51 protein-coding genes (2 of these 51 cut by a window edge) are annotated in these 56,527 nt (G+C 71.2%); 23 read left to right on the top strand and 28 right to left on the bottom strand.

Annotation, left to right across the window (positions count from 1 at the left end; all coding sequences use genetic code 11):
• Positions 1–1,392, bottom strand: the 5' portion of a protein-coding gene (locus tag ACIBP6_RS27830) for a catalase (protein WP_397056747.1). 612 nt of this gene lie to the left of the window's left edge; 1,392 of the gene's 2,004 nt are visible here — the first part of the coding sequence; the start codon lies at positions 1,390–1,392; the stop codon falls past the left edge of the window.
• Positions 1,393–1,478: 86 nt separating this feature from the next.
• On the opposite strand from ACIBP6_RS27830, the gene ACIBP6_RS27825 reads away from it, so the two are divergent.
• Positions 1,479–2,132 (top strand): HAD family hydrolase, encoded by a 654-nt coding sequence (locus ACIBP6_RS27825; RefSeq protein ID WP_397056745.1) that lies wholly within the window; start codon positions 1,479–1,481, stop codon positions 2,130–2,132.
• On the opposite strand, the gene ACIBP6_RS27820 is transcribed toward ACIBP6_RS27825, so the two are convergent.
• From ACIBP6_RS27820 to ACIBP6_RS27790, 7 genes are all read right to left on the bottom strand, one after another.
• Entirely contained in the window at positions 2,125–2,454 is a 330-nt protein-coding gene (locus ACIBP6_RS27820) for a DUF5709 domain-containing protein (RefSeq protein WP_397056743.1), read from the bottom strand. The genes ACIBP6_RS27825 and ACIBP6_RS27820 overlap by 8 nt on opposite strands.
• Positions 2,455–2,487: 33 nt before the next feature.
• Positions 2,488–3,045, bottom strand: a complete 558-nt coding sequence (locus ACIBP6_RS27815; protein ID WP_397056741.1) for a hemerythrin domain-containing protein — start codon at positions 3,043–3,045, stop codon at positions 2,488–2,490.
• A gap of 23 nt (positions 3,046–3,068) precedes the next feature.
• Entirely contained in the window at positions 3,069–4,613 is a 1,545-nt protein-coding gene (locus ACIBP6_RS27810) for a gamma-glutamyltransferase family protein (protein WP_397056739.1), read from the bottom strand.
• A gap of 47 nt (positions 4,614–4,660) precedes the next feature.
• Positions 4,661–4,981 (bottom strand): helix-turn-helix domain-containing protein, encoded by a 321-nt coding sequence (locus ACIBP6_RS27805; protein ID WP_132615200.1) that lies wholly within the window; start codon positions 4,979–4,981, stop codon positions 4,661–4,663.
• A gap of 52 nt (positions 4,982–5,033) precedes the next feature.
• Positions 5,034–5,465: an Hsp20/alpha crystallin family protein gene (locus ACIBP6_RS27800; protein WP_397056737.1), complete on the bottom strand. Its 432-nt coding sequence runs from the start codon at positions 5,463–5,465 to the stop codon at positions 5,034–5,036.
• A gap of 93 nt (positions 5,466–5,558) precedes the next feature.
• Entirely contained in the window at positions 5,559–6,824 is a 1,266-nt protein-coding gene (locus ACIBP6_RS27795; RefSeq protein ID WP_132615196.1) for an MFS transporter, read from the bottom strand.
• Positions 6,825–6,916: 92 nt separating this feature from the next.
• Positions 6,917–8,653: an ABC transporter ATP-binding protein gene (locus ACIBP6_RS27790; RefSeq protein ID WP_397056735.1), complete on the bottom strand. Its 1,737-nt coding sequence runs from the start codon at positions 8,651–8,653 to the stop codon at positions 6,917–6,919.
• 72 nt (positions 8,654–8,725) lie between these two features.
• On the opposite strand from ACIBP6_RS27790, the gene ACIBP6_RS27785 reads away from it, so the two are divergent.
• Positions 8,726–9,145 (top strand): MarR family winged helix-turn-helix transcriptional regulator, encoded by a 420-nt coding sequence (locus ACIBP6_RS27785; RefSeq protein ID WP_397056733.1) that lies wholly within the window; start codon positions 8,726–8,728, stop codon positions 9,143–9,145.
• Positions 9,146–9,182: 37 nt separating this feature from the next.
• On the opposite strand, the gene ACIBP6_RS27780 is transcribed toward ACIBP6_RS27785, so the two are convergent.
• Both ACIBP6_RS27780 and ACIBP6_RS27775 read right to left on the bottom strand, forming a co-directional pair.
• Positions 9,183–10,226 carry an amidohydrolase family protein gene (locus tag ACIBP6_RS27780; protein WP_397056731.1) on the bottom strand — a complete coding sequence of 348 codons (1,044 nt, stop codon included), beginning with the start codon at positions 10,224–10,226 and terminating at the stop codon, positions 9,183–9,185.
• A gap of 72 nt (positions 10,227–10,298) precedes the next feature.
• Positions 10,299–11,450, bottom strand: coding sequence for a PucR family transcriptional regulator (locus ACIBP6_RS27775; protein ID WP_397056729.1), 1,152 nt, complete (start codon positions 11,448–11,450; stop codon positions 10,299–10,301).
• 110 nt (positions 11,451–11,560) lie between these two features.
• Between ACIBP6_RS27775 and ACIBP6_RS27770 the strand changes: the two genes are divergently transcribed.
• On the top strand, positions 11,561–13,663 hold the full coding sequence (locus ACIBP6_RS27770) for a M6 family metalloprotease domain-containing protein (protein WP_397056728.1): 2,103 nt from the start codon (positions 11,561–11,563) through the stop codon (positions 13,661–13,663).
• 70 nt (positions 13,664–13,733) lie between these two features.
• The gene (locus ACIBP6_RS27765) at positions 13,734–16,247 is read left to right on the top strand and encodes an ATP-binding protein (protein WP_397056726.1); all 2,514 of its coding nucleotides are present in this window, start codon (positions 13,734–13,736) and stop codon (positions 16,245–16,247) included.
• Between the two features lie 4 nt (positions 16,248–16,251).
• Here ACIBP6_RS27765 and ACIBP6_RS27760 read toward each other — a convergent pair whose 3' ends face one another.
• Complete coding sequence (locus ACIBP6_RS27760) at positions 16,252–17,151, bottom strand: hypothetical protein (protein WP_397056724.1); 900 nt, start codon at positions 17,149–17,151, stop codon at positions 16,252–16,254.
• A 392-nt stretch (positions 17,152–17,543) separates the two neighbouring features.
• Here ACIBP6_RS27760 and ACIBP6_RS27755 point away from each other — a divergent pair, with 392 nt between their 5' ends.
• Positions 17,544–18,344: a tyrosine-protein phosphatase gene (locus ACIBP6_RS27755; RefSeq protein WP_397056722.1), complete on the top strand. Its 801-nt coding sequence runs from the start codon at positions 17,544–17,546 to the stop codon at positions 18,342–18,344.
• Between the two features lie 8 nt (positions 18,345–18,352).
• Here the strand turns inward: ACIBP6_RS27755 and ACIBP6_RS27750 are convergent, their stop codons facing one another.
• Positions 18,353–19,393, bottom strand: a complete 1,041-nt coding sequence (locus ACIBP6_RS27750) for a Gfo/Idh/MocA family oxidoreductase (RefSeq protein ID WP_397056720.1) — start codon at positions 19,391–19,393, stop codon at positions 18,353–18,355.
• A gap of 8 nt (positions 19,394–19,401) precedes the next feature.
• Positions 19,402–20,301: a proteasome assembly chaperone family protein gene (locus tag ACIBP6_RS27745; protein WP_397056718.1), complete on the bottom strand. Its 900-nt coding sequence runs from the start codon at positions 20,299–20,301 to the stop codon at positions 19,402–19,404.
• An 87-nt stretch (positions 20,302–20,388) separates the two neighbouring features.
• Here ACIBP6_RS27745 and ACIBP6_RS27740 point away from each other — a divergent pair, with 87 nt between their 5' ends.
• Together ACIBP6_RS27740 and ACIBP6_RS27735 are read left to right on the top strand one after the other, a co-directional pair.
• Positions 20,389–20,790 (top strand): ankyrin repeat domain-containing protein, encoded by a 402-nt coding sequence (locus ACIBP6_RS27740; protein ID WP_397056716.1) that lies wholly within the window; start codon positions 20,389–20,391, stop codon positions 20,788–20,790.
• Between the two features lie 74 nt (positions 20,791–20,864).
• Positions 20,865–21,860, top strand: coding sequence for a terpene synthase family protein (locus ACIBP6_RS27735; RefSeq protein WP_397056714.1), 996 nt, complete (start codon positions 20,865–20,867; stop codon positions 21,858–21,860).
• 10 nt (positions 21,861–21,870) lie between these two features.
• Here ACIBP6_RS27735 and ACIBP6_RS27730 read toward each other — a convergent pair whose 3' ends face one another.
• Positions 21,871–23,991: an ATP-binding protein gene (locus tag ACIBP6_RS27730; protein WP_397056712.1), complete on the bottom strand. Its 2,121-nt coding sequence runs from the start codon at positions 23,989–23,991 to the stop codon at positions 21,871–21,873.
• 230 nt (positions 23,992–24,221) lie between these two features.
• Between ACIBP6_RS27730 and ACIBP6_RS27725 the strand changes: the two genes are divergently transcribed.
• The 3 genes from ACIBP6_RS27725 (at position 24,222) to glpK (ending at position 27,147) form a co-directional block, all read left to right on the top strand.
• A complete protein-coding gene (locus ACIBP6_RS27725; RefSeq protein ID WP_397056710.1) occupies positions 24,222–24,668 on the top strand; it encodes a GNAT family N-acetyltransferase in 447 nt (148 codons plus the stop codon).
• 122 nt (positions 24,669–24,790) lie between these two features.
• Positions 24,791–25,600 carry an MIP/aquaporin family protein gene (locus tag ACIBP6_RS27720; RefSeq protein ID WP_132615170.1) on the top strand — a complete coding sequence of 270 codons (810 nt, stop codon included), beginning with the start codon at positions 24,791–24,793 and terminating at the stop codon, positions 25,598–25,600.
• A 29-nt stretch (positions 25,601–25,629) separates the two neighbouring features.
• Entirely contained in the window at positions 25,630–27,147 is a 1,518-nt protein-coding gene (glpK, locus tag ACIBP6_RS27715; protein WP_132615168.1) for a glycerol kinase GlpK, read from the top strand.
• Between the two features lie 36 nt (positions 27,148–27,183).
• Here the strand turns inward: glpK and ACIBP6_RS27710 are convergent, their stop codons facing one another.
• From ACIBP6_RS27710 to ACIBP6_RS27700, 3 genes are all read right to left on the bottom strand, one after another.
• Complete coding sequence (locus ACIBP6_RS27710) at positions 27,184–28,029, bottom strand: ABC transporter permease (protein WP_397056707.1); 846 nt, start codon at positions 28,027–28,029, stop codon at positions 27,184–27,186.
• A complete protein-coding gene (locus tag ACIBP6_RS27705) occupies positions 28,026–31,289 on the bottom strand; it encodes an alpha/beta fold hydrolase (RefSeq protein ID WP_397056705.1) in 3,264 nt (1,087 codons plus the stop codon). Before ACIBP6_RS27705 ends, ACIBP6_RS27710 begins: the two co-directional genes overlap by 4 nt.
• Positions 31,290–31,382: 93 nt before the next feature.
• On the bottom strand, positions 31,383–31,808 hold the full coding sequence (locus tag ACIBP6_RS27700; RefSeq protein ID WP_397056703.1) for a nuclear transport factor 2 family protein: 426 nt from the start codon (positions 31,806–31,808) through the stop codon (positions 31,383–31,385).
• 298 nt (positions 31,809–32,106) lie between these two features.
• Here ACIBP6_RS27700 and ACIBP6_RS27695 point away from each other — a divergent pair, with 298 nt between their 5' ends.
• Positions 32,107–32,952 carry a class I SAM-dependent methyltransferase gene (locus ACIBP6_RS27695; protein ID WP_397056701.1) on the top strand — a complete coding sequence of 282 codons (846 nt, stop codon included), beginning with the start codon at positions 32,107–32,109 and terminating at the stop codon, positions 32,950–32,952.
• Here the strand turns inward: ACIBP6_RS27695 and ACIBP6_RS27690 are convergent.
• Complete coding sequence (locus ACIBP6_RS27690; RefSeq protein ID WP_397056700.1) at positions 32,867–33,379, bottom strand: GNAT family N-acetyltransferase; 513 nt, start codon at positions 33,377–33,379, stop codon at positions 32,867–32,869. The two genes, ACIBP6_RS27695 and ACIBP6_RS27690, sit on opposite strands and share 86 nt — an antisense overlap.
• A gap of 77 nt (positions 33,380–33,456) precedes the next feature.
• Between ACIBP6_RS27690 and ACIBP6_RS27685 the strand changes: the two genes are divergently transcribed.
• Entirely contained in the window at positions 33,457–34,650 is a 1,194-nt protein-coding gene (locus ACIBP6_RS27685; protein ID WP_397056698.1) for a hypothetical protein, read from the top strand.
• 4 nt (positions 34,651–34,654) lie between these two features.
• Here the strand turns inward: ACIBP6_RS27685 and ACIBP6_RS27680 are convergent, their stop codons facing one another.
• Complete coding sequence (locus tag ACIBP6_RS27680) at positions 34,655–35,686, bottom strand: copper resistance D family protein (protein WP_397056696.1); 1,032 nt, start codon at positions 35,684–35,686, stop codon at positions 34,655–34,657.
• Positions 35,683–36,342, bottom strand: coding sequence for a copper resistance protein CopC (locus ACIBP6_RS27675; RefSeq protein WP_397056694.1), 660 nt, complete (start codon positions 36,340–36,342; stop codon positions 35,683–35,685). The genes ACIBP6_RS27680 and ACIBP6_RS27675 overlap by 4 nt, the downstream gene beginning before the upstream one ends.
• A 51-nt stretch (positions 36,343–36,393) precedes the next feature.
• On the opposite strand from ACIBP6_RS27675, the gene ACIBP6_RS27670 reads away from it, so the two are divergent.
• Positions 36,394–37,206, top strand: coding sequence for a class I SAM-dependent methyltransferase (locus tag ACIBP6_RS27670; RefSeq protein ID WP_397056692.1), 813 nt, complete (start codon positions 36,394–36,396; stop codon positions 37,204–37,206).
• On the opposite strand, the gene ACIBP6_RS27665 is transcribed toward ACIBP6_RS27670, so the two are convergent.
• Together ACIBP6_RS27665 and ACIBP6_RS27660 are read right to left on the bottom strand one after the other, a co-directional pair.
• Positions 37,154–37,753, bottom strand: a complete 600-nt coding sequence (locus ACIBP6_RS27665; RefSeq protein ID WP_397056690.1) for a TetR/AcrR family transcriptional regulator — start codon at positions 37,751–37,753, stop codon at positions 37,154–37,156. The two genes, ACIBP6_RS27670 and ACIBP6_RS27665, sit on opposite strands and share 53 nt — an antisense overlap.
• A 120-nt stretch (positions 37,754–37,873) precedes the next feature.
• A complete protein-coding gene (locus ACIBP6_RS27660) occupies positions 37,874–39,217 on the bottom strand; it encodes a sensor histidine kinase (RefSeq protein WP_397056688.1) in 1,344 nt (447 codons plus the stop codon).
• Between the two features lie 160 nt (positions 39,218–39,377).
• Here ACIBP6_RS27660 and ACIBP6_RS27655 point away from each other — a divergent pair, with 160 nt between their 5' ends.
• From ACIBP6_RS27655 to ACIBP6_RS27645, 3 genes are read left to right on the top strand one after another with little or no spacing between them, the layout of a single operon-like run.
• Entirely contained in the window at positions 39,378–40,544 is a 1,167-nt protein-coding gene (locus tag ACIBP6_RS27655) for an acyl-CoA dehydrogenase family protein (protein ID WP_397056686.1), read from the top strand.
• A complete protein-coding gene (locus ACIBP6_RS27650) occupies positions 40,541–41,563 on the top strand; it encodes an acyl-CoA dehydrogenase family protein (protein WP_397056684.1) in 1,023 nt (340 codons plus the stop codon). Before ACIBP6_RS27655 ends, ACIBP6_RS27650 begins: the two co-directional genes overlap by 4 nt.
• On the top strand, positions 41,563–43,077 hold the full coding sequence (locus ACIBP6_RS27645; protein WP_397056682.1) for an AMP-binding protein: 1,515 nt from the start codon (positions 41,563–41,565) through the stop codon (positions 43,075–43,077). Before ACIBP6_RS27650 ends, ACIBP6_RS27645 begins: the two co-directional genes overlap by 1 nt.
• Here ACIBP6_RS27645 and ACIBP6_RS27640 read toward each other — a convergent pair.
• Both ACIBP6_RS27640 and ACIBP6_RS27635 read right to left on the bottom strand, forming a co-directional pair.
• Positions 43,038–44,159: a C45 family autoproteolytic acyltransferase/hydolase gene (locus ACIBP6_RS27640; RefSeq protein ID WP_397056680.1), complete on the bottom strand. Its 1,122-nt coding sequence runs from the start codon at positions 44,157–44,159 to the stop codon at positions 43,038–43,040. The two genes, ACIBP6_RS27645 and ACIBP6_RS27640, sit on opposite strands and share 40 nt — an antisense overlap.
• Positions 44,160–44,193: 34 nt before the next feature.
• Positions 44,194–45,150 (bottom strand): helix-turn-helix transcriptional regulator, encoded by a 957-nt coding sequence (locus ACIBP6_RS27635; RefSeq protein ID WP_397056678.1) that lies wholly within the window; start codon positions 45,148–45,150, stop codon positions 44,194–44,196.
• 357 nt (positions 45,151–45,507) lie between these two features.
• On the opposite strand from ACIBP6_RS27635, the gene ACIBP6_RS27630 reads away from it, so the two are divergent.
• From ACIBP6_RS27630 to ACIBP6_RS27620, 3 genes are all read left to right on the top strand, one after another.
• Positions 45,508–46,251: a hypothetical protein gene (locus tag ACIBP6_RS27630; protein ID WP_397056676.1), complete on the top strand. Its 744-nt coding sequence runs from the start codon at positions 45,508–45,510 to the stop codon at positions 46,249–46,251.
• A gap of 242 nt (positions 46,252–46,493) precedes the next feature.
• Positions 46,494–47,912, top strand: coding sequence for an FAD-dependent oxidoreductase (locus tag ACIBP6_RS27625; RefSeq protein ID WP_397056674.1), 1,419 nt, complete (start codon positions 46,494–46,496; stop codon positions 47,910–47,912).
• The gene (locus tag ACIBP6_RS27620; RefSeq protein WP_397056672.1) at positions 47,909–49,240 is read left to right on the top strand and encodes an MFS transporter; all 1,332 of its coding nucleotides are present in this window, start codon (positions 47,909–47,911) and stop codon (positions 49,238–49,240) included. Before ACIBP6_RS27625 ends, ACIBP6_RS27620 begins: the two co-directional genes overlap by 4 nt.
• On the opposite strand, the gene ACIBP6_RS27615 is transcribed toward ACIBP6_RS27620, so the two are convergent.
• Complete coding sequence (locus ACIBP6_RS27615) at positions 49,206–50,189, bottom strand: sugar-binding transcriptional regulator (RefSeq protein ID WP_397056670.1); 984 nt, start codon at positions 50,187–50,189, stop codon at positions 49,206–49,208. The genes ACIBP6_RS27620 and ACIBP6_RS27615 overlap by 35 nt on opposite strands.
• A 209-nt stretch (positions 50,190–50,398) precedes the next feature.
• The gene (locus ACIBP6_RS27610; RefSeq protein WP_397056668.1) at positions 50,399–51,832 is read right to left on the bottom strand and encodes an Nramp family divalent metal transporter; all 1,434 of its coding nucleotides are present in this window, start codon (positions 51,830–51,832) and stop codon (positions 50,399–50,401) included.
• 275 nt (positions 51,833–52,107) lie between these two features.
• Here ACIBP6_RS27610 and ACIBP6_RS27605 point away from each other — a divergent pair, with 275 nt between their 5' ends.
• On the top strand, positions 52,108–52,605 hold the full coding sequence (locus ACIBP6_RS27605) for an SSI family serine proteinase inhibitor (protein ID WP_397056666.1): 498 nt from the start codon (positions 52,108–52,110) through the stop codon (positions 52,603–52,605).
• Here the strand turns inward: ACIBP6_RS27605 and ACIBP6_RS27600 are convergent.
• Together ACIBP6_RS27600 and ACIBP6_RS27595 are read right to left on the bottom strand one after the other, a co-directional pair.
• Positions 52,602–53,687: a M20 family metallopeptidase gene (locus tag ACIBP6_RS27600; RefSeq protein ID WP_397056664.1), complete on the bottom strand. Its 1,086-nt coding sequence runs from the start codon at positions 53,685–53,687 to the stop codon at positions 52,602–52,604. The genes ACIBP6_RS27605 and ACIBP6_RS27600 overlap by 4 nt on opposite strands.
• Positions 53,684–54,712: a dipeptidase gene (locus tag ACIBP6_RS27595; RefSeq protein ID WP_397056662.1), complete on the bottom strand. Its 1,029-nt coding sequence runs from the start codon at positions 54,710–54,712 to the stop codon at positions 53,684–53,686. The genes ACIBP6_RS27600 and ACIBP6_RS27595 overlap by 4 nt, the downstream gene beginning before the upstream one ends.
• Positions 54,713–54,848: 136 nt before the next feature.
• Here ACIBP6_RS27595 and ACIBP6_RS27590 point away from each other — a divergent pair, with 136 nt between their 5' ends.
• The 3 genes in view from ACIBP6_RS27590 to ACIBP6_RS27580 are tightly spaced (at most 2 nt apart) and all read left to right on the top strand, a layout consistent with a single transcriptional unit that may run on beyond the window.
• The gene (locus ACIBP6_RS27590; protein WP_397056660.1) at positions 54,849–55,649 is read left to right on the top strand and encodes a Nif3-like dinuclear metal center hexameric protein; all 801 of its coding nucleotides are present in this window, start codon (positions 54,849–54,851) and stop codon (positions 55,647–55,649) included.
• Positions 55,650–55,651: 2 nt separating this feature from the next.
• Complete coding sequence (locus ACIBP6_RS27585) at positions 55,652–56,392, top strand: zinc ribbon domain-containing protein (protein ID WP_132619436.1); 741 nt, start codon at positions 55,652–55,654, stop codon at positions 56,390–56,392.
• Positions 56,389–56,527, top strand: partial view of a bifunctional RNase H/acid phosphatase gene (locus ACIBP6_RS27580; RefSeq protein ID WP_397056658.1) — the beginning only. 1,118 nt of this gene lie beyond the right edge of the window; the window shows 139 of its 1,257 coding nt (coding positions 1–139); its start codon is at positions 56,389–56,391; its stop codon lies beyond the right edge, outside the window. Before ACIBP6_RS27585 ends, ACIBP6_RS27580 begins: the two co-directional genes overlap by 4 nt.

The following is a 56,527-nucleotide window of genomic DNA, read 5'->3' as shown; positions in this document are numbered from 1 at the left end:
CGCGGCGACGATGTGCCCCTTCTCCCAGTCGGCCATGCTGTTCCAGAACAGGGTGGCCTGGCGGTAGAAGTCCTGGAAGCTGGGGCTGCGCTCGCGGATCTTGTGGCCCTCCACCCTCTCGGTGTAGTGGCGGTAGCCGTTCATGGCGGCCGGGCAGCCGCCGCTGATGGAGTTCTTCTCGTAGCTCGTCCGCGACTCGTGGATCATGTGCTGGTGGAAGCCGTCGCGCTGGTCGTTGCGCACGGGCGAGACCGGCCGGTTGATCGGGATCTGCGAGAAGTTGGGGCCGCCGAGGCGCAGCAGCTGCGTGTCGAGGTAGGAGAAGTTCCTGGCCTGCAGCAGGGGGTCGTTGGTGAAGTCGATGCCGGGCACGATGTTGGCCGTGTGGAAGGCCACCTGCTCGGTCTCGGCGAAGAAGTTCTGCGGGTTGCGGTTGAGCGTCATCTTGCCGATGGGCCGCAGCGGCACCTGCTCCTCAGGGATGATCTTCGTTGCGTCGAGCAGGTCGAAGTCGAAGTCGTGCTCGCGCTCCTCGGGCACGAGCTGGACGCACAGCTCGTACTCGGGGTAGGCGCCGCGCTCGATGGCCTCCCACAGGTCGCGGCGGTTGTAGTCGGGGTCGTTGCCCTGGATGCGCAGGACCTCGTCCCACACCAGCGAGTACGTCCCCAGCACCGGCCGCCAGTGCCACTTGACGAACGTGCCCTTGCCCTGGGCGTCGACGAGCCGGAACGTGTGCACCCCGAAGCCCTGCATCATGCGGTAGCTGCGCGGGATCGCCCGGTCGGACATGAGCCACATGACCATGTGCAGCGACTCGGGCTGGAGCTGGACGAAGTCCCAGAAGGTGTCGTGCGCCGACTGGGCCTGCGGGATCTCGTTGTGCGGCTCGGGTTTGACGGCGTGCACGAAGTCGGGGAACTTGATGCCGTCCTGGATGAAGAAGACCGGGAAGTTGTTGGCGACGATGTCGAAGTTCCCCTGGGTGGTGTAGAACTTCGTGGCGAAGCCGCGCACGTCACGTACGGTGTCGGCCGAGCCGCGCGAGCCCGCCACGGTCGAGAAGCGCACGAACGTGGGCGTCTTGACGGAGGTGTCGTTGAGGAACTCCGCCGCCGTCAGGTCGCCGAGCGGCTCGTAGAGCTCGAAGACGCCGTACGCGCCGGCGCCGCGGGCGTGCACGACGCGCTCGGGGATGCGCTCGTGGTCGAAGCGGGTCAGCTTCTCGCGGAAGTGGAAGTCCTCCAGCAGCGTGGGCCCGCGCATGCCGGCCTTGAGCGAGTCGTCGGTGTGGTCGACCGGGACGCCCTGGTCGGTCGTCATGGTGACGTCGTCCAGGGGAACACGGAACTCGTCGAGCTGCTGGTCCTTCGCGTCGCGCTTGGGTCGCATGGAAAAATCCCCCTTGTAGATTTTTGTCCGGTCCTCTAGTGCCCGGACCGACACGGTGAAACAGGGTCTTTCCGGCTGGGGGATTGATGATCAAGGCTGTGGTGTTCGACGTCGGCGAGACGCTCATCAGCGAGGACCGCATCTGGGCCCGGTGGGCGCGGCGGATCGGGGTGAGCCCGTTCGTGCTGATGGGCGCCCTCGGCGGGATGGCCGCGCTCGACCGCCCTCACAGCGACGCCTTCCGGCTCGTCCGGCCGGACCTCGACCTCGACGCCGAGGAGGCGGCCTGGGAGCGCGACGATCCCGGCGGCCTGCGCAACCACTTCGACGCCGACGACCTCTACCCCGACGTCCGCGAGGCCCTGGCCGCCCTCCGCGCGGAGGGCCGCCAGGTGATCATCGCGGGTAACCAGCCGCGGCGCGCGTACGACGCTCTGGTCGCCATGGACCTGCCCGCCGACTCCGTGCACACCTCGGACGGCTGGGGCGTGGCCAAGCCCGACCCCGGTTTCTTCGCCAAGGTCGCCTCGGTCGCGGGCCGCGAGCCGGGGGAGATCCTCTACGTCGGCGACCGGCTCGACAACGACGTGCTGCCGGCCGCCGCGGCGGGCATGCGGACCGCGCTGCTGCGCCGCGGACCCTGGGGCTACCTGCATGCCGAGCGCCCTCAGGCGCGGGCCGCCGACATGGTCGTCGACGACCTGCACGCGCTGCTGCCCGCGCTGCGGCGGCTCACCTGAGGTTCTCGTCCGGGTCGATGCGCACGGCGCGCTCCTCGGCCGACAGGTCGTCGGAGTCGGCGTCGTCGCCCCAGTCCTCGCCCAGCTCCTCGTCGTCGACGTCGGGTTCGAGGCCCTCGTCCGGCTGCGTCAGGCGGTGCTTGGGGCGGGGGCCGCGCAACCGATCCTTGGCCTCGCGCCGCAGGCGTTCGTCGAGCGTGTCCCTGCGCTGAGGATCGTCGTCGACGACCTCGTGCCGCAGACCGAGGTCCTCGGTCCACTCGTCGACCTCGATCTCCTGCTCGTCGCTCATACCGTGGCGGTTCGGCGGTGTTTCGGTCATACGCGCCCCCTACCCAGCGAACGGGCCGGAATCCTAGGACCCGGATTTCCCGAGTGCCTCCGCCAGTTCCTTCTTGCCCATGTGCGATCTGCCCGGGATGTCGGCCTTCTTGGCCTCTTCGTACAGCTCGGCCTTGCTGACGTCGCCGGAGGAAGAGCTCGGGCCGCCGTTCGCCTTGAGGGCCTTGAGCTCCTCGGCCCTGCGCTGCTCGAACGCCTTGCCCAGCTTCTGGAGGCCCTTGGCGTCGGTCCGCCGCTTCAGCGAGGGCAGGAGTGTGCTCTCCTCCTCCTCGACGTGGTGGTTGACCGATTCGATCAGCTCGGTGAGCGTCCGGTCGAACTCGGCCGAGCCCGGCTCGGCGCGGACGAGCGCGTCGAGCAGGACCTCGGCCTCCTTGTGCTCCTCGACGCTGTGGTGGGCGTCCAGGCCGGGGTAGACCCGGTCCTCCTCGGCGCGCGCGTGGGCGGTCAGCAGCGCGTGCAGCTCCGCCACGGTGGCCTTGATGTCGCCCTTCTTGCTCTTGAGCTTCTCGAAGAGGCCCTCCACCGTCCGGTGGTCCTTCGTGATGAGAGTGATGACGTCGGTAGCCATGTCGGTCACGGCTACCCGCCGGGTCAGCGTCCAATCGCGGCGCCGACCAGGGAGCGCGGATCGGCCGCGCCCGCCAGCATGCCGTCGGGGCGCACGTCGATGAGGTGGGCGTGGCCGAACGAGCCGCCGTACGGCAGGGCCGCCACCCGGTGGCCGAGCGCCGCCAGCCCGTCGGACCAGGTCGTGCCCTCCTCCAGGTCGACGACCGCGGCGTCGGGGGCCTCCCACGTGTCGAACCCGGTGCCGCCGGTGCCGAGCCGCCAGCGCGGCGCGGAGATCGCCTGGCCGGGGTCCTCGCCGTGCCGCAGCAGGCGGGTGATCACCTGCAGCAGGATCTGGGGCTGGGCGTCGCCGCCCATCGTGCCGGCGACGGTGCGCAGCGTGCCGTCGGGGCGGGTGATCAGGGCGGGCGTGAGCGTGTGGGGCGGGCGCCTGCGGGGGCCGTACTCGGCGGGGTGGCCGGGCTTGAGGGAGAAGCCGATGCCGCGGTTGTGGAGGTTGATCCCGGTACGCGGCTCGAACACCATGCTGCCGAACCCGGACGCGTTCGACTGGATGAGCGAGACACCCATGCCGTCGCCGTCGACCGCGCACAGGTAGGTCGTGTCTCCGTCGCGCTGGGCGGGGCCGCCCAGCCGCACCCGGGACAGCGGATCGATCAGCGCCCGGCGGCGGGCGATCTCGGCGGGGTCGAGCAGCTCCTTGGCGTCCTCGTGCAGCACGTCGAGCCGGTCGTGGCCGGCCGCCCTGGCGGCCTCGGCCAGCAGGTGCGCCCAGGCGGCGTGGCGTGGGGACGGCGGCAGCTCCAGCCTGTCGGCGATGGCCAGGGACATCAGCAGCAGGTAGCCCTGGGAGTTGGGCGGCATCGACCAGACGTCGTGGCCGAAGGCGCGGACCTTCAGCGGCTCCACCCAGTCGGCGGCGGGTGCCGCGAGGTCGTCCTCGGTGTACTCGCCGGCGCCCAGCTCGACCAGGCCCTGGCCGAACTCGCCCAGGTAGAACCCGTCGCGCCCGCCCGCGGCCACGGCCTCCAGCGCGCGGGCCACGCCGGGCCTGGTCACGCGGTCGCCCGCGGCGCGCACGGACGCGAAGTCGCCGCCGCCGGGCCGGCGGGCCGCGTTGGCGGCGCCGGTCAGCATCAGCGGCGAGGCGGGGAACCCTTCGCGGGCCAGCCTGACCGCGGGCGCGAGCAGCTCCGCCAGCGGCAGGCGGCCGTGGCGGGCGTGCAGCGCCGCCCAGCCGTCCACGCAGCCCGGCACCGGCACGGACCTGATGTCGTGCTGGTGGGGCATGCGGGTGTGGCCCTCGGCGCGCAGACGGGCGGGGTCGGCGCCGGAGCCGGCGCGTCCGGAGGCGTTCAGTGCCGTGACCTCGCCGTCGTGGACGAGGGCGAACAGGTCGCCTCCCAGGCCGCACATGTGGGGGGCGACGACGGAGAGCACGGCGTTGGCGGCGATGGCCGCGTCAGCGGCGGAACCGCCGCGCTCCAGCATCGAGAGCCCGGCCCCGGAGGCCAGGTGGTCGACGCTGCAGACCATGCCGGAGGGCGCGTATCTGGTGGTGTGCACGGCACGAGAGTACGCCCGCGGCCCACCGGGTAGCGGCGCTCAGGTGCTCAGTTCGGGTCGCGCAGCTCGCGGATGCGGGCGTGGGCCTCCCTGAGCTCCCGGCGCAGCTCGACGAGCTCCCGCTCCAGCTCCAGGATGCGGCGGATGGCGATGAGCGTCATGCCCTCCTCCGCCATGCGGGTGACGTGCTGGACGATGACGATGTCGTGGCGGGAGTAACGCCGCTGGCCGCCGCTCGACCGGCTCGGCCGGATGACGTCGTGCTGGTCCAGCCGGCGCAGGAAGGCGTGCTGGACCTGGAGCATCTCCGCCACCTGCCCCAGTGAGTAGAGAGGCGCGTGCTCGTCGTCGAAGGGCAGGTCGGGCATGTCTCCTTCTCCTCGTGGCTCGGGGGCGGGATGTCCCGCCCCCGAGCTCGTGTCAGGCCTTGATGGCCTTGGTCTCGCTTCGCTGGATCGCCACCTTACGCGGCTTGGCCCGCTCCAGCACCGGGATCCTGACGGTGAGCACCCCGTTGTCGTACGACGCGTCGATCTTGTCGCTGTCGAGGTGCTCCGACAGGTAGACCCGCCGGATGAAGGCGCCCATCGGCCGCTCGCGGACGAACAGCCGCTCGTCCTCGGCGATCTGCTCGTCACGCCGGGCGCTGACGCTGAGCACGCCGCGGTCCACCGTCACCTCGATGGAGTCGGGGTCGATGCCGGGCAGGTCGAAGCGCAGCAGGACGTCGTCGTCGCGGCGAAGGCCGTCCATCGGCATCACGGCGCCGCCGTCGCCGAAGGCCTGGCGGGTCAGCCGGTCGAACTGCCGCTCGAACTCCTGGAAGAAGGGGTCGATCGAGGTCAACAACATGTCCCAGCCTCCTCGTCGAGTACCTCTATGCAGCTAACCTCCAACTACATTTATAGGTTATCTGCATGCCGACATGCAAGCCAGGAGAGCCGGTCAGGCGTTCTCGAAGCCCGGCTCCAGGCGCCGCCGGGGCCGTACGGCCTGGCGGAGCGTACGGCCCGACAGCCGGGCCAGCGCCGCGGCGGCGAGCAGCGAGGCCGCCACGCAGGCCACCCCGCCGATCTCCAGCGCCACCCGCGGTCCCAGCGTGTCGCTGAACCACCCGAGCAGCGGCCCGCCGAGCGCGCCTGCACCGGCGCTGACGATCGACAGGGCGGCGATCACCCGGCCGCGCATCGCCTCGGGGCTGTCGAGCTGCGCCCGCGCCGAGACCGTGGTGTCGAGCGCCACCGCGCCGGCCGCGATCGGCAGCATCACGGCGGCGAACGTCCACAGCGACGGCATCAGGCCGCTCAGCGCCTGCGCCACCCCGGTGACGAACGCCATCACGAGCAGCAGCCGGATCGTCAGGCGAGGCCGGGAGGCGGCCAGGAAGCCGCCCAGCACCGTGCCGACGGCGAAGACCGTGGACAGCAGGCCGTACCCGCCGGCGCCCGACCCCAGCGGCCCGGCGCTCATGGCGGCCATGGTGACCTGGAAGTTGCGGCCGAGGCTGCCCGAGACGAACCAGAGCGCGAGCACGGCGAGCAGCCACGGGGTGCGCAGCACGTACCGCAGGCCGTCGAGGACGGCGCCCGGCTGCCGCTCGGCGGCGGCCAGCACGTGGAACTCCCGGCGTCGCATGGCCGCCACGGCCGCGATCACCACGAAGAAGGTGGCCGCGTTGAGGGCGAACAGCCCGGCGTTGCCGGTGACGGGGAGCAGCGCGCCCGCCAGGCTCATGCCCAGGATGCGGCCGGCGGAGCTGAGGACCGACCCGAGCGCCATCGCGTTCGGCAGGTCGGCGGGCGGCACCACCTCGGCGCCGAAGCGGCCGAGCGCGGGCCCGCCGAGCGCGGTGACCACGCCGCCGGCCAGCGCCACGGCGTAGATCGGCAGGACGGAGCGCACGTCCGTCAGCGCGATCACGGCCAGCGCGGCGGCGAGGGCGGCCTGGGCGAGCTGCGCGGCGATCACGACGGGCCGCGCGGGCAGCCGGTCGGCCAGCGCGCCGCCCCACATGCCCAGCGCGAGCGTCGGCAGCGCCTGCATGACCAGGCTCAGCCCGACGCTGGTCGCCGAGCCGGTCAGGGTGAGGATGAGCCAGTTGACGCCGAGGACCTGCATCCACGTGCCGGTGACGGAGATGACGTCGGCGCCCGCCCAGAGCCGGTAGTTGTGATGACGGAGAGCTCTGAACGGGGAGGGGGAGGGAGACACGACGATCCTTGCCTTGGGAGATCTACGGGGGTTGAACACCACCCGTCCCGAAGCGGATTTCCGTCATGGCCGGAATGTGAGGCAGTCCACGTTTAGGCCGGACTCAACAGGGGATCGTCGCGGCTCACGAGCGCGGCGTAGTGTCCGCCCCCGGCCATCAGCTCGTCGTGGGTGCCGCGCTCGACGATCCTCCCGTGGTCCAGCACCACGATCTGGTCCGCGTCGCGGACGGTGGACAGGCGGTGCGCGATCGTGATCGTCGTACGGCCCCGCGCCAGCGTGTCGAGCGCCTCCTGCACGGCCCGCTCGGTCTGGGTGTCGAGAGCGCTGGTGGCCTCGTCGAGGACGAGCACCGGCGGGTCGCGCAGGATCGTGCGGGCGATGGCCAGGCGCTGCTTCTCGCCGCCGGAGAACCGGTAGCCGCGCTCGCCCACCAGGGTGTCGTAGCCGTCGGGCAGCGAGGCGATGTGGTCGTGGATGTGCGCGGCGCGCGCCGCCGCCTCCAGCTCCTCGTCGGTGGCCGACGGCCGGGCGAAGCGCAGGTTGTCGGCGATCGAGGCGTGGAAGAGGTAGGTCTCCTGCGACACCACGCCGACCGCCTCGCTCAGCGTCTCGAACGTCAGCTCCCGCACGTCGGTCCCGTCGATCGTGACCCGGCCGCCGGTGACGTCGTAGAGCCGGGGGAGCAGGTAGCTGAGCGTGGTCTTGCCGGAGCCGGTCTCGCCCACGACGGCCAGGCTGCCGCCCACGGGCACGGTGAGGTCGATCCCTTCGAGCGTGGGGGCGTCCCCGTAGGAGAAGTCGACGTGCTCGAAGCGCACCTCGCCGCGCACGTCCTCCAGCCGGCGCGTGCCGGGGTGGATGTCCACGGGCAGGTCGAGGTATTCGAAGATGCGCCCGAACAGCGCCAGCGAGGTCTGCACCTCGACGCCGAGCCGCAGGAGCTGCACCAGCGGCCGGAACATGCCCGTCTGCAGCGTCGTGAACGCCACCAGCGTGCCCACCGAGATCGAGCCGGTGTGGCCGACGGCCCAGTAGATCGCCGCGGGCATCGCGGCCATGACGAACTGCACGGACGACTGCCGCCAGCGCCCGGCCATGCTGGTGCGCACGCCGAGGTCGGCCAGCTCGTGGGAGGCCCGGCCGAAGCGCTCGGTCTGCTCGGACGAGCGGCCCATGGTGCGCCCCAGCAGGATGCCGCTGATCGACAGCGACTCCTGCACCATGGTGGCGATGGTCGCCAGCTTGCGCTGCCGCTCGGAGGTGATGCGCTTGCGCTCGGCGCCGACCTTGCGGCTGATCCACACGAAGAACGGCATCAACGCGAGGGACACCATGGTGAGCCGCCAGTCGAGCGCCATCATGGCGACGAACGTGGCGATCACGGTGGTCAGGCTGGAGACGAGAGAGGCGGTCGTCGAGGTGACGACCGACTGCATGCCGCCGATGTCGTTGGCGATGCGCGACTGGACCTCGCCCGTCTTGGTGCGGGTGAAGAAGGCCAGCGACATGCGTTGCAGATGGGAGTAGACCGCGACGCGCAGGTCGTGCATCACCCGCTGGCCCACGGTCGTGGAGACCAGCGTCTGCAGCACGTCGAACACCGTCGTCGTGACGGCCACCGCGATCATGCCCAGGGCCAGCAGCGCGAGCAGCCCGGCGTCGCGTGCGGGGATGGCCGTGTCGAGCACCTCGCGCAGCAGGAAGGGCGAGGCCAGCGACACCAGTGAGGACAGCAGGATGAAGGCGCCTACCAGGGCCAGCCGGCCGCGGTAGGCGCCGAAGAGTCTGACGATGCGCCCGAGCGGCGCGCGTGGTTCCTCGGCCACAGATGGGGCCTCCTTCCAGATGTCCACTCAAACAGAGGTTAACTCATATTTGTTCCGGCTAAACTTGGCGATATGGAAGAAAAGGAGCTCGCCGAGCTCTTGCATCTGGTCAGCAGGCGGTTGCGGCACGGCTACCTCCACCGGCTGGTGCCCCTCGGCCTCAACCCCGGCCAGGCGCGGGCGCTGCGCGCGCTGGCCGACGCGGAGCGGCCGCTGCGGATGGTGCGGCTCGCCGACCAGCTGCGGATCGTGCCGCGCTCGCTGACGCCCGTCGTGGACGCGCTGGAGGAGGCGGGGCTGGCGCGCAGGGAGGTGGATCCGGCCAACCGCCGCTCGACGCTGGTCGTGATCACGCCCGAGGGCCGCGCGCTGGCCGAACGGGCCCGCGACGCGCGCAGGCAGGCGGGCGAGGAACTGTTCGCCGTCCTGTCGGACCAGCAACGCGACCAGCTGCGCGAGCTGCTGACCCTGGTGGACGAGCAGTTCCGATGAGGGACGGGCGCCTTGCCCACGAGCCGGCGGGCGGCGGTCAGGGCGCGGTCATGGTGATCACGCCGCCGACGACCGTGCCCAGGCAGGGCGGCTGCGCCAGCAGCGCGGCGTACGGGTAACGGCCACGGGCGTCGTAGACCGCGAAGTCCGCGCGGGCGCCGGGGCACAGCGACCCGATCCGCCCCTTGCCCCGGTCCATGCCGAGAGCCGCGGCCCCACCCATGGTGACCGCCTCGACCAGCCGCCGGTCCAGGCCCCGCGGACGCTGGCCGCGCCCGCGCACGTGCCGCCGGACGGCGGCCGCCAGATCGAGCGGCCCGGAGCCGCACTCCTGGCACGGATCCGCGGCCGGCCCGTGGCTGCCGAACGCGACGGTGTTCCCCTCCTCCAGCAGCGCCAGCGTGTCGCCGCCTGGATCGGGCCCCGGCGGGCAGAGCGCCACCGCGGTCCCGCGCAGGCGCAGCAGCTTGCGCTCCCCGGGGTCGAGCGTCCGGGCGCACGCGACGTGGCACAGCGGCCCGAGCACCCCGGCCTCGTCCAGGGCGGCGGTGGAGTGGCGGTCCAGGTCGGCCAGCAGCCGCAGGCCGAACGTCCTGGACAGCACGGCCACGTCCTCCAGCACCTGGAAGTCGCCGGTGAGCGCCGCGATGCCGACCGCGTACGGCCGCTCGACCTCGCGGATGGCGGTGATGACGGCGTCCCGCTCGCCTTCCTCCCACTCCTCCTCGCCTGCGCTGTTCACCCGGACGTACGAGATGCCGGGCAGCCCCAGGCAGTCGGCCGGGTCGCAGACCATGCTCGCCCGCGCGGTCACCCCGGGGACGGGCGCGCGGGCGGAGGAGCAGGCGTCCACCAGGCCGGCCACGATCATGCCCTGCCACCGCAGCTCCTCGGCCGCGGGGTAGGCGGCGCGCAGCTCCGCCCGCGGCCCCACTCTGAGCACGTGGGAGCCCTTGGTGGCGACGGCGCCGTCACGGAGGGGATCGACGCACACGGGCAGGACGAGCGGCGCCGAGTGGAGCACGACGGGGGCGGGCGCGTGCCTGTCCGGAACCGGCCCGGCACGCCTCGCAGACGGCATCTGATCTCCCGTCGATCTAGCCCCTTTTATAAATTAAACGGGATATTGGGACAAAGGCGCAATCAAGATGAATTATGAGAATCCCCTGGGTGCGTAGCGTCCCGAGAGCCGCGCCAGCTTGAGGCTGAGGTGCAGGGCGAGCCGCTCACCGCCGTCCTTCAGGTCGGTGCGGGCCAGCTCCTCCACGCGCTGCAGCCGGTAGTACAGCGACGTACGGTGCAGCCGCAGCGCCCGGGACGTCGCGACCGCGCTGCCCGCCAGATCCAGGTACGTCTCCAGCGTCTCCAGCAGCGGCAGGTGCTGGGCGTCCGCCAGCATGTCCTCCAGCCCGGGATGCAGGTCCTGGTCGGGCGGCACCTGGGTGAGCATCCGGTAGACGCCGAGCCGCGCCCACTCCGCCGTCCGCCCGAGCCCCGGCACCCGCGCCGCCACCTCGGCCGCGTGCCGCGCCTCCTGGTACGAGTCCGCCGCCTCCGCCAGCGTCGGGCGGCCCCGTCCGACGCCGACCACCACCGGCACCGGCATCGCCGCGTGCAGCTCGTCGGCCGGGACCGGCACCCCGGCGGTGAGCAGCACGGCGTGGTCGTAGCGGACCAGGTGCAGCGGATGGTGCCCGCTCAGCCGCCGGCGCAGCGCCAGCAGTCCCTGCTCCAGCGCCAGCCGCAGGGCGTCGTCGGGCTCGGCCGTGCGGGGCCTGGCCACCTGGACGGTCACCGGCCGCCCCTGCGGGAACGCGCCCGCCTCGATGAGCTGCCTGGCCGCGTCCCGCTCGCCGAGCAGCAGCCCGGTGACGGCCTCCAGCTCGCGATGGGTGGCCAGGCCGGTGGCCAGGCTCTCGTGGAAGAGGGCCAGCGCCAGGGCGGGCGCGGCGGCCGCGGCCTTGTCCACCTGCGCGCGCGACATGGGAGGTTCGGCGTCGATGAACCACAGGAAGCCGAGCAGCCCGCCGGCGTGCCGTACGGGGACGCAGACCCGGGGTAACAGGCCCAGGTGCGGCGCGCCCGGGGTGCGCAGCGGCGCGGTGGCCCGGTGGATGCCGGCCGCCCGTAACCACTGCCGGACCTCGGGCACGGTGTGCCGGCGCAGGATCGAGTCGCGGCGCACGTCGTCCATGGCGCCGTTCTGCTCGCTGTACGCCACGACGCGCTGCACCCGGTCCTCGAGCAACAAAGGGCGGCCGAGGCGGGTGGCGAGCTCTTCCACGGTCTTCTGGAGGTCGGCCACAGCCCTACCCGTTCACCTGGAGGTTTCAACATATGTCGAAGATTTCAGTACAGGTCTTCCCTACATTCAGCGGGTGATCTCCGTCAACAACGTGGATACCGTCATTCCGTGTGATAGCCCCTAAGAAGCTGTTAAAGGGCGTGCTCACCGCCATCGTGGTGATCCCGATGGCGATGGTGGCCACCCCTGCTTCCGCAGCACCCCCCAGCGTCGACCCTGACACGCCCTGGCGGCAGAACCACTGGCCGCAGACCCAGCCCTGGCAACTCGACAGCCCCGCGCAGGCCAAGCGGGCCCGGCCGGTCGCCGACCTCGCGCCGATCGACCCCCAGAACTGGGAAAACCCCGACCACATGACGTGGGACGACTACAAGAAGCCCCCGGGTACCACCTGGAACGATCCGAGCGTCAAGGGCTCCGACCGCCAGTTCAAGGGCGCGCTCGTCCTGCTCGACTACCCGAACCAGCCCTTCGTGGTCACCCAGCCGCAGGGCTCGACGGTCTTCGGCAACCCCAGCCCGCAAGGGGCGAACATCCCCCGCGACCAGGTCGCCAAGTTCTACCAGGACTTCCTCAACACCCCGAACGACCTCAACAAGGGTCACACCATCCACGAGTACTGGATGGAGGACTCCGGTGGCCGGATCGGTGTGGACCTGACCGGCTTCGGCCCGTACACCATGCCGGGCAAGGACCACGAGTACGGCATGGAGTACCAGCGCAACCACTGCCCGGCCGGTGACACCTGCAACAGGAACCTGCGCACCGACGGCAACGCCGCCTGGCTCGCCGCCGTCGGCCAGGAGGTCGCCGACCAGTTCGACTTCGTCTTCTACCTGAGCGCCGGTCAGGACGAGTCGGGCACCTGGCAGGAGTTCGGCATGATGAAGTTCCCCACCAAGGAGGACGTGACCGACGAGTTCGGCCCCGAGGGTGACGAGAACCTGCCGAACTGGTCCACCACCCGCTACGTCGACTGGACCTCCTGGCAGGCCGGCTCCACCTTCTGGCCCAACGCCCGCTTCGGCGTCGACTCGGTGCAGACCGAGAGCTCCGGCATGGGCACCTACGCCCACGAGCTGAGCCACATCTTCGGCATCGCCGACAACTACAACAACCCGTACGGCGTGCCGCCGAGGCGGGCGTACACCGGCATCTGGGAGATGCTCAGCCGCGGCAGCTTCAACGGCCCCGGCGGTCCGCACTCGCGCTGGGTCATCCCGCCGGTCGCCGGCGCGTCCATGGGCGCCCAGCACATGCTGCGCAACAAGATCGACCTGCAGATGGTCGACGAGCAGAACGTGCTGCGCCTGTCGCGTGAGGCGCTCGACGAGTCCGGACTGGTCACCGCCAAGGTCCTGGCCCGCGTCGTGCAGCCGGGACAGGACGAGCTGTCGGGCATCAACATCTCGTTCGACACCGAGGACCACAACCCGAACTGCGACTGGCGCACCGACCCGATGTGCGACGGCGGCAACTACGACAACTACACCGTCGAGGTCGTCGACCGCATGGGCGCCGACTCCTTCACCCCCGACTCCGGCGTGCTCCTGGCCAAGACCAAGAACCAGGACAGCGCCCCGTTCGAGTGGGTGATCGACGCCAACCCGCAGGACATCGGCATGACGGACTACGTCCTGCCCGACGGCACCGAGGTGCCCATCACCATCGGCGACTACCGCCAGCTGTCCGACGCCCTCTTCCACGCCGGCACCGACTCCGGCAGCGAGTACGAGTTCGTCGACGAGGACAACCGCCTGCACTTCTACGTCACCGACCTGGAGCGCAACGGCGACGGCGAGCTGTCCTACACGGTCGCCGTCCGCTCGCTCGACGGCGCGGGACCGCAGAAGCGCGGCGTGAAGCTGCAGCACGGCTCCGGCGTGCCCGGCGGCGACGGTGTCTCCGTCTGCCGGTTCCCGCTGACCAACACCGGTCAGGCCGCCCCCGCGCAGGGACAGCACCCGGAGGACGTCAGCAAGTACCTCAACAACGACGTCTACCGGCTCACCGCCACGGTCGAGGGCCAGGGCTGGACCGCCCAGGTGCCCAACGCCCTGGCCAACCTGGAGTTCGGCGAGCGGGACACCGTGATCGTCAACGCGGTCCGCGGCGACGGCGGCGACCGCAAGGCGAAGGTCACGCTCACCGCCACCTCGGAGAGCGACCCGGGCAAGACGATGACGGCCACCTGTAACGTGAATGGCCGCTGAGTGAACCTTGGGGTACGGCTGGCGCAAGCCGTACCCCATCGGTTTGAATCACCCCCAAAGGGGGTGTTCGTTGACGGGGAAGTTACCGGACCGGCGCCGTCGCCGATGGCCCGCGCCGGTCGCGGCCGGCCTCGCGGCGGGCGCCGCGAGCGTGCTGGCGGCCTCCCTCGAATGGGAGATCCCGCCGACCGCCAAGATCGGCGTCACCATGGCGGCGGCCGTCCTCGTGGGGCTGACGACCTGGGCCAGCACCGACATCCGGCCCAGGCCGCGGGCCCGGCCGGAGCCGGGCACGGTCGCCCCCGACCATTGGCCGCCCGTCCCCGAGCACTTCACCGGCCGCGAAGAGACGCTCGCCGAGCTGCACCGGGTCTTCGACGGCCGCAGGAGATCCTCCGAGGTCTCGCCGCCGCTGGTCATCTCCGTGTACGGCCGCGGCGGCGTCGGCAAGTCGGCGCTCATGACCCGGTTCGGGCAGGAGGTCGCCGACCGGTTCCCCGACGGCCGCCTCTACGCCGACCTGCGCGGCGGCGTGGACGCCCCGGTCCGCCCGGAAGAGGTGCTGATCGGCTTCCTGCGCGCGCTCGACGTCCGCCTCACCACCGACCCGGGCGGCCTGGAGGAGCTCGGCAAGCTCTGGCTGACCTGGACCAAGGGCCGCAAGATCCTCATCGGCCTGGACAACGCTCACGACTCCGCCCAGATCGCCCCGCTGATCCCGGCCGAGCCCGGCTGCGCGGTGCTGGTCACCTCCCGCGCGCCGCTGTACCTCTACGGCACCTACGACAAGAAGCTCGTCGAGTTCTCCGAGGCACAGGGGATCCAGCTGCTGGCCAGACTGGCCGGTGACGACCGCGTCGCGGCAGACCTCGACGCCGCCCGGCAGATCGTACGGCTCTGCGACAACCTGCCGCTGGCGATCAACATCTGCGGCGGCCGGCTCGCCACCCGCGAGCAGTGGACGATGCGCGACATGGCCGACCGGCTGGCCGACACGCGCCGCATCCTCGACAACCTCAAGGTCGCCCCGACGGTGGACAAGAGCGTGCGCGACTCCGTCCAGCTCAGCTACGACGACTGCACCGGGATGCAGCGCCGCCTGCTGCGCCTGCTCAGCTCCCTGACCGCGCCCGACGTGCCCGGCTGGGTGGCCGGCGAGCTGCTCGACATCTCCGGGCTCGACGGCGCCGACCAGCTCGAAGCCCTCATCGACGCCCAGCTCGCCGAGTGCTCCGGCACCGACCAGACCGGCGCGATGCGCTACCGGTTGCACGACCTGGTCCGCGTGTTCGCCGCCGAACTGGCCGAGCAGGACGGCGACCGCCGCCGCGCCGCCATCGAACGCGTCCTGTCCGGTTACCGCCGCCGCGCCGAGGAGGCCGCCCAGAACCGCTGGCCGCAGGACTGGAGCCGCGGCGGGCGGCGCTCCACGCTCGACGGTGAGGTCCGCGCCGCCGACTGGCTCAACGCCGAACGGCTCGCTCTCCTGTCCATGATCAACCTGGCCCACCACCTGCGGCTCTGGGAGCTGACCTGGGGTCTGGCCAGGGCGTTCTGCTCGCTGTGCCACTCGTTGCGGGCGTACTGGGCCGACTGGGCGGCCGTGGCCGAGCTCGGCCGCGAGGCCGCCGAGCAGGCGGGTGACCGGCGTTCGATGGCCATCGCGCTGCTCGACGCCGCCGCCGTCCACGGCGGTCTCGGCCTGCGCCGCAGGGCGCAGGAGGAGGCGGAGCGCGCGCTGGTGCTCTTCACCGACCTCGGCGAGTCGTGGTGGGCGGCCAGGGCCCGGCGCACGATCGGGATGACGCTGTTCAGCGACGGCCACCTCGACCGGGCACAGGACTTCCTCATCGACGCCATCGCCGGTTTCCGGGCCGAGGAGGACCTGTGGTGGATGGCCCGCACCCAGCGCAACCTCGCCGAGCTGCGCCTGGCGGAACGCAAGCCCGAGGAGGCCAGAGAACTGCTGGAGTACGCCCTGGAGGTCTTCGAACGCGACGGCAACCGCTACTCCGAGGCCCAGACCCTGCGCGTCTACGGCGAGGTACTGGCGGCGCAGGCCCGCGGCGAGCACCGCGCGGGCGAGCACCGGCAGGCCGCCGTCCTGTTCACCCGGGCCGGGTTCAGCCTCGACCGGGCCGCTGAGATGTTCCGGCAGCGCGGGGAGTTGTGGGAGGAGGCCCGCTGCCTGCGCGCGGCCGGCGAGGTCGGCGACCCGGACAACGGGCTGCGCGAGCTCGACTACGTACGGCGGGCCGCGGACATCCTGGCCGCGCTCGGCGATTCGTGGGGCGTGGCGAGGACCGCGGTGTCGGCCGGGCGAGCGCTGGCCAGGCTCGGCCGGACCGCCGAGTCGGAGCTGGAGCTGCGGCGCGCGGGGGCGGCGTTCGAGGAGCTGGAGGACCGGTGGTGGATGGCGCTGAGCCTGCGCTACCTGGGCGAGGCGCACCTCGACGCGGGCGGGCGCGCGGCCGCCGTGGAGCCGCTGGAGCAGGCCAGGGCGATCTACCGCAGCCTCGGCAACGAGGCCGGCATGCGCCGGACCCTGGAGCTCCTGCGGCGCGCGCGTGCGGACACCGGCTGAGCCCTCAGGTGGTGCCGTACTCGGTGCTCTTGCCGGGGCCTTCCACCGCGCCGCCCGGCGGGTCGGAGAACGGCGTGCGCAGCAGCTCACCCGCGGCCTGCCGGGCCTGCACGATGCTCTCCTCGAACATCCTGCGCACGTGGGCCGCCTGGTCCGACAGCTCCTTGATGTGCTGCTTGGCCAGGTCGTCGCGCACGGTGTCGGCGATCAGCCGCTGATACTCCGGCGTCTTGGCGGCCAGCGCCTCCAGCCGTTTGTGCGTGTGGTAGACCTTGTCGGCCTTGAGCACCTGCTTGGCGTACTTCTCCAGGTGGCGGACGCGGTGGGTGAGCGACGTCCAGGCGGCGTCGAGGGCGCTCGTGTACGGCTTGAACGCGTCCTCCATGCCGGGCGGCAGCTCCCGGGGGACGAGCCTGCCGTGCTCGGTGTGCATGGCCGACAACCGCCGCAGCCGCTGGGCGACCTCCCACAGCTCCTCCGGCAGCGACACCTGGTTGTCGATGCTGTCGATCAGCCCGGCCTTGTGCACCTTGGAGTTGAGTATCGCGTCGACCGCGTTCTGCGCCCGGCGCAGCAGCATCTGACAGGGATGGTCGAGGTCCTCCGGCAGGATGTAGCGGTCGGCGTGGGCCCGCGCCAGATGGAGCCTGCGCCTGGTGGAACGGTAGGAGTTGTCCATCGCGATCCACCGGAAGAGCACGATCACCCCCGTCCCGACGCCCGCGACGAACAACGGCTCCGCGCTCGTGAGCACGGCGAGAAGCACCAGGAAGGCGGGCAGGACGAACAGCAGGGCGGGATTGTGCGCGGTGTCCATGCGCGCGCCCGACCGTGTCAGGCGCAGCAGATCGGGGCTCGACCGCAGCTCGGCCGCGATCTCCGGGGACAGCGTCGGATCGATCACCAGCCGTGGAGGCAGAGCTCGTGGATCCATATGTCGTGCGCGGAGGGGGCCGCCTGCTTCAACGGGCGGGGGAATCCGCGCTCCCTCCCTTCGGATGTGCCGGCGCCTCGCAGTATCGTGATCGTCGCATTACGGAACCCGTCGCTGGTAGGTGATCCTCTCGTGCGCCGGTGTGCCCGCCCGGCCGCTCCCGCCCACCGGTCAGGTGGCCGGTCCGGACGTGGGTGTGGCCTCGCCGGCCGCGATCGGTGACGGGCAGCAGGCCCTTCGCCGAGCGGCGTGAGCGGCTCATCGGGAGGCCGCTTCCTTCTGGGCGCGGAGGGGTCACATGTTCATGCTGCGTTATGAACGTCGAATTCGCTCAGCTTTGGTGGACATATAGGGTCACAACAATGAGCGAGATGACGAGGTGGATCGATCTGGAAGGCGCGGTCAACGCGCGTGACCTGGGCGGACTGCCGACGCGTGACGGTGGCCGCACCCGCTTCGGGCGTGTCTTCCGCGCCGACAACCTGCAGGGCCTCACCTCCGCCGACGTCCGGCTGCTCGTCGGGGAGCTGAAGCTGCGGCACGTCGTCGACCTGCGTTCCATCGCGGAGGTGCAGCTGGAGGGCCCCGGCCCGCTCACGCTGGTGCCGGAGGTGCGCCATCACCATCTGACGCTGTTCGCCGAAGGCGGCCGGCACACCGACGTCGAGGCCGACGTCCCCGACGGGATCGACGGTGAGCGGGTGCTGCCGTGGGCGGGCCGCACGCTGGACGAGGAGCTGCGGGTGACCGGCTTCTACTTCGGCTACCTGCGCGACCGGCCCGACGCCGTGGTGGCGGCCCTGCGCGCGATGGCGCTCGACGACGGCGCCTCGCTCGTGCACTGCGCGGCGGGCAAGGACCGCACCGGTGTGCTGTCGGCGCTGGCGCTGGAGGTCGCCGGGGCGACCCGGGAGGCCATCGTCGAGGACTACGTGGCCACGGGGGAGCGCCTGGAGCTGATACTCAAGCGCCTGCGGGGCAGCAGCACGTACCGGGATGATCTCGACTCGCGCCCCGCGGACGACCACATGCCGCGCGCCCGCTACATCGAGCAGTTCCTCGGCGTGCTCGACGACCGCTACGGCGGCCCGGTGGGCTGGCTCGCCCGGCATGGCTGGACGGACGGCGACACCGAGGCGATGCGCGCCCGCCTGCGCGACTGACGACCCGCTCAGCTCAGGTGGACGACGATCCGCTCGGTCGCCGACAGCCGCGCCGCCTCCAGCACGGCCAGCACCTCGACGGCGCTCTCCGGGTCGACGGGCGGCGCCGCTCCCTCGCGCAGCGCCGCCGCCACGCCCCGGTAGAAGTCGGGATACGCCCCCGGCTCGGTGCGCACGACCTGCTGGTCGCCGGGCGTGCCGAGCGCGCCCCACCGGTCTTCCTCGTCGTCGCCGAACCCGGGCGCGTCCGGCGGCATCCCGGCGCGCAGGCGCTCTTCCTGCACGTCCATGCCGTACTTGACGAAGGCCGCGGACGAGCCGAGCACGCGGAAGCGGGGGCCCAGCCGGGCCGCCATCGAGCTGGCCCACAGGTGGGAGCGGGCCCCGCCCTCGTGGGTGAGCGCGATGAACGTGTCGTCGTCGCCCGAGACTCCCGCCCGGCGGACGTCGCTCTCGCAGTAGACCTCGCGCACCGGCCCCAGCAGCTGCACGGCCTGGTCGACCAGGTGGCTGCCGAGATCGTAGAGCAGGCCGGGGACCTCTTCCGGGGTGCCGCTCTCCCGCCAGCCGCCCTTCGGCACCGGCCGCCACCGCTCGAAGCGCGACTCCAGGCGCAGCACGTCGCCGAGCCGCCCCTCGCCCATCAGCCGCCGCACGGTGCGGAAGTCGCCGTCCCACCGGCGGTTGTGGAAGACGGTCAGCATGAGCCCGCGCTCGCGTGCCAGGCGTACCAGCGCGCGGCCCTCCTCGGCGGTGCGGGCCAGCGGCTTGTCGACGACGACCGGCAGGCCGTGGGTGAGGGCGGAGACGGCCGTGGACACGTGGGTGCGGTTGGGGGAGGCCACCACGACGAGGTCGCAGCGCCCCCACAGGTCCTCCACGTCCGACACCCCCGCGGCGCCGTACCTGCCGCCGACCTCTGCCTGGCGGCCGGGGTCGCGGGTCACCACCGCCGACAGCGTCAGGCCCGGGGTGGCGTCGATCAGCGGGGCGTGGAAGTACGCCCCCGCGGTGCCGTAGCCGACCAGGCCGACGCGGATGTCGTCCATGGAGGCCGTCAGTCCTCGTCGCGTTCGGCGAGGAAGCGCTCGAACTGGGCGGCGAGCTCGTCACCCGTGGGCATGGGCGTCGTCTCGGCCATCAGGTTCTCCCGCTCGGAACCGGCCGCGAAGGCGTCGTACTGCTGCTCCAGGCCGGTAATGGCGGTGGACAGCTCGGCCGAGGCGCGGATCTGCTCCTCGATCTCCGTCGTGGTACGCCGGGCGGCCTCGCGCAGCGCGTCCATCGGGAACACCAGCCCGGTCGCCCGCGTTACCGCCTCCAGGCCGGTCACGGCGGCGCTCGGGTACTCGGCCTGGGCCAGGTAGTGGGGCACGTGCACCGCGTACCCGATCGCGTCCTGACCCTTCGCGCCGAGCCGCAGCTCCAGCAGCGCCGCCACGCTGCCGGGCACCTGGACCCGCCCGAACACGCTCGCCTGGGCGTTGATCAGCTCGGGGCGGGTGGCGTGCATCGTCAGGCCCAGCGGCCTGGTGTGCGGGACGGCCATCGGCACGCCGTGCACCATCACCAGCTTGCTCACCTTCAGCCGCTCCACCAGCTCGCCCACGGCCCGGGCGAACAGCTCCCACTCGCGGTCGGGCTCGGGGCCGCTCATCAGCAGGAACGGCGTGCCCGTCGCGTCCTCGGCGGCGTGCACGACCAGCTCGGGGCTCTCGCACTCCACCCACCGGTCGGTGTCGAACGTCATGATCGGCCGTCGCGACCGATAGTCGAGCAGCCGGTCCACGTCGAACGTCGCCACGACCCGGTGCTCCAGCTCGGCCAGCAGGTGGCCCACCGCGAGGCGTCCGGCACCGCCCGCGTCAACGAAACCGTCGAAGTGGTACAGCAACACCGGATCGGGCAGCTCGGGCGCGTCGTCTGCGAGCTTGTAGAGATCCTTCGGGTCGAACACGGTTGGACAGCCTTTCCCTAGGTACTCATCACCAGAACCCACGACGCGCCGGAACGATTCCGTGCAGGGCACTTTATCGGGGGCAGAATGGGCAGCATGGACGGGGATCCGGAGCTGGAAGAGTTCGCCACCAAGCTGTTCAACATGGCCAGGGCGGGGGAGACCGAGACGCTGCGCGCCTACGTGGAGGCCGGGGTGCCGGCCAACCTGACCAACCAGAAGGGCGACACGCTGCTGATGCTGGCCGCCTACCACGGCCACGCGGAAACGGTCCGCATGCTCGCCGCCCACGGCGCCGACCCCGACCGGGCGAACGACCGCGGCCAGACCCCACTGGCGGGCGCGGTCTTCAAGAAGGAGCCTGAGGTGGTCAGGGCGCTGCTCGACGCGGGCGCCGATCCGAACGAGGGCCGGCCATCTGCCCTGGAAACTGCCCAAATGTTCGCAAATGACCAATTCGTCCAATGGTTCACGCAGCGTGATTCATAGTATGAAATGGGCTTAAACTACATAAAAGTTATCCAGTGTGGCCTTTCGAGCGGTCCATCGTCATGCTGTAAGGCGTGGCTACTTCTGCGCATTCCTTCGCTACGCGACCTCTCCACATCCCCGCCCTGCCCTGCCCGTTCCCGAACGAGATCAACGTCCATCATGCGGAAGTCACCGCCGAGAGCCAGGCGTGGGTTGCCGCCTCCGGCATGCTCCCGAACGCCGATGGCGTCGAGTACTTCAGGCGATCAGAACTCGGCTCCCTTCCAGCGCGCACCAACCCCACCGTGCCGCCGGTAAGCCTCCGGGTGATCACTGACTGGTATTTCTGGCTCTGGGCCTTCGACGACGGGTTCTGCGAAAGGGAAGGCATCGGAGACAGCCCCGCCACGGTCGCCCGGGCACTGCCGTCGCTCCTGAGAAGTCTCGACGGGGAGGCCGATTCCAGTAATCCGTTCAGCCTCGCTCTCAAAGAACTCCTCGACCGCATCTCCGCGTTAGGCACCCCCGAGCAGGTCGACCGCTGGCGCGGCGCGGTGAAGGAATACCTGTTCGCCCAAATCTGGGAGGCGGCGAACCGCGAGGCCGACACCATCCCCACTCCGGAGGATTACCTCCTGATGCGCCGTACCACCGGCGCCACGTACACCTGTTTCGCGCTCATCGACCTCGGTGGCGGCTACCGCATCGAGACCGAGGACTGGTACCACCCCGACGTGCGACTGCTCTCGGACCTGGCTTGCGACCTCGTCGGCTGGGACAACGACCTGCTTTCGTATGCCAAGGAGCGCCACAGCGACAAGGCCAGGCACAACATCGTGACGGTGCTGGCCACCCACAAGTCCCTCTCGCTGCAGGACGCGCTGCTTGAGGTGGCGCAGCTGCATAACGACGCCATCGCCACGTTCGTCGAGCGCCGCGAGGCCGTGGAGAAATGGGCCCCGGACCCGGTGCTGGCCTACGTACGCGGCCTGGAACACTGGATCCGCGGTCACATCGAGTTCTCGTTCGGCAGCGCACGTTTCGTCCAGGCCTGGCCGGAGGACACCCGCTGGCCGCAGGCCGTCTAAGGCCGCGCCGTCACATCTCGTCGAGGGCGTCCAGCTCGCCGAGCGCGAGCGCGGACGCCTCTTCGAGGTCTAGGCGGGCGCCCTCCTCGAAGGCGCTCTTGTAGGCCAGCTCGCCCATCTGCAGCACACAGTTTCGGACGCACGCGTTGTGGTCGTCGGACAGGAACGGCGCGCCCAGTTGCGGCAGGCCCGCCGTCTTCCAGTTCTGGTGCAGCGCCCCCAGCAGAGTGGCGGCAAGCGGCAACCGGTCGAGGGCCACGAATATGCGGGCCGCGGACTCCAGCGACAGCAGGGTGCCGAGGGTGTCGTGGAAGTGCAGCTTGATCCGCAGCCCCTCCCTGACGTTCTGCAGCGCCTGCTCCGGCCGGTTCGTCGCGAGCCGGACACCCGCCAGTGCCCACTGCGCGTGCGAACTCAGCCAGAGCTCGCCGCGCTCCCTGCACACTTGCAGGCAGTCATGCAGCAGGGACTCGGCCTCGTAGAACTCCCCTTGCGCGGTCAACACGATGGACAGCTCGACGATGGCGGGCAGCAGCCCGGGGTTGAGCTCCTTGTTGTCGGTGTTGAACTCGATCGCCACGCCGAGCAGCGCGCTGGCCTTCTGCATGTCGTTCTGGAGCATCGCCGCCGTGCCCTGCATCTTGGAGGCCAGGATCACGGACCGGGAGTCACCCACCTTGACGGCATCGGCGCTGCACGTCTCGGCCGCCTCCCGCCCTCCGACGCTGTCACCCTGGGAGTTGCGTACATAGGCCAACACCCACAGGGCCTTGCACCGCTCCTTGCTCGGCCTGGGGTTGGCCTCCAGCGCCCGCTCCAGGTAGAGGCGGCCCTCGCGGGCGAATCCGCAGCAGACCCACATGAACCACAGCGACGACAGCAGCGTCAGCGCCAGCGGTTCCTTGCCTCGCTTGTTCAGCGAGTACTCGAGCGCGGTCCGGACGTTGCTGTGCTCCTGACGCATGCGGATGAACCAATAGATTTGTCGCGGCCCCGACCAGGCGTCCTCGCCGCGTTGGGCCAAGCTGAGGTAGTACTCCAGGTGGCGCTCGCGAACCTGCTCGGCCTGCCCGAGCTTGTCGAGCCATTCCTGGCCGTACTCGGCAAGGGTGTCGATCAGCTTGTAGCGCACGCCGGCGTGGTTGCTCCTGATCAGCAGGATGGACTTTTCGACCAGGCCACCGATGAGGTCGGTGATGCGCTCGGCGGACAGGCGCCCGTCAGAGCAGACGAAGCGCGCCGCGTCGAGCTCGAAATCGCCCGCGAACACAGACAGCCTCGCCCACAACAGCCGCTCCTCCGGCTCGCACAGCTCGTGACTCCAGCCGATGGCTGCGCGCAGCGTCTGGTGGCGGGGCAGCGCCGTGCGGCTCGCCCCGGCCAGCAGGCTGAACCGGTCGGCCAGCAGTCCGAGGATCTGCTCGATCGACAGCGCCCGCAGCCGCACCGCGGCAAGTTCGATAGCCAGCGGGATGCCGTCGAGCCGGCGGCACAGCTCAGCGACGGCGCCGATGTTGTCCTCGTCGAGCACGAAGTCGGGCACGCTCGCCCCGGCCCGCTCGGCGAAGAGCTGGATGGACTCGTTGGTGAACAGGTTTTTCGCCGGATCCTCGCCGGGTACCTGCAGCGGCGGCACCGGCACGACGTGCTCGTACGGAAGGTTGAGAGACTGGCGGCTGGTGGCCAGCACCGTCAGGCTGGGCGCGGCCTCGAGCAGCTCGTGGATCAGCTCGGCGCAGCCCTCCAGGAGATGCTCGCACGTGTCGATGATGAGCAGCATGTCGCGCTCACCGACCCACTCCGCCAATGACTCCGACGCCGCGCGAGAGGACTGGTCGGCGATGCCGAGCGCGGAGGCGATGGTGTGCTTGACCATGCCCGCGTCCTGCAGGCGGGCGAGGTCCGCGAACCAGACGCCGTCGGGGTAGCCGGCGCGCACCTGGTGGGCCAGGCGCAGCACCGTGCGCGACTTGCCCACGCCGCCGATGCCGGTCACGGTCACCAGGCGGGACTCGTGGAGGTGCCGTTTGAGGTTGGCGAGGAGGCGAGTGCGGCCGACGAAGCTCGTCAGCTCCGCCGGGAGATTGCCTTCTCGCCGCCAGCCGGTCGGAGTGGCCATGCGCAGCCTCACGGGGGGTAGGCGACACCTGCCCTCGTATCGTACCCCGGTGATCGACGCCTGTCCTGGGAGCGAGAGACACGCTCGGTACCGGTTTGTACGCCCCGGTAGCATGTTCTCCGTGGAAGATTTCCTACCCGAACAGACGTCCGACGACCGCGACCTGGGCTGGGGAGACTGGCCCGAGGGCGACCAGGACGCCTTCTACCTGGAAAACAGGCCGCCTCACTGGAGCTGATCCCGTGCACACCCTGCGCGCAGCCGCCCCCGCCGACTACGACGCCATCGCCGCCGTGGTCGACGACTGGTGGGGGCGGCCGGTGCTGGCGGCGCTGCCCAGGCTCTTCCTCGACCATTTCCACCGCACCAGCCTGATCGCGCAGGGCCCTGGCAGGGGGATGGCGGGGTTCCTCGTCGGGTTCCCGTCGCCGTCGCTGCCCGGCGAGGCGTACATCCACTTCGTCGGCGTCGCCCCCGAGGCCAGGGCGAGCGGCCTCGGCCGCACGATGTACGAGCGCTTCTTCGATCTCGCCCGCGGCGAGGGCTGTCACGTCGTGCGTGCCATCACCGCCCCGGTCAACACCGCGTCGATCGCCTTTCACCGCCGTATGGGCTTCACGGCCGACGGCCCGGTCCCGGGATACCACGGCCCCGGAACGGCCATGATGACCTTCACTCGCAAACTCTGACCCGCTGAGCAATCTTACTTTCTGCTCTTTTGTGAAACATGTCGTAAAACAGCCGTATACATCTTTGTAAACCAGGGAATGGCTCACAGCGTTCGCGAGTGCCGGGTGAAGGGGGCGCGGCGATGGCGGGACGTCTGGGTCGAATGGGGCTGGCCGGCGAGTTGATCGCCGAATTCGCAGGGACGATGGTGCTCATCCTGTTCGGCGTGGGCGTGGTCGCGCAGGTCGCCGCGGCGCAGATCGGCGACCACGACAGCATCGCCTGGGCGTGGGGCATCGGCGTGGCGCTCGGCGTCTACGTCGCCGGCCGCACCACCGGGGCGCACATCAACCCCGCGGTCACGCTGGCCTTCGCCTGCTTCCGCGGCTTCCCCTGGAAGAAGGTCATCCCGTACGCGCTCGCCCAGACGGCCGGAGCCTTCGTCGCGGCGCTCATCGTGCGGTGGAACTACCACGAGGTCCTGAGCATGGTGGACCCCGGGCACACGATCAAGACGCAGGGCGTCTTCTCGACCCTGCCCGGCAACGGCACCCTCCCGGTGGACATGTGGGGCGGCCTGCGCGACCAGATCATCGGCACGGCCATCCTGCTCTTCGTCGTCTTCGCCCTGTCGGACGTCGCCAACATGGCGCCCGCCGCGAACATGGCGCCGTTCCTCATCGGCCTGCTCGTGGTCGGCATCGGCATGGCCTTCGGCACCAACGCCGGCTACGCCATCAACCCGGCGCGTGACTTCGGGCCGCGCCTGGCCAGCTTCCTCACCGGGTACGGCGGAGCCTGGCGCGACCAGTACGGCGACCTGTACTGGTGGGTGCCCATCGTCGGCCCCGTGATCGGCGGGGTCATCGGCGCCGGTCTCTACCAGGTGCTGATCCACCGCTTCCTGCCTCGCGACGACGTGGACCGCGACGTGGTCAAGCCCTCGGACTGACCCTCGGACGAACCCGTAAGGAGAACGACATGCCCGAGTTCGTGGGCGCCATCGACCAGGGCACCACCAGCACCCGCTTCATGATCTTCAATCACGACGGTGGCGAGGTGGCCAAGTTCCAGCTGGAGCACGAGCAGATCCTGCCCAGGGCGGGCTGGGTGGAGCACAACCCCATCGAGATCTGGACCAGGACCTCCGCCGTGATCCAGAGCACGCTGCAGCGCAGCGGCCTGCAGGCGAGCGACCTGGCCGCGATGGGCATCACCAACCAGCGCGAGACCACGGTGGTGTGGAACCCGCGCACCGGCCGGCCGTACTACAACGCGATCGTCTGGCAGGACACCAGGACCGACCGCATCGCCGCCGCGCTGGATCGCGACGGCCGCGGCCAGGTCATCCGCGACAAGACGGGCCTGCGGCCGGAGGCGTACTTCTCCGGCGGCAAGATCCAGTGGATCCTCGAGAACGTCGACGGCGTCCGCGAGGCCGTGGACCGCGGCGAGGCCGTCTTCGGCAACACCGACACCTGGGTCCTGTGGAACCTCACCGGCGGCGTCAACGGCGGCGTGCACGTCACCGACGTCACCAACGCCAGCCGCACGATGCTGATGGACCTCGACACGCTCGACTGGGACGACGAACTGCTGTCGTTCTTCGGCATCCCGCGCCGGATGCTGCCCGAGATCCGCCCCTCGTCCGATCCCGCCGGCTACGGCGTCACCTCCGGGGCCGGGCTGAGCAGTGGCGAGGTGCCGATCACCGCCATCCTCGGCGACCAGCAGGCCGCCACCGTCGGCCAGGTCTGCTTCTCGCCCGGCGAGGCCAAGAACACCTACGGCACCGGCAACTTCCTGCTGCTCAACACCGGCACCACCCCCGTGCGCTCCAAGAGCGGCCTGCTCACCACCGTGGCCTACAAGTTCGGCGACCAGCCGGCGGTGTTCGCGCTGGAGGGCTCGATCGCGGTGACCGGCTCGGCGGTGCAGTGGCTGCGCGACCAGCTGCACATCATCACCTCCGCCGCGCAGAGCGAGACGCTGGCCCGGCAGGTCCAGGACAACGGCGGCATCTACTTCGTGCCGGCCTTCTCCGGCCTGTTCGCCCCCTACTGGCGGGCCGACGCGCGCGGCGCCATCGTCGGCCTGTCGCGTTACAACACCGACGCCCACCTCGCGCGCGCCACCCTGGAGTCCATCTGCTACCAGAGCCGCGACGTCGTCGAGGCCATGCAGCAGGACTCGGGAGTGGTGCTCGACGTGCTGAAGGTGGACGGCGGGGTCACCGCCAACGACCTGTGCATGCAGCTCCAGTCCGACATCCTCGGCGTGCCGGTCAGCCGGCCGGTCGTCTCGGAGACGACCGCGCTCGGGGCCGCGTACGCCGCCGGCCTCGCCGTCGGCTTCTGGCGCGACACCGACGAACTGCGCGCCCACTGGGCCCAGGACCGCCGCTGGGAACCGACGTGGACGGCGGAGCAGCGCGAGACGGGGTACGCCGGCTGGAAGAAGGCCATCACCAAGGCCTTCGACTGGAGCGAGACCGACTGACCCGCCCACCCCGCCCGCTTCGCCGGCGGGGTGCTGTCAGCTGACGACGTCCTTGTGGCGGAAGCGGCGGAAGGCGACCGCGAGGAGGATCGCCGCGTACGTGATCGACACCGACGCGCCCTTCGCCATCCCGCTCCAGTCGAGCTCGGGCTGCAGGGCGTCGAGCCAGGCGTTGTTCCAGAACGTGGGCAGGAACTCGCGCAGCACCCCCAGTGCCTCCACGGCCTGCAGGATCGTGCACACGATCCACAACCCGACGGCGCCGCCCACCGCGCCCAGCGGGGAGTCGGTCATGGTCGAGATGAGGAACGCCAGCGCCGCCACCACGAGCTGGCTGACCATCGCGTACGCGATCACGATGCCGAAGCGCGGCAGCACGTCGAGCGCCGGGATGACCTCGCCCGTGCCGGGCACCTGGATGTCGTCCCAGCCGAACGCCAGGGTGCCCGCGAACAGCGCCATCACCGGCAGGCAGATCACGGCGGCGGCCGAGAAGCCGAGCGCCACGATCAGCTTCTGCCGCAGCAGCCGGTCGCGGGGGACCGGCGCGGCCAGCAGATAACGCAGCGACGACCAGTTGGCCTCGCTCGCCACGGTGTCGCCGCAGAACAGCGCGACCGCCACCACGAGCAGGAAACTGGCCGACACCGACAGCGCGAAGGCGGCGAAGTTCAGGCCGCTCTGGGTGGCCAGGTCGGAGATGCGCAGCGACGGCTCATCGTTCACGCCCTGCGGCCCGACCTGGAACGCGATCACGAGCACCCACGGCAGCGCCAGCAGCAGCCCGAACATCGCCAGCGTCCGCCGCCGCTTGAACTGCCGGACGATCTCCACGCGCAACGGCAGCGTACGGTTGGGCGCGTAGCCGGTCGCGGTGGTCATGCCTTGTCTCCGATGAGGTCGAGGAACACGTCTTCCAGGCGCGGCCCGTGCCCGTTGGCGGCGGCGGCCGAGCTGAGCAGCTGCGAGACGGGGCCGGTCGACACCAGCCGCCCGCGCTGCATGACCACGACGTGGCTGCAGGTCTGCTCCACCTCGGCCAGCATGTGGCTGGACACGATCACCGTGCGGCCGTCGCGCGCGTAGCGCTTGAGCACCTCCCGCATCTCGCGGATCTGGGGCGGGTCGAGACCGTTGGTGGGTTCGTCGAGCACGAGCAGGTCGGGCAGGCCGAGCATGGCCTGGGCGATGGCCAGGCGTTGGCGCATGCCCTGGGAGTAGGTGCGTACGGCCCGCTCCAGCGCCTTGCCGAGCCCGGCGATCTCCAGAGCCTCGTCGAAGTGCGCGTCGGCGGCCGGGCGGCCGGTGGCGGCCCAGTAGAGCTGGATGTTGTCGTGCCCCGACAGATGGGGCAGGAACCCGGGCCCCTCGACGAACGAGCCGAGCCGCGACAGCACGGGGGCGCCGGGCGTGACGCGTTCGCCGAAGATGCGGACCTCGCCGTCGTCGGGCTGGATGAGGCCCATCATCATGCGCATGGTGGTCGTCTTGCCGGCGCCGTTCGGGCCGAGCAGGCCGAGGACCTGGCCCTTCTCGACGCGGAACGACAGCCCGTCGACCGCCAGCTCGCCGTTGCGGTACGCCTTCGTCAGCCCGCTGATCTCCAGCGGCACCTCCGCCGCGGCGACCGCGGCCGTGCCGGTCGCGCTGCTGGCGGAGGGGGGGTCGCCGGCCGGGACGCTGGTGACGGGCGCGGCACCGGTCCGGCTGCCCGTCGTGGCCCCGTCACGAGCCTGGCCGCCGGCCTTGGCATCGGCGGGCGAGCCGTTGACACCGGTCACGGCATCGGTGGAGGCGCTGTCGGTGCCGGCCATGGCAGCGGAGGAGCCGTTGACGGTGGTCACGCCATCGGGGGAGGACTCGTCGGCGCCGGTCGCGGCATCGGGGGAGGAGCCGTTGACGCGGGTGGCGACGTCCGAGGGGTCGTCCGTCGTGGTCCCGGCCGTCGTGGTCCCGGTCGCGGTGGTGCCGGTCGCCGTGGTGCCGGTGTGGGGTGCCTGGCCGTTCGGGGTGGTGACAGCGGGGGTGACCGGCTTGCCGTCCGGGCTGGAAGCAGGCGTGGTGTTCGGTATGCCGGTTTCCGGCGTGCCGCCGATCGAAGCGGGCCCGGCCGTGGAGGCGCGTACGGGCCGGCGGCGGAGGCGGGCCGGGGTGCGGCCGGTGGCCAGCAGGACGGCCGCGACCACGATCGAGGCCAGCGGCATGGCCCAGACCCACCACGCCACCCCGGTGGGAGCGGCGGCCAGCGTGCGCACCGTCGGGACGGTGAGCGCGGGCGAGGCCAGCGAGATCTGGTACGCCGCCGGCGCGGCGGGCGTCGCGAACCCCATGTCCGTCGTCGTCACCACCAGGCGCAGCCGGTGGCCCACGGCGAAGCGGTGGTCCACGGCGGGCAGGGTGATCGTGGCCTCCGTGCTGCCCGCGCCCTGCGGGATCGTCACCCGGACGGGCGCCACCAGCCCGGCGGGCAGGGTGGGCAGCTGGTTGTTCTCGGCCACGTCGTACAGCTTGGCGAACAGTGTCGCCTCGCCCTCGCCCGTCACCCTGACCGTGATGGTCGGGCTGCCGGTGAGCTGCAGGGGAGCGGTGAGCGGCCGGGACTCGAACGCGGCGCTCTGGCCCGGCATGTCGATCGAGACGCCGCCGTTGCCCTGGCCGCCCAGCAGGCCGCCGATGCCCGGCACCGTCGAGATCGAGGCAGGGGCGCCGCCGGGCGGGTTGACGATGTTCTGCTCGGGGCCGGCCAGCTCGACCGTGGCGGTGTCGGTGCCGCCGAGACCGGGGTAGGCGTCGGCCTCCGGGTGCAGGCGGATGCGCTGACGGGTGCCGGGGTCGCGCCCGCCGTCACGGGTCACCGTGAACGCGCTCACCGGCGGCGTCTGCGAGCCCTCGCCCTTGAGATAGCGGGAGAACCAGGCCGAGGACTGCTCGAACAGCCAGTCGGCCTCGCCGTTGCCGCCGTCGTGCCCGCCGTCGAACCACGCCAGGCTGACCGGCGTGCCCGCGGTGGCGATGGCCTTGGCGTTGGCGTCGGCGTGGCTCAGCGGGAACAACGAGTCACGCTGGCCCTGGATGAGCAGGGTCGGCGCCTTGATGCGGTCGGCCACGGTGATGGGGCTCGACTCGCGCAGCAGCGCGATGGCCTCCGGGGTGGCCCGGCCGTCTTCGGCGACCTCCTGGTAGATGTCGCAGATCTCCGGCAGGAACCTGCCGCAGCGCGCCTGCTGAGGAGTCAGCGGCCCGGCCGTCTCCCGCGGGCCCAGCAGCGACGACGCGTCGAGCGAGACGCCCTGCCCGAAGAAGATGCCGGCCCACATGCGCTTGAAGACGCCACTCGCCGCCCCCGACCCGGACGCGTCTGGGGAGCCGGTGCCACTGGCGCCCTGGTCGGTGCCGGTGCCGCCCGTGGCGGGGTCGGCGCCCTGGTCGGTGCCGGTGCCTCCGGTGATGGGGTCGGCGCTCGCGGAGGAGTCGGTGCCGTCTGAGGCCGTGCCGGACTCGCCGTCGCTCCGCGGGGCGTCGCCGTCCGTTCCGGTGGTGGTGTCGGCTTCCCCTGCGGTGGGGCCTGGGGCGGTCTGGGTGGTGGTGGCCGCGTTGGGGAACAGGGCGTCGGCCAGGTCGGACCAGGTGATCTGCGGCACGATCGCGTCGACCCGCTGGTCGAAGGCGGCCGTCATGAGCGCGATCGCGCCGCCGTACGAGCCGCCCGCGATGCCCACGCGCGGGTCGCCCGAGGCGTCGAGCTGGACCTCGGGCCGCTCGGCCAGCCAGTCGATCAGCTGCTTGACGTCCTTGACCTCGTAGTCGGGCGAGTTGAGCGCGATCTGACCGGTGGAGCGGCCGAAGCCGCGCGCCGACCAGGTCAGCACCGCGTAGCCGTCCTGGGCGAGGCGGATCGCCTGGTCCCGCATGCTCTGCTTGCTGCCGCCGAACCCGTGGGCGAGCAGCACCGCAGGCGCCTTCCCGCCCTCAGGCGGTGGGAAGAACGTCGCGTCGAGCTCCACGCGCTGGTCGTCGGCGGGTCCGTCGACGACGGTTATCTTCTGGTCCTGGCCCCGCACCCCGGGAGCCGACGGCCACACGAGCCACGTCGTCACCCCGATGAGGGCGAGCGCCACCACCAGGGCGGCCACACGCTTCATGCGGTGAGCCTACTTTCCGCACCTGAGAGATCCCTGAGACGGGGCTCACGCCGGGACCTGCCGCGCGGTGCTGTACGAGCTGAACCGGGTGGATCAAGGTGTGCGCCGGTCGCCGGAGAACGCCCGGGCGACCGTGAGGCTGTCCTCGTAGATGTGGTAGCGGGTGACCAAGCCTTCTTCGACGGTGAGATGCAACGCGAACGGGGACGTGTAGGACACCTCGCCGCCCTTGACCGTCTGCGCGATCGTGCCGAGCACGACCGCGTCGTCGCCATCCACCAGGACGTGGCTCACCGAGGTGCCGTTCAGCTCGGCGACGTGGTGCGCCGCCAGGCTCCGGAAGTGCTCGGCCACGTCGCCGCGGCCGGTCCGCGGGCGGATCCACGGCACGGCCGGGTGCCCGTCGGCGGGCCAGGAGAACCGCCAGTCGCTCCGCTCGGCGAACAGGGCGGCGACGCCCTCGGGGTCGCCCGCGCCGATCCGGCGCAGCAGTTCCTGCACGGTGTCACGTGTCGTCATGGCCTTTCCTTCATGTCGTCCCGGTGGTGCCGTCGCAGTCTGCCCGGCGGCGCGTGGGCGTGGCGATTACCTGCCAGGTCATGCGGCTGCCTATGCACGGCCTGGAGAAGCGGCACTGCGTCTGCTGGAGTCACGCGGCCATGATGCACGCCGGCCCGTCCGGGCGAACCGCCGAGCGCGCCGCCTGTGGACAACCGGCCGCCGCCCATGGGGGCCTGTGGACAACGAGAACGCGCGTACGAGGACGTAGGAGGTGGCATCTCGGCGAAGCCGCGGGCCGGCGCCTAGGCTCCCCGGCATGGACGACTACCTCGAGCTCAACCGGGCCAACTGGAACGCGCGCGTCCCCGTCCACGTCGGCTCCGCCTTCTACGACGTCGAAGGGTTCAAGGCCGGGCGCAGCCCGCTGCGGAGGTTCGAGCTGGACGAGGTCGGTGACGTGTCCGGCCGCCGGCTGGCGCACCTGCAGTGCCACATCGGCCTCGACACCCTCTCCTGGGCCAGGCTCGGCGCCGAGGTGACCGGGCTCGACTTCTCGGAGGCGGCTGTCGAGCAGGCGCGGGCGCTGGCCGCGGAGTGCGGCATCCCGGCCCGGTTCGTCACCGCCGACGTGTACGACGCCGTCGAGGCGCTCGGCGAGACGTACGACATCGTCTACACCGGCGTCGGCGCGCTCGTCTGGCTGCCCGACATCGCCCGCTGGGCCGAGACGGTCGCCGCCCTGCTCCGGCCCGGCGGGTTCCTCTACCTGGCCGAGTTCCACCCGTTCGCCGACGTCCTGGACGACGAGAGCGGCACCACGGTCACCCACGACTACTTCGAACGCGGCCCCCACGTCTGGGACGAGCCCCACACCTACACCGACGGCGCGGCGCTCACGCACACGAGGACGATGCAGTTCCGGCACGGTCTGGGCGAGATCGTCACCGCGCTGGCGGCGGCCGGGCTGCGGATGGAGTTCCTGCACGAGCACGACCACACGCTCTTCCGCCGCTACGGCACGCTCGTCGCCGGCGACGGCGGATACCGCCTCCCGTACGGCGCGCCGCGGCTGCCTCTCATGTTCTCGCTGAGAGCGTCAGCCGGTAGTGCACCTCCTCCAGCGGGGGATCTTCCACCTGCTTCGTCCGCCCCGACGGCGTGAACCCGTAGCGCTCGTAGAACCGCCGCGCGCGCGGGTTGTCCGCCAGCACCCACAGCCCGGTCTCCGTGCCGCCCGACGCGGCCATGGCCTGCGTGGTCGCCGTCATCAGCGCCCGCCCCATGCCGGTCGAGAAGTCGCCGGGCAGCACGTAGATGGCGTACACCTCCATGCCGGGGATGTCGGCGTCGCGGCTCGGGCCGTACAGGGTGAAGCCGCGGACCGAACCGTCGCGCACGGCGACCGCGCCCGTCAGCCGCCCGTCCGCGAGCGCCTCCGCACGAGCCTGCACCACCTGCGGCCGCACCTCCAGGCCGTCGAGGTACGTGTCCGGTATGACCCCGCGGTAGGCGACGCGCCAGCCGGCGATGCGGACTTCTTCGATCGCCGGCGAGTCCTCCGGGCCGGCAGATCGGATATCAAACGACATGTCGGCATTGTGGCAAAGGTGATCGCCGGAACAGGGCGTCTCAGCGTCCAGGGCCGGCCACCGTAAGATTCAGTCCTGTGAAGTCTCCAGCATCGTTCAAGAAAGCCGCCGCCTGGGCCCTGCCGTACTGGACCCGGGGGCAGGCGGGCCGTGAGACGCCGCAGGATCTGTTCAGGGTGCTCTACATCGGCTGGCTGGTGGCGTTCGCCCTCAAGGTCCTGGGCTCGGCGTGGGACGTCTCGTGGCACTTCAAGTGGCTGCGCGACGACCTCGCCCCGCCCCACCTGCTCAACTCCGTCGGCACGGTCATCGTCGTCGCGCTGACCGTCATCCACGGCTACACCGGCTACGGTGTCGACAAGGTCGCGCTGCGGCTCATCCAGTGGGGCACGGGAGTCTTCCTCGTCGCGGTGCCGCTCGACCTGATCAACCACCGCATCAACGGCCTCGACATCACCTCGTGGAGCCCGTCCCACATGATGCTCTACGCCGGGACGTTCTTCATGATCGCGGGTGTGATCCGCGGCTGGTTCATGGGGGCGCCGCCCGGGCGGGAGCGGGTGGTCGTGCTGGGGGCGTTCTTCGCGTTCTTCCTGGAGAACGTGCACTTCCCGGAGCAGCACCAGGAGTACGGCATCCTGTCGCTCGGCGCGTGGGACGACAAGGTCGTCTACGCCGAGCAGATCCTGCTGCAGTTCGCGGCCGACCAGATGGGCCGGCCGATCGACCGGGCGATGATGGCCGGCTTCACGCTGCCCGTGCCCGACTATCTCTACCCGGTCTACGCCGTGGTCGTCGGGCTGTCCGTGCTCGTCGTGGCCCGGCTGCTGATCGGCCGGTTCGGCGCCGCGACGCTCGTGGCCGCCGCCTACGTCGGGTTCAGGACGCTGGCCTGGCCGCTGCTCACCTTCACCGGCTTCCCGCCGTCGGCGGTGCCGTTCTTCCTGGTCGTCGCCGGTCTGCTGGTCGACGTGGCGTTCCTGGTGCGCCGGCCCGCCGTGCGGGCGGTGCTCGGCGCCGCCGTGGTCACGGCCGGCGCGTACGGCGCGCTGGCGGCGCAGAGCGCCGTCATGGGCCCGGTGTACGGCTGGATCAAGGGCCAGGACGGCCTGCTCGGCGCGCCCCCGCTGGTCACGGCGTCGGCCGTGTGGGCCGGGCTCGGCCTGCTGGTCTGCTGGCTGGCCGTCGAGTGGATCGCGAGCCGGCGCCGGCCGCGCGAGGCCGCGGCCCCGTTGCCCCGCGCGACCGTCCCGGCCGCCGTCACCCCCTGAGCCGTCAGACGATCGACGAGCGCGTGAGCGCCACGGCCACGCCGTAGGCCAGCCCCATCACGCTCACCTCGGCCACCGCCCAGCCCACCAGGGCGGTGGCCCGGCGCTGCCGGATGGCGGGCAGCAGCCGGAAGCGGATGTGGGCGGCCAGCGGCACCAGCAGCGCCACCAGCGCCGTCTTGACCACGACCAGCTGCCCGTAGGGGCTGGTCACGATCGCGTCGGGCAGCGTCACGCCCGGCGTGAGCGCCATCGTGCTGAGCCCCGTGATGAGGCCGGACAGCCCCACGAGCAGCAGGCACACCGTGGCGATCCTCGAGAACTTCGGCAGCGCCACGGCCAGCAGATCGCGGTGCGGGGCCACGAACGCGGCCAGCGCCACCAGCCCGCCGGTCCACGCCGCCGCTCCCATGACGTGGATCTCCATCGAGATCATGATGGGGTCGTGCCAGACCGAGTCGACCGCGTGACCGGTGACCGGGATCGGCAGCAGCCCGAACAACGCCACGATGATCCGCAGCTCGGCCGGCACCTTCTCGCCGAACCGCACCGCCATCAGCCCGATGCCGGCCGCCGCGAGCGCGCACGCCGCGCTGAACAGCAGCCCCTGACCGGTGCCGACGTCATCGACGTAGGCGGCGATCATGCCGAACGTCGGCACGGAGCCGGGGTTGAGCTCGGCGGTCTGGAACACGATGGTGAGCAGTGCGCAGATCGCCCACGCCCACGCGGCCGTCACCGCCAGCGGGCGCACCCGCAGCATGACGGGCTCGGTGCGCTCGGGGTCGTCGAAGCCGAGCAGCTTGGGCAGCAGGCTGAGGCCGACCACGGCGACGGCGGCCACGTCGAGCAGCACCCGCACGATCGGCAGCCCGTACGTCACCACGACGCCGGGCATGGGGACGCCGGGCACGGCGTCCTGGGCGGTGAGGGTGCTCGCGGCCACGGCCGCGAGCACGGCGCACACGCCGAACGCCCCGGCCACCGCACGCCCGCCGATCCGGCGGGAGGACACGGAAGCAGCGGTGACGGTCACACGCCCGTCCTCTCGCCCTCAACCACGGGGGAGCCCTCAACCGCGGGGGAGCCCTCCGCCACGGGGGAGCCCTCGGCCGCGGGGGAGGAGGAACGGCGCAGGGCCACGGCGGTGCCGGCCGCGAGCAGGAGCAGCGCTCCCACGATCCACACCACGGCCATCCCCGCGCCGCCGTTGGCCGCCGCCTCGGCGGCCGCCCCAGAACTCACGGCTCCTGAACTCACGGCTCCTGAATTCGCAGCCCCAGAGTCCCCGGCCGCCGCGCTGGTGGTGTCCGTGCTCACCCCGGAGGCGTCCGGCGCCAGGCTGAAGGTGATCTTGCCGGTGACCGGGTGGCCGTCGGCGGACAGGATGCGGTAGCCCACGACGTAGGTGCCCCCGGCGGGCAACGGCTTGACCTTGACCGACACCCGCTCCGCCGCGACCTCGGCCGCTCCGTCGGCCCACGCCGACCCGTCGGCCCCCGTCACGCCCACCTGCGCGTATCCCTGGCGCACCAGCTGGTCGAACACCAGCGTCACCCGCTCGGGCGAGGCCGTCAGCGTCGCTCCGTCCTTGGGGTCGCTGCCGATCAGCACGTTGTGCGCCTGGGCCGGCGTGTGCGCCAGCCCCACGGTGGCGCAGGCGAGCAGCAGGACCGTGAGTAGCCGCCTCACAGAGCAAAACCTTCCATCGGACACGTCATGAACCCGTATATGGTCCCATCCATGGAGGACCTGTTCGGCGGCGCGGCTCCCTACTACGCCCGATACAGACCCCGCCACGCAGGGCCGGCGATCGAGCGGCTGGCGGCGGCGTTCGGGCCTGAAAGCACCGTGCTCGACCTCGGCTGCGGCCCCGGCACGATCGCCGTCCCGCTGGCCCGCCACGTCCGCGAGGTGCTGGCCGTCGACCCCGACGCCGGCATGCTCGCCGAGGGCGAACGCCTGGCGGCGGCCGTGCCGAACATCCGCTGGATCAGGGGCGACTCCACGGCGCTGCGCGCGCTGCCGCCGTTCGGCCACGTCGTCATGGGGCGGTCGTTCCACTGGACGGACCGCCGCGCGGTGCTGGCGGCCCTCGACGAGCTGCTGCCGCCCGGCGGTGTCGTGGCGCTGGTCGGGCCGTCCCGCCACGACGACCCCGAGGAGCCGTGGGAGCCGGCCATGCGGCGGCTGCGCGAGGAGTTCGGCGTCAACACGCTGACCGCGTCGGACTCCTACCAGGCGACCGGCGAGCACCACGACGACGTGCTGGTCACCTCGCCGTTCCGCGACCTCGACGTGACGTGCTACACCGAGCGCCTGACGTACGGGGTCGAGGAGATCGTGGGCCTGCAGCTGTCGTACTCCTACTCCACGCCCGCCCGGCTCGGCGACCGGCTGGCGGCCTTCACCGAGGCCGCCAGGCGGGAGCTGCTCGCGCTGAACCCCTCGGGCACCTGGGAGCTGCGGACGGTGACCGAGGTGCTGCTCGCCCGCAGGCCCGTCACAGGGCCTCCACCGAAACCCCCAGCTCGTACGACGCCGCCGCCCGGATGAGCCCGTTGACCCGGCGGCGCGAGAGCACCTTGGGGTGCAGGTGCGTCTGGACGGCCAGGCCGTCGATGAGGGCGAACAACCGCCACGACGTCGCGTCGGGGTCGGCGCAGGCGAACTGTCCGCAGTCGACGCCGGCCTCGATGATGCCGCGCATCAGCGCACGTCCCCGGGCGTCGATGCGGCGCGAGATCTCCTCCAGCTCGGCGCTGCGCATGGCCTCCGACCAGGCGTCGATCCACAACCGCCAGCCCTCGGTGGGGATCGCCGGCGAGCAGAGCCTGAGCAGGGAGCGCAGGCGGTCCAGGGGCGTGCCCGCGGAGCTTTCGAGACCGGCCAGGGCGTTCAGGTGCTGGCGCGCGGCGTAGCCGAACGCCTGGGCGAACAGCCGCTCCTTGGTCTCGAAGTGGTAGAAGAGCAGCGCCTGGCTCACGCCGGCCGCCTTGGCGATGTCGATGGTCCTGGTGTGCCCGAACCCCTGCTCCGCGATCACCTCGCAGGCCGTTTTCAGCAAATCCTCGCGCCGTAATCGGCTGAAACCTGTTGTCACAGCGGGTAACTCTAACTTCTGACTCATAGTTATTCGTAGGACAAACCGGGCATGTACCGATCCAGTACGCGCCGGAATCCCGCTCGGGTTGATCATGGTAGCAGTGGGCGGAAACAGGGATCAGGCATCCCTTACTGGAATCCGGAGGACGAAACGGGCGCCCTTGTCGCAGTCCTCGATGCGCAGCACGCCGCCGTGAGCGTGCGCGATCTCCCGCGCGATGGGCAGGCCGAGGCCGGTGCCGCCCGCGTCGCGGTTGCGGGAGGCGTCCAGCCGGGTGAACCGCTGGAACACGACCTCGCGGTGCTCCGGGGCGACGCCCGCGCCGTCGTCCTGCACCTCCAGCATCGCCTCCCCGCGAGACTGCCGCACGGCCACGATGATCGTGCTCTCGGCGTGCCGTTCGGCGTTGTCCAGCAGGTTCGTCAGCAGGCGGCTCAGCCGGAGCCGGTCGGCGGTGACGACCACGCCGGGCTGCAGCGAGGTGACGACCTTCTTGCCGCGCGTCCGCTCCGTCTCCGACTTGACCAGCTCGGCCAGGTCCACCGGCTCCAGGTGCCCGGGCGCCCCCGCGTCCAGCCTGGTCAGCGTGAGCAGGTCGGTGACGATGTTCTGCAGCCGGTCGAGGCTTGTCAGCAGCCGGGTCCCGGTCTCGCGCCAGTCGGTCTCGTCGGGGGCCAGCATGGCCTCCTCCAGCTCGGCGCGCATGGCGGTCAGCGGGCTGCGCAGGTCGTGGGAGGCGTCGGAGGCGAACCTGCGCTGCTGCTCGACCGCCTGCTCCAGCCGGGCGAGCGTCTGGTTGGCCGTCTCGGCGAGCGCCCTGATCTCGTCGGCGTTCTCCGGCACGGGCACGCGCATCCCGCCGTTGCCGGCGGTGATCTCGGCGAGCCGGGCGGTGATGTTGTCGACCGGCGAGAGCGTCTTGGCGACCATCCGCGAGGCTCCGAACCAGGCCAGCACCACGAGCGCCGTCGAGCCCCCGGCCAGCAGGACGAGCGTGGAGGCGTTGACGTACCACGGCGGCCTGGCGCCGAAGGCGTAGACGATCCAGTCGCCGTCGTTGCGGTACACGCGGAAGGCGACCATGATCTGGCACTCCCCGTGGAACTGCGGCACGTCGCACAGAGGGCCGATGCGGCTGGCGCTGCCGGCGGCGGGGGCCAGGTTCGTCACGCGCGGCATGCCCCGCAGGTTGGGCGTCGCGGACACCACCCGGCCGTTCTCGTCGACCGCCTGGACGCTGTGCGGGTCCAGGTCGACCAAGGGCGGCGGCCGCTCATGCTCCTTGATCAGGTGCACCACGCGCAGCGCGCTGCCGATGACCTCGTTCGTCCGGATGTCCATGAGCGCGCCCTGTGCCGACCACAGCAGCAGCGAGCTGGTGACCAGGCAGAGCAGTGCCATGGCGATGCTGGCGAACAGCGCCAGTCGCGCACGAATGGAACGGCCCAGCCGAGTGATCACATTTCATCCCCCCGTGATCAGGTGATCACAGTACGCACTTCCTGCCCGAATTAAGGGAGATTCCTCGACAAATCCGGCTAAAGACCTTCCAGAGCATTGCTCTGTACGGGCCTCGGCGGGCTGACTTAGAGTAAGTGAGCACTGATGCCGAGGAGTCGATGTGAATCTTGTCGAGTATCGCCGCGCGGCCCGGGCCTGGCTGCAGGAGAACGCTCCGTCGGACGACCACCCGGAGACCGGCGCGGTCACCCGCGCCAAAGACTTCATGGCCAGACTCCACGACGCCGGATACTCCGGCATCACCTGGCCGCGGCGCTGGGGCGGCCAGGGGCTGACCGAGGCGGAGGAGCGCGCGTTCGCCGCGGAGGCCCGCGACTACAGCCTCCCCACCTACGTCTTCTCGATCGGCCTCGGCATGACCGGGCCGACGATCCTCGATCGCGGCACCGACGCCCAGCGCGAGCGGTTCCTGCGGCCGCTGCTGCGCGGCGAGGAGATCTGGTGCCAGCTGTTCTCCGAGCCCGGGGCGGGCAGCGACGTCGCCGCCCTGCAGACCAGGGCCGTGCGCGACGGCGACCACTGGGTCGTCAACGGCCAGAAGGTGTGGACCTCCGTCGCCCACCACGCCGACTGGGGGCTGCTGCTGGCCCGCACCGACGTGGAGGTGCCCAAGCACAAGGGGCTGACCATGTTCGTGGTGGACATGCACCATCCGGGCGTGACCGTCAGGCCGCTGAAGGACATGTCGGGCAGGGCCAACTTCAACGAGGTCTTCTTCGACGACGTCACCATCCCCGACGAGCACCGCGTCGGCGAGGTCCACGACGGCTGGAGCGTTGCCGTCACGACGCTGCTGCACGAGCGGCTGTCGATCTCCTCGGGCGTCGGCATGGGCGGCCAGAAGGACAACCCGGCCGCGCTGGAGGCGCTGCGCACGATGGTCGACACGAGCGACCCGTACGTCCGCGACCAGCTCGTCGAGCTGCACATCCGCAGCCGCGCGCTGGCGCTGTTCAACCAGCGGCTGGCGCAGGAGACCGAGGCCGGCGTCTTCCCCGGCGCGCGCGGCAGCGCCGCCAAGCTGCTGCTCGCCGAGCTGACCCTCTTCCAGGCCGACCTCGCCACCCGGCTCGTCGGCCCCGAGGCGGTGCTGGCCGACCATCCGCTCTCCCGCCTGATCGCCACCGCCCCCGGGATGGCGCTCGGCGGCGGCACCAACGAGATCATGCGCAACATCGTCGGTGACCGCGTGCTCGGCCTGCCGCCGGAGCCGCGGGTGGACAAGAACGTGCCGTTCAAGGACCTGAAGGTGGGGACCCAGGCGTGAAGCTCGTACTCAGCCCCGAACAGCGGGAGCTGCGCGAGGCCGTGCGCGGCTTCCTGCGCGGCGCCTCGCCGCTGCCCAAGGTCCGCGAGGGCTACGACCCCCAGGTGTACGCCCGGCTCAACGGCGAGCTCGGCCTGTCCGGCCTGATCATCCCCGAGGAGTACGGCGGCGCGGGCGCCGGCATGGCCGAGCTCGCCGTCGCGCTGGAGGAGACCGGCGCCGCGCTGCTGCCCGGACCGTTCCTGGCCACCGCGTTCGCCGCCATCGCCACAACTCTCGTGCCCGACAAGGAGTTGCTGACCGGCATCGCCGAAGGCCGCGTCACGGCCACGCTCGACGAGACCGAGGTGCTCTTCGACGGCACGTCCGCGCGCGGCACGCTGCCGCGGGTGCTCAGCGGCATGGAGGCCGACGTGCTGGTGGCCCCCGCCCGTACCGGCGACGGCCTGGTCCTGGTCTGCGTCGAGCTGGCGGCCCCCGGCGTGCGCCGCGATCCGCTGGAGACCCTCGACCTCACCCGCGGCCAGGCGAAGGTGGTGCTCGACGGCGCGCCGGCGCGGGCGCTCGGCCCGGCGCCGGAGTCGGGCATCGCCGACCGGCTGTGCGTGGCGCTGGCCGCCGAGCAGCTCGGCGTGATGCGGGCGGCGCTCGACGCCATCGTGGCCTACGCCAAGATCCGCGTCGCCTTCGGCCGCTACATCGGCTCCTACCAGGGCGTCAAGCACAAGCTCGCCGACATGCACGGCAAGCTCGAACAGGCCGAGTCGATCGTCCGCTACGCCGCCTGGGCCGCCGACGAGTCGCCCGGCGAGCTGCCCGGCGCCGCCGCACTCGCCCAGGCGTACGTCGGGCGGGCCTGCTTCGAGGTGGCCCGCGACCACCTGCTGCTGTACGGCGGTGTCGGCTACACCTGGGAGCACGACGCCCACCTGTTCTACAAGCGGGCCAAGGCCGACGAGGTGCTGCTGGGCCCGCCGCGCATCCACCGTGCCCGCCTCGCCGACCTGCTGGAGCTGTGATGGAGGTCAGCGGGCTGCCCGGCTTCTACGCCATCGCCGCAGCCGACCCCGGCCGCCGCGCCGTGATCGACGCCGACGGGTCCGAGACCACGTACGGCGACCTGCTCGCCCGCGTCAACCAGGTGTCCCACGGGCTGCGCGCCCGCGGGCTGACCACCGGCGACGTGGTGGCGGGCGTGCTGCCCAACGGCCTCGACGCCGTCGTCATGCTCATGGCGACCGGTCAGATCGGGCTCTACTACGTGCCGATCAACTGGCACCTGACCGCCGCCGAGATCGCGTACATCGTGGCCGACTGCGACGCCAAGGTCGTGGTCGCCGGGCCCGAGTACGCCGCCACCGTGCCGGGGGCCGAGGTCGGCACCGCCGGCCTGGCCGAGGGCCAACCGTCGGACGCGCCCGCCGGCCGTACGTCGGGGGCCGTCATGTGGTACACCTCCGGCACCACCGGCTTCCCCAAGGGCGTGCAGCGGCCGCTGCCCGGCGCGGAGCCGGAGGCGATCGTGCCGATGTACACCTGGTTCCTCGGCGAGGTCGTCGACCTCGGGCCCGGCGACGACGTGCACCTGGTCACCTCGCCGATGTACCACTCCTCGCCCTGCGCCCACACCCAGTTCGCGCTCCACTTGGGCCACACCGTGGTCATCGCGCCCCGGTTCGACCCGGTCGGCATCCTGGAGCTGATCGAGCGCCACCGCGTCGGCAACGCGATGATGGTGCCGACCATGTTCCACCGGATGCTGCAGCTGCCGGAGGAGGTCAAGGCCCGGTACGACGTGTCGAGCCTGCGCCAGGTCATCCACACCGCCGCCGCCTGCCCGGTCGCGGTCAAGCAGAAGATCATGGACTGGTGGGGCCCGGTGCTGTACGAGTACTACGGCTCGACCGAGTCCACGATCGCGTTCTCCGTCAAACCGCACGACTGGCTGGCCAGGCCCGGCACCGTCGGCCGGCCCGCGCCCACGTTCGAGGCGAAGATCCATGACGAGGCGGGCAAGGAGCTGCCGCCCGGCGAGCCCGGCATGATCTACGTCAAGTCGACTCTCGGCACGTTCGAATACCGGAAAGACCCGGCCAAGACGGCCGCCAGCATGCTGGGGGAGTGGTACGCCCCCGGCGACATCGGCTACCTCGACGAGGACGGCTACCTGTTCCTGTGCGACCGGCGCACCGACCTGATCATCTCCGGCGGGGTGAACATCTACCCCGCCGAGATCGAGGCCGCCCTGCTCGAACATCCCGCGGTGGCCGACGTGGCGGTCATCGGGGTGCCCGACGAGGAGTGGGGGCAGAACGTCGTCGCGCTCGTGCAGCCCGTCGAGGAGGTCAAGGCCGGCCCCGAGCTGACCGCCGGGCTGCTGGAGCACTGCGGGCCGCGCATCGCCCGGTTCAAGCACCCGAGGGTGATCGAATACCGCGACGAGCTCCCGCGCACCCCGACCGGCAAGCTGTCGCGGTCGCGGGTGCGCGAGGCCTACCTGGCGGAGGCGGGGAAGAGCAGCTCCTCGGAGTAGCCCCTGCCGTCGCCCAGGTGGAAGCGGACCGACAGCGTACGGTCGGCGGTGTCGAAGATCGTGGTCCACAGCGTGCGGAACGGCAGGTCGGGGTTCTCGGCCTGCTGGACCGCGCGCAGGCTCTCGCGCAGGTCGTCGGCCGACATCGTGACGCCCTTGCTGCGCTCGTGGAGGGTGCGCAGTCGGCCGAAGGAGAAGAAGCTGCCCTCGGTGTCCTCGGGCAGGTCCATCGGGTCGGGGTGGCGATGCAGCAGGTGGTTGGTGACGCAGAGCGGTCCGTCGCCGAACTCGACGATGTGCTCGCTGCCGTCGCGGCCCCGCTCCCACACGAACGCCTTGCCGTTCGCGTCGGCCACCAGGTAGTGCAGCGGCAGGCCGTGGTCGTACTGCTTGGCGCCCAGCAGCGCCTGCTTGGCCTGCTCGACGTTCTCGCACGTGTCGAGCAGGAACCGGGGCAGCTGCACGCTGCCCACCCCGACCTGCGGCGCGACGGTCTCCGGCGGCGCGGCGCTGGCGAAGTCGGCGACCAGCAGCATGACCGCGAGGCCGGCCGAATTGACGCCGTCCATGCAGCCGTCGAGGTCGTTCATGGTGATCACGGTGGAGGCCAGGCCCTCGTCGGGCACGGTCGTGATGACGTACGGGCGCGAGGCCATGGGCAGCTCGTTCGGCCCGGGCGCGGCGCCCATGACCTCGCTGGTGGTCCACGGGAAGAAGTCGTAGTTGCGGCCCACGCGGCCGTGGCCGTCCGAGGCGGCCGACGGCGGGATCCACAGGGCCGAGCAGCCGGAGCCCTCGGGGATGTAGTTGAGGCCGTCGAGCGCCAGTTCGTCCTGGTCGGGGTCGAGGCCGAGTGCCGCCGCCGCTCCGTCCATGCGGGCGTGGTGCTGCGGCCAGTGCCGTTCGAACCAGGCCCTGCGGGCGCGGTTGACGATCGGGTCGGCGGGCGTGGGCGCCCAGCCGAGCCGGCGGGCCTCCTCGGTGAGCGCCCGGCCGATCTCGACCTGGGAGCCGGTCAGGGTCAGGTGGGTGACCAGCTGGAAGTCGTCCTTGCCGCCTGCGACGTGCGTCATGTTCTGCATGGCCTGAGCATCGCCGGGGACGCTGACGGAGGGCTTACCGGCGGCTGACCGCCCGGTGGTAGCGCTCGGCCAGCAGCCGTACCTGCTCGGTCAGCTCAGGGGAGTCCAGCACCTCGAAGTCCACGCCGAGGAACCCGATCCACACCGCCATGCCCTCCAGGTCGTCGCCGCCCAGCCGGGCCAGGCAGGTGGCGTCGTCCATCGGCTCGACCTCCACGCCGGTCCGGAGCGTCCGGATCCGCTCGGCCGGGGCGTGCAGCAGCACCGTCGCGCGGTGCCGCCACATCGCCGTGTTCAGCCCCTTCTCCACGTACGCCGCCACGTCGCCGTCCCCCGGCAGCTCGCGGGGCGTGAACCGGGGTCCGGACGGCGTGCGCGGACTCACCCGGTCCACCCGGAACGTCCGCCAGCCGCCCCGCTCCACGTCGTAGCCCACCAGGTACCAGCGCCCGCGCCGGTGCACCAGCCGGTACGGCTCCACGTCGCGCGCGCTCCGTCCGCCGTCGTGCCCGGTGTAGCCGAACCGCAGCCGCTCGCGGTCGCGGGCCGCGTTCGCGATCGCGGTCAGTACCTCGGGCGAGACGGACGGCGCCGGGCCGAGGATCTGCACGGTGTAGGCGTTGAGCGTGTTGACCCGCCGCCGCAGCCGCGCCGGCAGCACCTGCTCCAGCTTGGCCAGCGCGCGCACCGAGGTCTCCTCGATGCCCACGACGCCGCCGCCCGCGGCCCGGCCGAGCCCCACCGCCACCGCGACGGCCTCCTCGTCGTCGAGCAGCAGCGGCGGCAGCGCCGCCCCCGCCCCGAGCCGGTAGCCGCCCGCCACCCCCGGCGTGGCGTGCACGGGGTAGCCGAGCGAGCGCAGGCGCTCCACGTCGTTGCGGATCGTCCTGGTCGAGACCCCGAGCCGGGTGGCCAGCTCGGGTCCCGACCAGTCGCGGTGCGCCTGCAGCAGCGACAGCAGCTTGAGCAGGCGGGCGGAAGTGTCCAGCATGGACCCAGTGTGGCCGCAAACGCGGCAAGATTCGTTCCGCGTCAACCACTCTCGACGAGGACGCTCGGCGGGGCGGCTCGATCTCCGAGTGGTGAACTGCCCTCGACCTCTGCACCGGGTCTGCCGCCGAGCGCATCGCCGATGTCGCCTTCCTCCGCGGTGTCGGCCAGGACCAGTGGACTCGTACCACGCCCTCGTTCGCGGTGTCGGCGAGGACCACGGCGAACAGGGTCCGCAGGCCTTCCTGACGTCGTACACCCACGCCTCCAGAGCGCGCCGCAGCCGTGTGTGGTCGCTCGCGCTGCTGTTGCCTCCTGTTGGCCGCGCCGTGATCCTGCTGCGGCATGATCGCTGGCCATGAACAAGACAATCAGTGCTTTATCGGTGCTTGCCGCCGCTCTCCTGATATCTGCGCCGCCCGCCCAGGCAGCCGCCCCGGATCCCGTACGGTCGCTCAAGGCCAAGCTGGTCTCCGGGCACGGCGTGCACTTCACCGAGGTGTCCAACTGGTCCGACGGCGTCTACACGTTGCAGGCCGACACCGGCGAAGGCGTGCTGCAGTTCGGCAAGAAGGGGGTCGCCGGCTACGACCTCAGGGGCTCCACATGGGACGACGAGAGGTACCGCATCGTCTCCGCCGGCGACACCACGTACTACTCCGGCGCCGTCTACGAGCTGCCGAAGGGCAAGACCTGGTACGCGTCCGAGGGTGGCGGCGCGCTGCCCACCATCTACGGGCAGATCCTCAACCCGGCCGAGCTCGCGACGCTTTCCGCGCTGGTGAAGAACGGCACGAAGGCCGGCAACAAGATCACCGGTAAGATCACTTTCTCCGACCTGGCCAAGGTCTCGCCGTGGTTCTCCGGCACGGTTCTCGCCGACTGGGCCGATGACACGGAGATCTCCTACACGCTGACGCTGAACTCGGCCGGCCTGGTCGCCAAGTTGTCGACCTCATACCGGGCCAAGGACGTCACGGACGATTTCTCCGATTTCGAGGGCGGCATCATCTCCGTCGACACCCGCTACTCCGGATGGGGCGGCAAGGTGTCCGTCAAGGCCCCGAACCCCAAGACCGTGACCGACCAGCTCGCCGAATGAGTTCCGCAGGAATCCCGGCGTAGACGTTTCTGAGGCGTCGGCCAGTCGGCCGCCGCCGACCACAGAAGACGCCGACACCGGCTTGTTCTCCGGCCACAGATCGCCTGGTCTGTGGCCGGGTGCAAGGGGCATATCGCCTGCTGAACGTGCACCGTGCACGTTCGTGCACAACTGTTGACCATCCGTTCACAGGCACGTCACAGTGGCGCAACAACCCCCAAGCACTGCACCAAGGAGTACCTGTGAGTACCCTCCGCTATGCGCGCGACATCCCGATCAGCGATGCCACCGACGTCCTCGTCGTAGGTGGTGGGCCCGCAGGTCTGGCGGCTGCGATCGCGGCCGCCCGAGCCGGAGCATCCGTACGGATCATCGAGCGGTTCGGCTTCCTCGGCGGGAACCTGACCGCCGGGCTGGTCGGGCCGTGCATGACATCCTTCTCCCTCGACGGCCGCACCCAGCTCGTCCGCGGCATCTTCGACGAGTTCGTCCGCAGGATGGAGACCGCCGGCGGAGCGGTCCACCCCTCGCGTACCAAGGCGGGCAGCCAGTACTCCGGGTTCATGGTCTTCGGGCATGAAGCCGTCACGCCGTTCGACCCCGAGGCCGCCAAGCAGGCCGCGATGGAGATGTGCCTGGAGGCCGGCGTCGAGCTGCTGCTGCACAGCTTCGTCGCCGACACCGCGGTGGAGGACGGGCGGGTCACCGGCGTCGTCGTCGCGAACAAGAGCGGGCTGGCGCTGGTGCCCGCCACCGTCACGGTGGACTGCTCGGGCGACGGCGATGTGGCGGCACGCGGGGGCGCCGCCTACGAGTACGGCCGGTCGGCCGACGGCGAAGTGCAGCCGATGACGGTGTTCTTCCGGGTGTCGAACGTCGACGACGCCAAGGTGCAGGCCTACCAGGACGCGCACCCTGACGAGCTGTTCCCCTACCAGGGCATCGTCGAGCGGGCCCGGCGGGAGGGCAGGTTCCCGATACCGCGCCGTGGCGTCCAGCTGTTCAAGACGCTGGAGCCGGGCGTCTGGCGGATCAACACGACCAGGGTGCTCGGCATGAACGGCACCGACGCCGGCGACCTGACCCGCGCCGAAGTGCTCGGCCGGCGGCAGGTGAGCCAGCTGATGACGTTCTTCCACGAGAACCTGCCCGGCCTCGAGGAGGCCAAGCTGCTCGACACCGCCGCGACCGTCGGCGTGCGCGAGAGCCGGCGTATCGTCGGCGAGTACGTCCTGACCTTGGAGGACCTCATCGACGGCAGGCACTTCGACGACGTCATCGCCGTGGCAGGCTACCCCGTCGACATTCACAGCCCGGTCAGCGGCGACGGCCCGTTCGAGGACGGCATACCGCCGACGGCGAACATCTACGAGATCCCCTTCCGCAGCCTGCTCCCCGCCGAGCTCGACGGTGTCCTCGTGGCCGGTCGGTGCATCTCCGCCACCCACGAGGCGCTGGCCGCGGTGCGGGTGATGCCGCCCTCGTTCGCGATGGGCGAGGCCGCCGGGGTCGGCGCGGCATTGGCGGTCGCCGCCGGCGTCGCGCCGCGGCACGTCGACGTGCACGCGCTGCAGCGGCGGCTGGTCGACGGTGGCGCCTATCTCGGCCCGCACGCCGAGCGGCTCCCCGTCGCGAGCGGACGGACGGGAGACGGCCGATGATCCGCCGCGTGGTCTCCGCGAGCACCATCGGGACCGCGCTGGAGTGGTACGACTTCATGTTGTACGGCACCGCGGCCGCGCTGGTGTTCAACAAGGTGTTCTTCCCGGCGGGCGACCCGCTCGCAGCGACGCTGGCGTCGCTGGGCACGTTCGCGGTCGGGTTCTTCGCCCGCCCCATCGGCGGGCTGCTGTTCGGCCATCTCGGCGACCGGTACGGGCGGCGTTTCGTGCTCGTCGTGACGTTGACGGTGATGGCCCTCTCCTCGACGGCGATCGGCCTGATCCCCGACTACCGGTCGATCGGCGTCGCCGCGCCCGTGATCCTGGTGCTGTTGCGGGTGACGCAGGGTCTCGGCGCGGGCGCCGAGTACGCGGGCGGCGCGCTCATGGCCGCCGAGCACGCTCCCCCTGGCCGGCGCGGGTTGTTCGCCGCCATCCCGCCCACGGGCAACGCGCTCGGCGTCATCCTCGCCACCCTGGTGTTCACCCCGTTCACGTGGCTGCCCCAGGACGCGTTCCTGAGCTGGGGCTGGCGCGTGCCCTTCCTCGTCAGCATCCTGATCCTGCCCATCGGGCTCTACATCAGGTCACGGGTCGACGAGACGCCGGCGTTCACCGAGACCGTCAAGGCCGGCAACCGGAGCAACGCGCCCATCCTCGAGGTCCTGCGGGAGGCGCCGGGTTCGCTGCTGAAGGGCTTCCTGCTCAGCGTCGGGCCGAACGTCGCCACGTACATCCCGAGTGTCTACGCGCTTTCCTACGTGACCGACAACGTCGGCCTGGCGGCGGCCGTCGCCACCGGTGGCCTGCTCGTGGCCAACACGATCAAGCTCGTCACGCTCCCGCTGTCGGGCGCGCTGGCGGATCGCTTCGGCCGCAAGCCGGTGTTCGTCGCCGGGGCCGTGCTGTGCGCCGTCGCCGCGTTCCCGTTCTTCTGGTTGCTCGACACCGGGAACGTGATCCTGGTCTGGCTCGCCATGGTCGTCGTCCTGACGTTCGCGAACGACCTGATGCTGGGCTCGCAGGCGTCCATGCTGCCGGAGCAGTTCCCGACCAGAGTGCGTTTCACCGGAGTGGCCGCCAGCCGGGAGCTGGCCGCCGCGGTGGCGGGCGGCACCCTGCCGTTCATCGCGGCGTTCCTGACCGCGCGCACGCAGGGCACCTGGGCGATCTCCGCGCTGATGGTGGTCATGTGCGCCATCGCGATCGCCGGCGCGCTGGGGGTGCGGGACGGCCGCAGCGTTCCCTTCACCGACAGCGGCGAGGGTGCGGACGACGGCACGGCGCCCGCGCTCAGGCATACCGCTCCAGCAGACCGTGGGCTGTGATCTCGTCGACCACGAGCTCTGTGACGTAGCCGCCCACGAGCGCCGCGTGCAGGGCGTCGATCTTGTGATCACCCGACACCGCGCAGATCCGGTGCTTCACGTGCCGGATCTGGTCGAGGTCGGGTCCACTCGTCCTGGCGTTGAACCTGATGCCCTCGTGTGATCCGTCCAGCCGGTAGAACGACGTGGCGATGTCGCCCACGGCGCCGTCTTCGGCGAGCGAGGCGAAGTCGTCCTCGTCGAGGAAGTACCCGCTCAGGTAGGGGCTGCTGGGCATCCCGTCGGCCACGGTGCCCAGGCTGAACAGCACCGCGTCGCAGCTGTGCTGCAGCTCGACGACCCGTCGTACGCTCCGCTCGCGCAGCAGCATCTCCTTGGTCCGCGGCGAGTCGAAGAACAGCGGCACCGGGAACTGCTGGACGTAGGCGCCGAACGCCGCCCCGAACGCGCTCAGCATGGCGCCCGCGTAGTGCACGCCGGTCGTGCGGGCGTTGCCGAGCCCGTTCAGCTGCACGATCTGGCAGTTCGCGGTCTCCTTGGGCACCAGGCACCGGCTGATCGCGTTCACCATCGTGCCCCACGACAAGCCGATGATCATGTCGGAGTCGAACACTGACGTGAGCAGCCGCGCGGTGTACACGGCACAACGCTCCAGCCGTTCCACCGTCGACGCCGTGGTGGGCACGGGAACCACATGCGTCTGCACGCCGTACCGGCCGGCGAGATCCGCCTCACTCCGTGTCGACCGCGTGCGGGGCGGCATCACGCGGATCTCGACCAGGCCGGCGTCGCGCGCGTAGGCGAGCAGCCGGGACACGGTCGAGCGTGAGGCGCCCAGCTCCCTGGCGATCGTGTCCATCGTGATGCCGTGCAGGTAGTACTTCCTCGCTGCCCAAAGGGCGTCCTCCACCCTGTGGTCGACGGCCGGGCGCTCACCTTCGACGGACATACGGCCTTCCTACAGCGGGGGCCGGGCGATCAGCAAGCCATCACACCACGTGAGAGGGTTCTCGGCCGTCGCCGGGTGGTCCACCTCGAGTACGACGGTGGCGGCGGGCCTGCCCACCGCCACCGTCCGGCGAATCCCAGCCTCGGCTCGGGTCGATCCGGCCGAGGCGCAGGCCACGGAGCTCGGCCCACGTCCTGGCACCGCCGGAATCAACCTCCGAACAGTTGCCGAGCCTGCTGGATGACGACCAGGATGGTCAGTGTGCCGAAGAACCCGACCGACCAGATCAGCGCGCCCAGCCGGTAGGAGCGGACCTTGAGCGCCTCAGGCAGCGCCCGCCGGTTCAGGACGATCAGCAGGATCGAGTAGACGAACATCATCACGGCCGCGAAGCACGCCGAGAAGACCAGCAGGATGAGCGGCTGGTCGAAGCCCAGCAGCAGGATCACCGTGCCGACCAGCGCCAGCCCCCACACGATGAGGAAGTAGACGCGGTTGACGGTGATCGGCTTGTCGCGCAGGTAGACCGTCTTGATCGTGTCGGAGGCCAGCCGCGAGGTGTAGTCGACGATGCCCATCGCCGAGGCGAACAGGGCCAGCGCCCCGATCACCCAGAACAGCACCCCGAACCAGGTGCCGACGACGTCCATCAGCACCCGCCCCTCGACCTCCAGGAACGCGATGCTGTTCTCCAGGCCCGGCCGGCCGAACACGGTGGAGTAGGCCAGCATCGACATGAGGACGATCGTCACGAACGCCACCACGGCGAACGTCGACGCCTGCTCGATGTTGGCGAAGCGCCACCACCGCTTCCAGCGGGCCAGGTTCGCCTCGGTCGGCGGGAACTGGTAGCCGGTCGAGGAGGCCGCCTCCTCCTGGCCGGTCACCGGGCTGACCAGGCGGGGCACGTACAGGCCCATGCCGAAGCCCTTGTCGCGGATCCAGTTGCTCTGGCACAGGTTCTGGCCGCCGCCGGCGCCGGCGTACGCGATGGCGCCCATCAGCACGGCGAAGTCGAGCGGCGGGACGGGGAACGTGGCGTCCACGGTCAGGCCCCGGCCCAGGTCGATCCAGCTCTCGGCGGTGATCGCGATGGCGATCGCCACCACGATCAGCGTGGCCACGAGCGCGATCTTCAGGAAGATCACGCGTTCGAGCGCGGTGTAGATGACCGGTGCGAGGGTGAGACCGAGCGCGATCACGATCAGCATGCCGATCGCGATCCACCGTACGGATCCCTGACCTGTCCCGGTCAGGTAGGTCACCATGGTCGCCGACGTGGTCACCCACCCCGGCCAGAGGTTCGAACAGAGTGTCATCAGCACGAAGACCAGGCCCCAGTGCTTCCACATTCTGCTGAACCCGGTCAGGGCGGTCTCGCCGGTGGCGAGGGTGTAGCGCTCGATCTCCATGTTGAGGAACCACTGGGTGATGATGCCGATCGCGGCACCCCAGATGAAGACGAGGCCGACTTGCGAGGCGATGTACGGCCAGAGGATGAACTCGCCCGAGGCCAGGCCCACCCCGGCGCCGACCAGGCCGGGGCCGATGAAGCGCCAGGTCGATCGGGGAGGTTCGGGCAGGTCGCGGATCTCGACGGGGGGTAGGACGCGCGCAGGAACGGTGGGGGTGAACTCCGCCATGCGGATCTCCTTGCTTGCTTGCCTGCAGCCACATTACAGAGATCAGAAACCCGTGTGGAATAGCCGGTTAACAAGCTCCGGGTAATCTCCGCTTTTCGCTGCGCAAGCGACATTTCAGCAAGCCCGCCACCCCGGGGACCAGGGCTGATGACGATCTGTAACCGTTCGATCACGATGAACGCGCCACGCGACGCATCGCCATGGACGCGTCACGGACTGTAGCCATGATGGGTCCGCCGTCCCACCCCGGGACGGTCGTTGACCAGGGAGGTCTCATGACGCACCTTCTGTCCGCCGGACGCAGGCTCGCCGCGCTCGGACTGTGCGCGGCCGCGGTTGTCGCCGCCCCTTTCACCGCGCGGCCGGCCGACGCCGCAAGGTCGGGGGCGGAGCTCTACATCACCGTCACGCCCCGCGGCGCCGTCACGCCCTCGAGGCACCTGACCCACGACTGGCGCGCGCAGTGGACGCGCCTGCCCCGCACCTGGGGCTCTCACCTCACGCGGCTGCCCCGCTACAGCGGCGTCCAGTCGCTGCGCCTGACATGCGACCCGGACGGGGGTTACCACCCCCGCCCGTCCGAGGCCTGCGACGAGCTCCGCGCGGTCCACGGCCGCGTCCGGGCTCTGAACGTCGACCCCGGCCCCTGTATGCGCATCTACCGCCCGGTGACGGTCGAGGTGCGCGGCCACTGGTACGGCACACACTCCTACTACAAGCAGGAGTTCTCCAACTGGTGCGAGATGGAGCGCAGGCTCGGCCCGCTGGTCTAGCGGACCGCCTCGATCAGCGCACGCAGGAGGGCGGTGCGCCGGGGCATGTCGGCCACGATCACGTGCTCGTGGTCGGCATGCGCCCCACCGCCCACCGCGCCCAGCCCGTCGAGCGTCGGGCAGCCGACGCCGGCGGTGAAGTTCCCGTCGGAGGCGCCGCCCACCGACGCCGACGGCAGCGTCCCGAGCCCGAGCTCCGCCGCGAGCTTCTGGGCCAGCCCGTAGAGCGACTCCGACATGGCGGCCTCCAGCGGCGGCCGGTTCGGGCCGCCGAGCACCTCCAGGCGCGTGCCCGGCACGACCGGCCGCAGCTCCCGGATCGCCGCGTCCACCCGCTCCTGCTCGGCCACCTCCGCGGCCCGTACGTCCACGCCCACCGAGGCGGCGGCGGGCACGGTGTTGAGCGACGTGCCGCCGGACACCACCGTCGGCGTGACGGTCGTCGCGCCCGAGCCGAGCGCCGCTATGGCGAGGATCTGGTGGGCCAGCTCGACGCCCGCGTTCGCGCCCTTCTCCGGTTCCAGCCCGGCGTGCGCGGCCCTGCCGTGCACGTTGAGCGTGTAGAGCGAGGTGCCCTTGCGGACCGTCTTCAGCGCCCCGCCGTCCGCACTGGCCTCCATGACGAACGCCGCCGCCATCCCGCGCGCGCTGTCCTGGATGAGCGGCGCCGAGGTGAGTGAGCCGACCTCCTCGTCACCGGTCACCAGCAGCGTGATCCCGTCGAGCGAGCCGAGCCCGGCCAGCGCGTGGAACGTCTGCACCAGCCCCGCCTTCATGTCGAAGACCCCCGGCCCGCGCGCGATCCCGTCGGTCACGGACCACGGAAGGGTGGCGAGCGTGCCGATCGGCCAGACGGTGTCATGGTGGCCCAGCAGCAGCACCTTCGGCGTGCCGAACGTCCAGCGCAGGTGGGTGACGCCGTCGATCACCAGGATCTCCGGCGCCGTGCCCAGGTGACGGGCGCCCATCGCCGCCACCACCTGCGCGCTGCGCGCCACGGCCGCGAGGTCGCTGGAGAACGACTCGCACACGACGAGCTCCTCCAGGTCCTCCAGCATGCGGGCGGTCTGTACGTCGCTCACGCGAGCGTCTCCCCGAAGAACCGGTGCACGTTGCCCCCGATGACCTGCATGACGTCCTTGTCCGGCCACCCGCGCCCGAGCAGGCCCTCGGTCACCATGGGCAGCCCGGCCGGGCCCTCCAGCCCGGGGATGCTCGCCTTGGTGTCGACGCCCCTCGGCTGCAGGTCCTCGCAGCACGGCGGCGTCAGATCGTCCATCACCTCGCGGATGAAGTCGGGCCCGAGCCCCACGTGGTCGATGCCGGCCACGGACACGATGTGCTCGATGTGGTCGAGCAGCCGGTCGAGCGTCATGTTCGCGGGCTCCTCGGCGAGGAACGGCGCGAAGAAGTTGACGCAGATCACGCCGCCGGTCGCGGCCACGCCGCGCAGCTGGTCGTCGGTGAGGTTGCGGTGGTGGTCGCGCAGCGCGCGGGCGGAGGAGTGCGTCGCGATGAGGGGCCTGGTCGTCAGCTCCAGCACGTGGGCGACGCCGGAGGCGCCCAGGTGGGAGACGTCGAAGACGACGCCGAGGCGCTCCATCTCCCGCAGCGCGGCGACGCCGTGCGAGGTGAGGCCGCTTCCCGTGGCGTCCTCGCCGCTGCCGTCGGCCAGCGGCGTCCGGCCGAAGTGGGCGATCGACGCCACCCGCACGCCGAGGCGGTGCACGGTGGAGATCAGCTCGACGCTCTCGTCGAGGCCCGGCATGCTCTCCATGGCCAGCACCAGCGCGATCTTGCCGTCGTCGAGCGCCCGGTCGATCGCGGCGGCGTCGAGGCACAGGCTGACGTGGTCGGGGCTGCCCTCGGCCAGCACGTGGGCGCACTCGATCATCCGCAGCGTCTGCCGCAGGGCGCCCTCGGGGCGGTACTGGTCGTCGATGAAGACGGGCAGCACCTGGAGGTTCACGCCGCCGTCGAGCAGCTGGGGCAGCCACCGCTCGCGGAAGAACGAGGCCCACATCTCCGGCGGCCGGGCGGAGACGGCCATGAGCAGGTCATTGTGGGTGTCGGCCACGACGGCGCGCTGGTGCAGAGAGAGCGTCATAGCTGGACGTTACCGCCCCGGACCCGCCCAGCGTCAGCCCGGTATTTCCTGACCTGCCCCAACACCCTGCCCGCTCACCCTGCCCGCTCCCGCCGTGCGGGCCCGGCGCGGCCGGTAGTCTGCCCAGGTGGCTGCTGTGACGTTGACAGACGTGATCGAGGTGCTCGAGGCGGCCTATCCGCCGTCCCGGGCCGAGTCGTGGGACGCCGTGGGCCTGGTCGCCGGCGATCCGGGCCTGCGGGTGCGGCGGGTGCTGTTCGCGGTCGACCCGGTCGCCGTCGTGGCAGCCGAGGCCCTGGAGTGGGGCGCCGACCTGATCGTCACCCACCACCCTCTCTACCTGCGCGGCACCACCAGTGTGGCCGCGACCACGCCCAAGGGCCGCCTCGTCCACACCCTGATCAAGAACGACATCGCCCTCTACACCGCCCACACCAACGCCGACGTCGCCAACCCCGGCGTCTCCGACGCCCTGGCCAGGGCCGTCGGCCTGGTGGGCGACCTGGTGCCGCTCCAGCCGTTCCCCGACGACCCGTGGCGCGGCCTCGGCCGCATCGGCGAGCTGCCGGAGAGGACGACGCTGGGCGAGTTCGCCGCGCAGGCCGCCGACGGGCTGCCGCGCACGCCCGGGGGCGTCCGCGTGGCGGGCGACCTGTCGCGCCCGGTCAGCCGGGTGGCGGTCAGCGGCGGCGCGGGCGACTCCCTGCTGGCCACGGCCGCCGCGGCCGGCGTCGACGTGTTCCTCACGGCAGACCTGCGCCACCATCCCGCCAGCGAGTTCGTGGAGTCGGGCGGTCCCGCGCTCGTGGACGCCGCCCACTGGGCGACCGAGTGGCCCTGGCTGGACAGCGCCGCGTCCATCCTGCGCGAGAGTGGCGTTACCGTTGAAACGCGTGTCTCCGCCGCGGTCACCGATGCTTGGACAAGAGGATATTGATCATGAAAGCAGCTCCTGAGGCGCAGAAGCGACTGCTTGACCTGGCAGGGCTCGACTCCCAGCTCGACCGGCTGGCCCACCGCCGCCGCACCCTGCCGGAGCTGGCCGAGATCGACGAGCGATCGAAGCAGTACGCCCGGCTCGCCACCCAGGTGATCGAGGCCGAGACGGAGGCGGGTGACCTCGCGCGTGAGCAGGCCAAGGCCGAGCATGACGTCGAGGCCGTACGCACCCGCGCCGACCGCGACCAGAAACGGCTCGACTCCGGGGCCGTGACCTCGCCGCGCGATCTGGCGAGCCTGCAGTCCGAGATCGCCTCACTGCACAGACGCCAGGGCGACCTGGAAGAGGTAGTCCTGGAGATCATGGAACGCCGGGAGGCCGCCGACACCAAGGTCACCGACCTGGTGGCGCAGCGCGACGAGGTCCGCGCCGCGCTCGCCGCCGCCGAGGACCGCCGCGACGCCGCCCTGCAGGAGATCGACAAGGAGGCGGGCGAGGTCCGCGGCCGCCGCACCGCCGCCGCCGCTGAGCTCCCCGCCGACCTGCTCGGCCTCTACGACAAGCTCAGAGACCAGTACGGCGTCGGCGCCGCGATGCTGCACGGCGGCCGCTGCCAGGGCTGCAAGGTCGCGCTGTCCATCGCCGAGATGAACCGCATCAAGGCCGCCCCCCACGACGAGGTGCTCCGCTGCGACGAGTGCCGCCGCATCCTCGTACGCACCGCAGAGTCGGGCCTGTGACCTCCTACGTCATCGAGGCCGACGGCGGCTCGCGCGGCAACCCGGGGCCGGCCGGCTACGGCGCCGTCGTGCGAGACGCCGCCGGGCAGGTGCTGGCGGAGGCCGCCGAGGCGATCGGCGTCGCCACCAACAACG

Origin of the sequence: Nonomuraea terrae, assembly GCF_044465245.1 — a bacterium.
Taxonomy (GTDB): domain Bacteria; phylum Actinomycetota; class Actinomycetes; order Streptosporangiales; family Streptosporangiaceae; genus Nonomuraea; species Nonomuraea terrae.
The sequence above is the reverse complement of the archived record's forward strand: the minus strand, read 5'-3'. Positions and strand labels throughout refer to the sequence as shown.

What these genes read in the sequence shown, in the direction of transcription:
- ACIBP6_RS27825 (WP_397056745.1), top strand. Translation starts at nt 1,479, where the DNA reads ATGATCAAGGCTGTGGTGTTCGACGTCGGCGAGACGCTCATCAGCGAG.
- ACIBP6_RS27820 (WP_397056743.1), bottom strand. Translation starts at nt 2,454, where the DNA reads ATGACCGAAACACCGCCGAACCGCCACGGTATGAGCGACGAGCAGGAG.
- ACIBP6_RS27815 (WP_397056741.1), bottom strand. Translation starts at nt 3,045, where the DNA reads ATGGCTACCGACGTCATCACTCTCATCACGAAGGACCACCGGACGGTG.
- ACIBP6_RS27805 (WP_132615200.1), bottom strand. Translation starts at nt 4,981, where the DNA reads ATGCCCGACCTGCCCTTCGACGACGAGCACGCGCCTCTCTACTCACTG.
- ACIBP6_RS27800 (WP_397056737.1), bottom strand. Translation starts at nt 5,465, where the DNA reads ATGTTGTTGACCTCGATCGACCCCTTCTTCCAGGAGTTCGAGCGGCAG.
- ACIBP6_RS27785 (WP_397056733.1), top strand. Translation starts at nt 8,726, where the DNA reads ATGGAAGAAAAGGAGCTCGCCGAGCTCTTGCATCTGGTCAGCAGGCGG.
- ACIBP6_RS27780 (WP_397056731.1), bottom strand. Translation starts at nt 10,226, where the DNA reads ATGCCGTCTGCGAGGCGTGCCGGGCCGGTTCCGGACAGGCACGCGCCC.
- ACIBP6_RS27755 (WP_397056722.1), top strand. Translation starts at nt 17,544, where the DNA reads ATGAGCGAGATGACGAGGTGGATCGATCTGGAAGGCGCGGTCAACGCG.
- ACIBP6_RS27750 (WP_397056720.1), bottom strand. Translation starts at nt 19,393, where the DNA reads ATGGACGACATCCGCGTCGGCCTGGTCGGCTACGGCACCGCGGGGGCG.
- ACIBP6_RS27740 (WP_397056716.1), top strand. Translation starts at nt 20,389, where the DNA reads ATGGGCAGCATGGACGGGGATCCGGAGCTGGAAGAGTTCGCCACCAAG.
- ACIBP6_RS27720 (WP_132615170.1), top strand. Translation starts at nt 24,791, where the DNA reads ATGGCGGGACGTCTGGGTCGAATGGGGCTGGCCGGCGAGTTGATCGCC.
- glpK (WP_132615168.1), top strand. Translation starts at nt 25,630, where the DNA reads ATGCCCGAGTTCGTGGGCGCCATCGACCAGGGCACCACCAGCACCCGC.
- ACIBP6_RS27710 (WP_397056707.1), bottom strand. Translation starts at nt 28,029, where the DNA reads ATGACCACCGCGACCGGCTACGCGCCCAACCGTACGCTGCCGTTGCGC.
- ACIBP6_RS27705 (WP_397056705.1), bottom strand. Translation starts at nt 31,289, where the DNA reads ATGAAGCGTGTGGCCGCCCTGGTGGTGGCGCTCGCCCTCATCGGGGTG.
- ACIBP6_RS27700 (WP_397056703.1), bottom strand. Translation starts at nt 31,808, where the DNA reads ATGACGACACGTGACACCGTGCAGGAACTGCTGCGCCGGATCGGCGCG.
- ACIBP6_RS27695 (WP_397056701.1), top strand. Translation starts at nt 32,107, where the DNA reads ATGGACGACTACCTCGAGCTCAACCGGGCCAACTGGAACGCGCGCGTC.
- ACIBP6_RS27690 (WP_397056700.1), bottom strand. Translation starts at nt 33,379, where the DNA reads ATGTCGTTTGATATCCGATCTGCCGGCCCGGAGGACTCGCCGGCGATC.
- ACIBP6_RS27670 (WP_397056692.1), top strand. Translation starts at nt 36,394, where the DNA reads ATGGAGGACCTGTTCGGCGGCGCGGCTCCCTACTACGCCCGATACAGA.
- ACIBP6_RS27645 (WP_397056682.1), top strand. Translation starts at nt 41,563, where the DNA reads ATGGAGGTCAGCGGGCTGCCCGGCTTCTACGCCATCGCCGCAGCCGAC.
- ACIBP6_RS27640 (WP_397056680.1), bottom strand. Translation starts at nt 44,159, where the DNA reads ATGCAGAACATGACGCACGTCGCAGGCGGCAAGGACGACTTCCAGCTG.
- ACIBP6_RS27635 (WP_397056678.1), bottom strand. Translation starts at nt 45,150, where the DNA reads ATGCTGGACACTTCCGCCCGCCTGCTCAAGCTGCTGTCGCTGCTGCAG.
- ACIBP6_RS27630 (WP_397056676.1), top strand. Translation starts at nt 45,508, where the DNA reads ATGAACAAGACAATCAGTGCTTTATCGGTGCTTGCCGCCGCTCTCCTG.
- ACIBP6_RS27620 (WP_397056672.1), top strand. Translation starts at nt 47,909, where the DNA reads ATGATCCGCCGCGTGGTCTCCGCGAGCACCATCGGGACCGCGCTGGAG.
- ACIBP6_RS27615 (WP_397056670.1), bottom strand. Translation starts at nt 50,189, where the DNA reads ATGTCCGTCGAAGGTGAGCGCCCGGCCGTCGACCACAGGGTGGAGGAC.
- ACIBP6_RS27610 (WP_397056668.1), bottom strand. Translation starts at nt 51,832, where the DNA reads ATGGCGGAGTTCACCCCCACCGTTCCTGCGCGCGTCCTACCCCCCGTC.
- ACIBP6_RS27605 (WP_397056666.1), top strand. Translation starts at nt 52,108, where the DNA reads ATGACGCACCTTCTGTCCGCCGGACGCAGGCTCGCCGCGCTCGGACTG.
- ACIBP6_RS27595 (WP_397056662.1), bottom strand. Translation starts at nt 54,712, where the DNA reads ATGACGCTCTCTCTGCACCAGCGCGCCGTCGTGGCCGACACCCACAAT.
- ACIBP6_RS27585 (WP_132619436.1), top strand. Translation starts at nt 55,652, where the DNA reads ATGAAAGCAGCTCCTGAGGCGCAGAAGCGACTGCTTGACCTGGCAGGG.